The 57671-nt window shown below is 34.2% G+C and carries 58 protein-coding genes and 1 other annotated feature (1 of these 59 running past the window's edge); of the genes, 12 read left to right on the top strand and 46 right to left on the bottom strand.

Annotated features, from left to right (window positions below; all coding sequences use genetic code 11):
• Positions 1–434, top strand: partial view of a MurR/RpiR family transcriptional regulator gene (locus tag ACWG42_RS07125; protein ID WP_455791172.1) — the 3' portion only. It extends 421 nt beyond the left edge of the window; only the last 434 of its 855 coding nucleotides appear in the window; its start codon lies beyond the left edge, outside the window; it ends in the stop codon at positions 432–434.
• 39 nt (positions 435–473) lie between these two features.
• On the opposite strand, the gene ACWG42_RS07120 is transcribed toward ACWG42_RS07125, so the two are convergent.
• From ACWG42_RS07120 to ACWG42_RS07035, 18 genes are all read right to left on the bottom strand, one after another.
• Entirely contained in the window at positions 474–1034 is a 561-nt protein-coding gene (locus ACWG42_RS07120) for a beta-glucosidase (RefSeq protein WP_455791171.1), read from the bottom strand.
• 188 nt (positions 1035–1222) lie between these two features.
• The gene (locus ACWG42_RS07115; RefSeq protein ID WP_455791170.1) at positions 1223–1843 is read right to left on the bottom strand and encodes a cytidylate kinase-like family protein; all 621 of its coding nucleotides are present in this window, start codon (positions 1841–1843) and stop codon (positions 1223–1225) included.
• Between the two features lie 81 nt (positions 1844–1924).
• A complete protein-coding gene (gene mnmG / locus ACWG42_RS07110) occupies positions 1925–3784 on the bottom strand; it encodes a tRNA uridine-5-carboxymethylaminomethyl(34) synthesis enzyme MnmG (RefSeq protein ID WP_455791169.1) in 1860 nt (619 codons plus the stop codon).
• A 37-nt stretch (positions 3785–3821) separates the two neighbouring features.
• Entirely contained in the window at positions 3822–4568 is a 747-nt protein-coding gene (locus tag ACWG42_RS07105; protein WP_455791168.1) for an inositol monophosphatase family protein, read from the bottom strand.
• A gap of 75 nt (positions 4569–4643) precedes the next feature.
• Positions 4644–5969 carry a J domain-containing protein gene (locus ACWG42_RS07100; protein ID WP_455791167.1) on the bottom strand — a complete coding sequence of 442 codons (1326 nt, stop codon included), beginning with the start codon at positions 5967–5969 and terminating at the stop codon, positions 4644–4646.
• Positions 5966–7693, bottom strand: a complete 1728-nt coding sequence (locus ACWG42_RS07095) for an Hsp70 family protein (protein ID WP_455791165.1) — start codon at positions 7691–7693, stop codon at positions 5966–5968. Before ACWG42_RS07095 ends, ACWG42_RS07100 begins: the two co-directional genes overlap by 4 nt.
• 19 nt (positions 7694–7712) lie before the next feature.
• The gene (locus ACWG42_RS07090) at positions 7713–8693 is read right to left on the bottom strand and encodes a hypothetical protein (protein ID WP_455791164.1); all 981 of its coding nucleotides are present in this window, start codon (positions 8691–8693) and stop codon (positions 7713–7715) included.
• Positions 8694–8877: 184 nt separating this feature from the next.
• Positions 8878–9732, bottom strand: coding sequence for a peptide chain release factor N(5)-glutamine methyltransferase (gene prmC / locus ACWG42_RS07085; RefSeq protein WP_455791163.1), 855 nt, complete (start codon positions 9730–9732; stop codon positions 8878–8880).
• Positions 9732–10805, bottom strand: coding sequence for a peptide chain release factor 1 (gene prfA, locus ACWG42_RS07080; protein ID WP_455791162.1), 1074 nt, complete (start codon positions 10803–10805; stop codon positions 9732–9734). Before prfA ends, prmC begins: the two co-directional genes overlap by 1 nt.
• A 122-nt stretch (positions 10806–10927) precedes the next feature.
• Positions 10928–11740 carry a hypothetical protein gene (locus tag ACWG42_RS07075; protein ID WP_455791161.1) on the bottom strand — a complete coding sequence of 271 codons (813 nt, stop codon included), beginning with the start codon at positions 11738–11740 and terminating at the stop codon, positions 10928–10930.
• A gap of 4 nt (positions 11741–11744) precedes the next feature.
• Positions 11745–12296 (bottom strand): helix-turn-helix domain-containing protein, encoded by a 552-nt coding sequence (locus tag ACWG42_RS07070; RefSeq protein ID WP_455791160.1) that lies wholly within the window; start codon positions 12294–12296, stop codon positions 11745–11747.
• Between the two features lie 110 nt (positions 12297–12406).
• Positions 12407–13336: a hypothetical protein gene (locus ACWG42_RS07065; RefSeq protein ID WP_455791158.1), complete on the bottom strand. Its 930-nt coding sequence runs from the start codon at positions 13334–13336 to the stop codon at positions 12407–12409.
• Between the two features lie 122 nt (positions 13337–13458).
• On the bottom strand, positions 13459–14466 hold the full coding sequence (locus ACWG42_RS07060; RefSeq protein ID WP_455791156.1) for a LacI family DNA-binding transcriptional regulator: 1008 nt from the start codon (positions 14464–14466) through the stop codon (positions 13459–13461).
• Positions 14467–14548: 82 nt separating this feature from the next.
• On the bottom strand, positions 14549–16504 hold the full coding sequence (locus ACWG42_RS07055) for an alginate lyase family protein (RefSeq protein ID WP_455791154.1): 1956 nt from the start codon (positions 16502–16504) through the stop codon (positions 14549–14551).
• A 46-nt stretch (positions 16505–16550) separates the two neighbouring features.
• The gene (locus ACWG42_RS07050) at positions 16551–17369 is read right to left on the bottom strand and encodes a PTS system mannose/fructose/sorbose family transporter subunit IID (RefSeq protein ID WP_455791153.1); all 819 of its coding nucleotides are present in this window, start codon (positions 17367–17369) and stop codon (positions 16551–16553) included.
• Complete coding sequence (locus tag ACWG42_RS07045; protein WP_455791151.1) at positions 17356–18141, bottom strand: PTS mannose/fructose/sorbose/N-acetylgalactosamine transporter subunit IIC; 786 nt, start codon at positions 18139–18141, stop codon at positions 17356–17358. The genes ACWG42_RS07050 and ACWG42_RS07045 overlap by 14 nt, the downstream gene beginning before the upstream one ends.
• 14 nt (positions 18142–18155) lie before the next feature.
• Positions 18156–18647, bottom strand: a complete 492-nt coding sequence (locus ACWG42_RS07040; protein WP_455791150.1) for a PTS sugar transporter subunit IIB — start codon at positions 18645–18647, stop codon at positions 18156–18158.
• 11 nt (positions 18648–18658) lie between these two features.
• Positions 18659–19843: a glycoside hydrolase family 88 protein gene (locus ACWG42_RS07035; RefSeq protein WP_455791149.1), complete on the bottom strand. Its 1185-nt coding sequence runs from the start codon at positions 19841–19843 to the stop codon at positions 18659–18661.
• 294 nt (positions 19844–20137) lie between these two features.
• On the opposite strand from ACWG42_RS07035, the gene ACWG42_RS07030 reads away from it, so the two are divergent.
• From ACWG42_RS07030 to ACWG42_RS07015, 4 genes are read left to right on the top strand one after another with little or no spacing between them, the layout of a single operon-like run.
• Complete coding sequence (locus ACWG42_RS07030) at positions 20138–21112, top strand: bifunctional 4-hydroxy-2-oxoglutarate aldolase/2-dehydro-3-deoxy-phosphogluconate aldolase (RefSeq protein WP_455791148.1); 975 nt, start codon at positions 20138–20140, stop codon at positions 21110–21112.
• A gap of 8 nt (positions 21113–21120) precedes the next feature.
• Positions 21121–22140: a PfkB family carbohydrate kinase gene (locus ACWG42_RS07025; protein WP_455791147.1), complete on the top strand. Its 1020-nt coding sequence runs from the start codon at positions 21121–21123 to the stop codon at positions 22138–22140.
• Between the two features lie 17 nt (positions 22141–22157).
• A complete protein-coding gene (locus ACWG42_RS07020) occupies positions 22158–22958 on the top strand; it encodes a gluconate 5-dehydrogenase (RefSeq protein WP_455791146.1) in 801 nt (266 codons plus the stop codon).
• A gap of 11 nt (positions 22959–22969) precedes the next feature.
• The gene (locus tag ACWG42_RS07015) at positions 22970–23605 is read left to right on the top strand and encodes an RpiB/LacA/LacB family sugar-phosphate isomerase (RefSeq protein ID WP_455791145.1); all 636 of its coding nucleotides are present in this window, start codon (positions 22970–22972) and stop codon (positions 23603–23605) included.
• 99 nt (positions 23606–23704) lie between these two features.
• On the opposite strand, the gene ACWG42_RS07010 is transcribed toward ACWG42_RS07015, so the two are convergent.
• From ACWG42_RS07010 to ACWG42_RS07000, 3 genes are all read right to left on the bottom strand, one after another.
• Complete coding sequence (locus tag ACWG42_RS07010) at positions 23705–24217, bottom strand: hypothetical protein (RefSeq protein ID WP_455791144.1); 513 nt, start codon at positions 24215–24217, stop codon at positions 23705–23707.
• Between the two features lie 40 nt (positions 24218–24257).
• Complete coding sequence (locus tag ACWG42_RS07005; RefSeq protein WP_455791143.1) at positions 24258–25847, bottom strand: PTS transporter subunit EIIC; 1590 nt, start codon at positions 25845–25847, stop codon at positions 24258–24260.
• 109 nt (positions 25848–25956) lie between these two features.
• Positions 25957–27249, bottom strand: coding sequence for a Sapep family Mn(2+)-dependent dipeptidase (locus ACWG42_RS07000; RefSeq protein WP_455791142.1), 1293 nt, complete (start codon positions 27247–27249; stop codon positions 25957–25959).
• A 91-nt stretch (positions 27250–27340) separates the two neighbouring features.
• Here ACWG42_RS07000 and ACWG42_RS06995 point away from each other — a divergent pair, with 91 nt between their 5' ends.
• Positions 27341–28879, top strand: coding sequence for a BglG family transcription antiterminator (locus ACWG42_RS06995; protein ID WP_455791140.1), 1539 nt, complete (start codon positions 27341–27343; stop codon positions 28877–28879).
• A 15-nt stretch (positions 28880–28894) separates the two neighbouring features.
• Here ACWG42_RS06995 and ACWG42_RS06990 read toward each other — a convergent pair whose 3' ends face one another.
• Positions 28895–29380, bottom strand: a complete 486-nt coding sequence (locus ACWG42_RS06990) for a PTS sugar transporter subunit IIA (RefSeq protein ID WP_455791138.1) — start codon at positions 29378–29380, stop codon at positions 28895–28897.
• Positions 29381–29599: 219 nt separating this feature from the next.
• Between ACWG42_RS06990 and ACWG42_RS06985 the strand changes: the two genes are divergently transcribed.
• Positions 29600–30313, top strand: coding sequence for a ribulose-phosphate 3-epimerase (locus tag ACWG42_RS06985; protein WP_455791136.1), 714 nt, complete (start codon positions 29600–29602; stop codon positions 30311–30313).
• On the top strand, positions 30285–30971 hold the full coding sequence (locus tag ACWG42_RS06980; RefSeq protein WP_455791134.1) for a YitT family protein: 687 nt from the start codon (positions 30285–30287) through the stop codon (positions 30969–30971). The genes ACWG42_RS06985 and ACWG42_RS06980 overlap by 29 nt, the downstream gene beginning before the upstream one ends.
• 209 nt (positions 30972–31180) lie before the next feature.
• Here the strand turns inward: ACWG42_RS06980 and ACWG42_RS06975 are convergent, their stop codons facing one another.
• Positions 31181–31393, bottom strand: a complete 213-nt coding sequence (locus tag ACWG42_RS06975; protein WP_455791133.1) for a hypothetical protein — start codon at positions 31391–31393, stop codon at positions 31181–31183.
• Positions 31394–31599: 206 nt separating this feature from the next.
• Between ACWG42_RS06975 and ACWG42_RS06970 the strand changes: the two genes are divergently transcribed.
• On the top strand, positions 31600–31965 hold the full coding sequence (locus ACWG42_RS06970; protein ID WP_455791132.1) for a PBECR3 domain-containing polyvalent protein: 366 nt from the start codon (positions 31600–31602) through the stop codon (positions 31963–31965).
• 407 nt (positions 31966–32372) lie between these two features.
• Here ACWG42_RS06970 and ACWG42_RS06965 read toward each other — a convergent pair whose 3' ends face one another.
• Positions 32373–33536, bottom strand: a complete 1164-nt coding sequence (locus ACWG42_RS06965; RefSeq protein ID WP_455791131.1) for an amidohydrolase family protein — start codon at positions 33534–33536, stop codon at positions 32373–32375.
• 10 nt (positions 33537–33546) lie between these two features.
• Positions 33547–35142: a PTS transporter subunit EIIC gene (locus ACWG42_RS06960; RefSeq protein ID WP_455791129.1), complete on the bottom strand. Its 1596-nt coding sequence runs from the start codon at positions 35140–35142 to the stop codon at positions 33547–33549.
• A gap of 170 nt (positions 35143–35312) precedes the next feature.
• On the opposite strand from ACWG42_RS06960, the gene ACWG42_RS06955 reads away from it, so the two are divergent.
• Positions 35313–36803, top strand: coding sequence for a BglG family transcription antiterminator (locus tag ACWG42_RS06955; protein ID WP_455791127.1), 1491 nt, complete (start codon positions 35313–35315; stop codon positions 36801–36803).
• A gap of 84 nt (positions 36804–36887) precedes the next feature.
• On the opposite strand, the gene ACWG42_RS06950 is transcribed toward ACWG42_RS06955, so the two are convergent.
• Both ACWG42_RS06950 and ACWG42_RS06945 read right to left on the bottom strand, forming a co-directional pair.
• The gene (locus ACWG42_RS06950) at positions 36888–37706 is read right to left on the bottom strand and encodes a Cof-type HAD-IIB family hydrolase (RefSeq protein ID WP_455791126.1); all 819 of its coding nucleotides are present in this window, start codon (positions 37704–37706) and stop codon (positions 36888–36890) included.
• Positions 37696–38814: an iron-containing alcohol dehydrogenase gene (locus ACWG42_RS06945; RefSeq protein ID WP_455791125.1), complete on the bottom strand. Its 1119-nt coding sequence runs from the start codon at positions 38812–38814 to the stop codon at positions 37696–37698. The genes ACWG42_RS06950 and ACWG42_RS06945 overlap by 11 nt, the downstream gene beginning before the upstream one ends.
• Before the next feature lie 204 nt (positions 38815–39018).
• Between ACWG42_RS06945 and ACWG42_RS06940 the strand changes: the two genes are divergently transcribed.
• On the top strand, positions 39019–39654 hold the full coding sequence (locus ACWG42_RS06940) for a transaldolase family protein (protein WP_455791124.1): 636 nt from the start codon (positions 39019–39021) through the stop codon (positions 39652–39654).
• A 15-nt stretch (positions 39655–39669) separates the two neighbouring features.
• Here the strand turns inward: ACWG42_RS06940 and ACWG42_RS06935 are convergent, their stop codons facing one another.
• The 9 genes from ACWG42_RS06935 to ACWG42_RS06895 form a co-directional block, all read right to left on the bottom strand.
• A complete protein-coding gene (locus ACWG42_RS06935; protein WP_455791123.1) occupies positions 39670–40263 on the bottom strand; it encodes a thymidine kinase in 594 nt (197 codons plus the stop codon).
• Between the two features lie 115 nt (positions 40264–40378).
• The gene (rpmE, locus tag ACWG42_RS06930; RefSeq protein ID WP_455791122.1) at positions 40379–40582 is read right to left on the bottom strand and encodes a 50S ribosomal protein L31; all 204 of its coding nucleotides are present in this window, start codon (positions 40580–40582) and stop codon (positions 40379–40381) included.
• Between the two features lie 120 nt (positions 40583–40702).
• A complete protein-coding gene (locus ACWG42_RS06925) occupies positions 40703–42082 on the bottom strand; it encodes a hypothetical protein (protein WP_455791121.1) in 1380 nt (459 codons plus the stop codon).
• On the bottom strand, positions 42063–42956 hold the full coding sequence (locus ACWG42_RS06920; protein WP_455791120.1) for an ABC transporter ATP-binding protein: 894 nt from the start codon (positions 42954–42956) through the stop codon (positions 42063–42065). Before ACWG42_RS06920 ends, ACWG42_RS06925 begins: the two co-directional genes overlap by 20 nt.
• On the bottom strand, positions 42949–43323 hold the full coding sequence (locus ACWG42_RS06915) for a GntR family transcriptional regulator (protein ID WP_455791119.1): 375 nt from the start codon (positions 43321–43323) through the stop codon (positions 42949–42951). Before ACWG42_RS06915 ends, ACWG42_RS06920 begins: the two co-directional genes overlap by 8 nt.
• A 153-nt stretch (positions 43324–43476) precedes the next feature.
• Complete coding sequence (gene metG, locus ACWG42_RS06910; protein ID WP_455791118.1) at positions 43477–45429, bottom strand: methionine--tRNA ligase; 1953 nt, start codon at positions 45427–45429, stop codon at positions 43477–43479.
• A 37-nt stretch (positions 45430–45466) separates the two neighbouring features.
• Positions 45467–45666: a binding site (T-box leader), on the bottom strand.
• Positions 45667–45721: 55 nt separating this feature from the next.
• Positions 45722–46777: an ArsR/SmtB family transcription factor gene (locus ACWG42_RS06905; protein ID WP_455791116.1), complete on the bottom strand. Its 1056-nt coding sequence runs from the start codon at positions 46775–46777 to the stop codon at positions 45722–45724.
• A gap of 13 nt (positions 46778–46790) precedes the next feature.
• A complete protein-coding gene (locus tag ACWG42_RS06900; protein WP_455791115.1) occupies positions 46791–48035 on the bottom strand; it encodes an MFS transporter in 1245 nt (414 codons plus the stop codon).
• Positions 48036–48137: 102 nt separating this feature from the next.
• Positions 48138–49625, bottom strand: a complete 1488-nt coding sequence (locus ACWG42_RS06895; protein ID WP_455791114.1) for an RDD family protein — start codon at positions 49623–49625, stop codon at positions 48138–48140.
• A gap of 199 nt (positions 49626–49824) precedes the next feature.
• Between ACWG42_RS06895 and ACWG42_RS06890 the strand changes: the two genes are divergently transcribed.
• The gene (locus tag ACWG42_RS06890; protein WP_455791113.1) at positions 49825–50511 is read left to right on the top strand and encodes a VanZ family protein; all 687 of its coding nucleotides are present in this window, start codon (positions 49825–49827) and stop codon (positions 50509–50511) included.
• Between the two features lie 25 nt (positions 50512–50536).
• Here the strand turns inward: ACWG42_RS06890 and ACWG42_RS06885 are convergent, their stop codons facing one another.
• From ACWG42_RS06885 to ACWG42_RS06840, 10 genes are all read right to left on the bottom strand, one after another.
• Positions 50537–50932 carry a PTS sugar transporter subunit IIA domain-containing protein gene (locus ACWG42_RS06885; protein ID WP_455791112.1) on the bottom strand — a complete coding sequence of 132 codons (396 nt, stop codon included), beginning with the start codon at positions 50930–50932 and terminating at the stop codon, positions 50537–50539.
• Positions 50929–51729: a BtpA/SgcQ family protein gene (locus ACWG42_RS06880; RefSeq protein ID WP_455791111.1), complete on the bottom strand. Its 801-nt coding sequence runs from the start codon at positions 51727–51729 to the stop codon at positions 50929–50931. Before ACWG42_RS06880 ends, ACWG42_RS06885 begins: the two co-directional genes overlap by 4 nt.
• A complete protein-coding gene (locus ACWG42_RS06875; RefSeq protein ID WP_455791110.1) occupies positions 51729–52709 on the bottom strand; it encodes a hypothetical protein in 981 nt (326 codons plus the stop codon). Before ACWG42_RS06875 ends, ACWG42_RS06880 begins: the two co-directional genes overlap by 1 nt.
• A 1-nt stretch (position 52710) precedes the next feature.
• Positions 52711–53433 (bottom strand): amidohydrolase family protein, encoded by a 723-nt coding sequence (locus ACWG42_RS06870; RefSeq protein ID WP_455791109.1) that lies wholly within the window; start codon positions 53431–53433, stop codon positions 52711–52713.
• A gap of 17 nt (positions 53434–53450) precedes the next feature.
• Positions 53451–54266: a PTS system mannose/fructose/sorbose family transporter subunit IID gene (locus ACWG42_RS06865; RefSeq protein WP_455791108.1), complete on the bottom strand. Its 816-nt coding sequence runs from the start codon at positions 54264–54266 to the stop codon at positions 53451–53453.
• 4 nt (positions 54267–54270) lie between these two features.
• Positions 54271–55023, bottom strand: coding sequence for a PTS mannose/fructose/sorbose/N-acetylgalactosamine transporter subunit IIC (locus ACWG42_RS06860; protein WP_455791107.1), 753 nt, complete (start codon positions 55021–55023; stop codon positions 54271–54273).
• Between the two features lie 27 nt (positions 55024–55050).
• Positions 55051–55518, bottom strand: a complete 468-nt coding sequence (locus ACWG42_RS06855; RefSeq protein ID WP_455791106.1) for a PTS system mannose/fructose/N-acetylgalactosamine-transporter subunit IIB — start codon at positions 55516–55518, stop codon at positions 55051–55053.
• A 1-nt stretch (position 55519) separates the two neighbouring features.
• A complete protein-coding gene (locus tag ACWG42_RS06850; RefSeq protein ID WP_455791196.1) occupies positions 55520–56260 on the bottom strand; it encodes an amidohydrolase family protein in 741 nt (246 codons plus the stop codon).
• Positions 56261–56498: 238 nt separating this feature from the next.
• The gene (locus ACWG42_RS06845; RefSeq protein ID WP_455791104.1) at positions 56499–57275 is read right to left on the bottom strand and encodes a GntR family transcriptional regulator; all 777 of its coding nucleotides are present in this window, start codon (positions 57273–57275) and stop codon (positions 56499–56501) included.
• Between the two features lie 248 nt (positions 57276–57523).
• Positions 57524–57661 carry a transposase gene (locus tag ACWG42_RS06840; RefSeq protein WP_455791195.1) on the bottom strand — a complete coding sequence of 46 codons (138 nt, stop codon included), beginning with the start codon at positions 57659–57661 and terminating at the stop codon, positions 57524–57526.
• Between the last annotated feature and the right edge of the window lie 10 nt (positions 57662–57671).

Below are 57671 nucleotides of genomic sequence, written 5' to 3'. Positions count from 1 at the left end.
CTAATGTAGTTGCCTTTGATGCTTACCATAAGTTCTTAAGATCTCCTGTACGAACACAGCATGCACAGGATTACCATATGCAACTTATGCAAGCTTCCTTACTAAATGAAGAAGATTGTGCAGTGCTTATATCCCACACTGGGTTAACAAATGAAGCTATTCATCTTGCAGAAATCATTAAGAAGAACAACGCAAAGCTAATTGTCATTACGAGTTATCCTTTATCTGCACTTGCGAAAATGGCAGACATTGTATTTATTTCAACATCTGAAGAAACAGGATATCGATCAGAATCTTTATCCAGTCGTATATCACAACTAGCAATTATAGATGCACTCTTTGTTATTTTAATGTTTCACGATGAAAACAGAACGAGTGAATCCTTACACCGTGTACGTGGTGTTATTTATCCAACTAAAAACGAAAACTCATAAAACAAAGGAGATATTATCATCGATAACATCTCCTTTTCATTATTGTATAACAATTGAATGTAAGCTCTGTTGGTAGCCTTTTTGTATAAACTTCTTCAATGCTTCCATTACAGAATATAGAATATTTTCCAATACACCCAAATCCATACTTTGCATAATCAACTGCAATAAATAGTCTTCTTTTCCAGTGTCATAGTCATTATCAAACATCAACAATAACATCGCTACAATTGAATTCCCTTTTAAATACGCTCTATCTTCTTCGTTGATAGTTAATAATTCTTGCATAATTTCTGTATTCTGATAAATCGTCATAAACTCACAGAAATTTTCATCCAACGCAATTTTTCCTTTTTTATAGTATAAGCATTCTCCTTCTTGCCATAGATGAAACCTTGTTGTAAAATCTTTTACTCGCTCACTTAAGGGCAATCTCCAGTCTTCAAAAGGATCCAACTCTCCATTATTATTCAAATCTTTAAATGCATATCCATCCCGTTCTATAATCTTAATACCTAAATTAGGATCATAGCTTAATGTTTTACCACCTTCATTTTCAATACATTCTCTTTGATTTTTGTGAGTCAATTTCCATTGCATGTAGAAACCTCCTTGTGTACCTCTACTCGTAGTATAGCATCTTTCCAAGCTATAATATGTCAAATAATCTTGTGAAATTATGGTATTTGGACAATCCTTTAAAATCTTCATTTTTTCCTTCTGTATTTCGACAGATTTTCGTCACAATTCATTTAAAAAGACAGGTCATTTGACCTGCCTCATGAATATTATATTGTTTTCTTCTTTGCTAAATCGATAATAATTGCCGCAGTACCTTCTTGTCCAAACGTGCTAGAATTGATACAGATATCATAGTTCTCTGCTTGTCCCCATCTGCGATCGGTGTAGTATTCATAATAATTTGCACGACGTTTATCAATCTTATTGATAGAACCTTCAATATCACGCGTATCTACATCATAAGAATGTATTGCTTTTTCTTTACGATCTTTCATATTCGCATGCACATAAACGTTCAATACATCATCACGATCTCTAAGGATGTAATCCGCACTACGTCCTACAATCACACATGGTCCTTGATCTGCGACCTGTTTTACAACTTGTGATTGAACCATAAACAATCGATCGTTTAATGATAGTTCTGTGATTGTTGATAATGGTCCACCTAGTGAATATCCAAGTGCTCCAAGCAAATGAAATCCTTTGCTTGTTCTAGAATCATTTTCTTCAAATAGCTCCTTATCGATGCCACTTTCTCTAGCCGCAATCTCAATCAATTCTTTGTCATAAAATGGAATGTTAAGTTGTTTCGCAATCATTTGTCCAATTTCACGACCGCCGCTTCCAAATTCTCTACTGATGGTAATAATGGTCTTGTTTTCCATAGAAATGACCTCCTTGTCTTTGTTACTTTTATTATACTCCACGAAACGGGTTTCATCAATGTTTCCCATTAAAAAGAAGAGTTAGGATTCCCTTCTCTTCTGTTCTAAATATACAGCCAAGACTGCAATATCTGCTGGATTCACCCCAGATATACGGGATGCTTGTCCCATCGTCATAGGCATAATCTTTGTAAGCTTTTGTCTTGCCTCTAAAGATAAGTTTACTACTTCGTTATAATTCATATCTTCTGGAAGCCTTACATTGTCCATTTGATGTAAATGTTGTGCATCTCGTTTCGCTTTATTAATATAGCCTTCATACTTGATTTCAATTTCTATTTGTTTTGCCAAATGCTCATCGATATCTCTATCCAAATAAGGTCGTAAAACATCAATTGTTATACTTGGACGTTTTAATAATTCCTGTGCACTGATACCTTCTTTTAGTTCTTCATAGCCAAGTGTTTTTAAATGTCCATTGATTTGCGACTTTGGAGTAAAACGAATAGAAGATAAATAAGCAATCGTTTCTTCTATATCTTGGCCTTTTTTCTTAAATCCATTATATCGTTCATCACTAATAAGACCAATTTCATGTCCATATTCCATCAATCTTTGATCTGCGTTATCGTGACGTAACAACAAACGATATTCTGCACGTGATGTTAATAAACGATAAGGTTCCAATGTTCCTTTCGTCACAAGATCATCAATTAATACTCCGATATATGCTTCATCTCTATGTAATACCAATGGTTCTTTTCCATCTAACTTCAAACAAGCATTGATACCTGCCATCAATCCCTGCCCTGCGGCTTCTTCATAACCACTTGTTCCATTGATTTGTCCTGCAGTAAATAAATTCTCTACTATTTTATTTTCTAAACTTGCTTTGCACTGAAGTGGATCTACTGCATCGTATTCAATCGCATAAGCATATTTTTCAATGATACAATTTTCTAACCCTGGCAAAGAATGTAACATATCTTCTTGTACATCATGGGGCATAGATGTAGAGAACCCTTGCACATAGGTTGTATTCAAGGATTCACTCTCTGGCTCAAGGAAAATTTGATGACGTTCTTTATCCGCAAAGCGTACCAATTTATCTTCGATACTTGGACAATAACGAGGTCCAACTCCCTTTACAAGTCCAGAATACATAGCAGACTTATCTAAACTGCCATGGATGATTTGATGTGTTAATGGAGAAGTGTAAGTTAAATAACACAAGACCTGTTTTTCAAATGGTCGAATTTCTTTTGTCTCAGTAGAAAATGAAATAAAGTCTTCACTTCCTGGTTGGGGTTGCGTCTTACTAAAATCAATAGAGGATGTTAATACTCTTGCGGGTGTTCCCGTTTTTAAACGGAATGTTGAAATCCCTAAATCACGTAAACTTTGTGAAAGCTCATTTGTAGTAGGTTCATCTTCAGGTCCAATGGATGTAGAAGTATGTCCTACCAAAACACTACTGCTCATATAAGTACCAGATGTCAAAATGATGGTTTTACATTTCATCACATTTCCATCTGCTTGTAAAACTCCTGTAACCTTACCATCTTCCGCAAGGATCTTTTGTATACACATTTCGCGCACTTCTAAATTCTCTTGATGCAGAACTTTATCTTGCATATATTTCTTATAGGCTATTTTATCAGATTGTACACGAAGGCATTGTACTCCTGGTCCTTTTGTAGTATTCAACATTTTAAACTGTAGAGCAGTCGCATCTGCAGCCTTTCCCATTTCTCCTCCTAAGGCATCAATCTCACGAACAACGATTCCTTTCGCAGGACCACCTACACTTGGGTTACATGGCATAGAGGCAATCATATCGATATGTATAGAATATAATACAGTTTTCTTTTGTAATCTAGCGCAAGCTAATGCTGCTTCTACACCTGCATGTCCACCACCAATTACTATTACATCTATCATAAAAGTTCTCCTCTCTGCCTACAATAGCACTTTAAAATCATATCAATTCACGTATTTCTTCTACAATTGTTTTGTTTCCTGCAATCATACCTAATGGTGCGTTAAATCCCCACTTCCCATTAATGATAAACATTTCTCCACCAGCTTCTTGTAGAATCAAAGATGCTGCCGCATAATCCCATGGTGATAATACTTCTTCATAATAAGCATCCGCTCTACCTGCCGCAACATAGCACAAATCAAGCACCGCACTTCCACCTCTTCTAATATCCCTAGAAGCCATAAATATCTTCTTCATTCGTAAAAATGTCTTATCACTATTTTGTTTATAATAAGGCGATGTCCCACATAAGACCAATGCCTTTGAAAGTGACTGTTTACTCACATGAATACTTGTATCATTCAAATATGCTCCCATACCCTTTTGTGCATAAAACATTTCTTTCAAATATGGATTATAACATACCCCTAAGATTACTTCATGATCCTTTAACAACCCAATAGATACCGCACTATGATGAAAATCATATGCGAAGTTTGTTGTCCCATCAATTGGATCTATAATCCATTGATAACCATCTTGTTCTTGATAAACTTCGTCCTCTTCCGCAATGAAAGTTGCTTCTGGAAGAATCTTTTTACACGCTTCTACTATAAAATCTTGTATTTCAATATCTTTGTTTGTCACAATATTTGCGACATCTGTTTTTTCATTTATATGTTCAAATCCTTGCAACATCATGGCACCCGCCTGAAGTGCAATTTCTTTTACTTTTTCTATCATTATAATGCCTCATTTCTTTTCTTATCTAGGATACCATAAAATAGAAGTAAAAAGAATAGTCAAAGTAAATTCTGACTATTCTTCTGTGGTTATAATTACATCAAAAGCATTAATTTCTGTAATCAAGCGATCTTCGCCAAGTTTAACGCGTCCATTTTTCTTATTTTCAACATTCTGTTCCTCGTTGCAATAGAAAAATATAAATGAATTTGGTTTATAAGATAAATCGTACAATGTACATGTATAGGCACTCTTATATGTTTCTAACATATGGGCTTCCAAGGTTGCTTTATTTTGTTGCATTGCTTCTTTTATTTCTTCTTTTTCCTCTTCTTGCCTGATGATAGTATCTCTTATGATTTCTCGTGCTTGCTCTTGTTTTATTTTTTCTTTATCTTTTTGCATCTTTGAAATATACATGAATACGAAAATAAACAAAAATAAACAAGCCAATAAAATAATACCATTTCTTTTCTCTGCTCTTTGTTTGCGTGCTTTTTCTTTTTCTACGCGTAATTTCTCTGCAGCAATAAACCTTGTAATACTTTTTTCATCTGTATTAGAATAGTTGAAACTCGTTTCAATATAGGAAAAGGCATCATATAAAAAGGATCTCGAAATACTATCAAAACGAGCATAATTTGTTCGTATAAGTGCTGAAATTTTGATATAAAACTGTTCATCACCTATCGCATCAAAGAAGGTTTGATTGAGAATTAGATCTTTCATAACATCCGCTCTACATGAAAACTTTATACGTTCTGCAAAACGTAGATATAAATATTCTTTTAGATTTTGCTCTTCACTGTTCTGTTTAACTTCAATATCTTCTTGCTTGTAAACTTCTTTTACATATTCCTTTTTGGATTTTGTATTCTGATTTACAGGTATATTTGGATTATCATAGAATGTTTGACCTTCTTGTTTAGGTTTTTCTCCATGAATGATTTCAATGTCTAAATCAGATATTGCATGTTCCTTTTTTAGTTTATTATCTTGATTCTGAAACGACCAAGATAAATCAAAATCATCATAGATAGATTCATCTTCTTGTTTAGGTTGTTCTTCATGTATGATTTCAATATCTAAATCAGGAAAAATGTCTTGTTGTGGTAACTCCGTGTCAAAATCACTCCTTGTATCTTGTTCAACAAAAGGAGTCTTCAAATAGATAGTATCTTTTTTATGAAATCCTTCTGCTAAATCACTAGAAAGACTTTCAGGTTTTTTGTAATCTCGTTCAAGAGAATTCATAATGCTTTGATATGCATTTTGTATTTCTATAAATTCTTCCGGGTACTCTTCCGGATGATATTTCGCCAGCATTTTCGCATAAGCTTTTTTTATTGCTCGTTTATTCTCAGTAGGTGCAATCCCTAATAATTCCCATGCATCCTTCATGAAAGGTATCCTCCTGGTTCTTCATCTTCACCCTCCACATTGAAGAATTCATTATGATTCATCTCTTCTTTTAGATTATCAATTATTTCTTGCATTCTCTTCATAAGAACCGCTCTTTTTCGTAGATTATTTTGGTATTGGTTCATCAATCCTGTAAATTCAAGGAATCTCTCCCTTACCCATTCTTGGGTTTGTACAGAACTTTCCTCCATAATTCGAGCTACTTGTTCATTGATATATTCCAATTCTGGCTCAAGCGTCAATTTCAGAGAAGCATTTTTGATACTATTGATGCTTTCCGTTGAGACATACGTATCACCTACTCCAAATGTATACACTTGTCCTGTAGAATGTAAACGAACTTCTGCACATAGTATGGAGTTTATATCATAAATGAAGGTGATATCAAATTCTTCTATCTTTCCATTATTAGGTAACTTAATTGTATGATCTGCCAATAACTTATTTTGATCCGCATAAATACCCTCTCCCTGATAAATGGAAACTCTGACCTCTTTTTGTGATTTATCAATGGTGTGAAAAGGTTTTGTTTTAACGGCAGGAAGGACACTGTTTTTCGAAATGATAACAGAAGATAAATCACGAGCCGAATTATCACTATTATAAACGGCATTGCTTAAAGAGAAAGGACATATATCGGTAAGCACTAAGTTTTTAATACTTGTACTTCTCTGTTTAATCCCTACATAAATACCTAAACCTCTCGCGACCATATAATCTTTATCTACATTCTCATACACATCAACTTTCATCAATTTAATCAAAAAGTTAGAAACTATTGGCATATGGCAAGACCCACCTACCATAACAATCTTATCTATTTCATCTTTATCAAATCCGCTTGAATTTACTGCTTCCGCAATAACTGCTTTCATTTTATTAAACAACTGCGTTCCTAATGTTTCTAGTTTTGTATTCGTTAGTATATACGTATAATGTTTCTCATTCAAATACATTTCAATGGTAGTCTCGTTTTGGTTTTGCAATGCGATTTTTGCATTCTCACAATTAAACAATAAACTTTCTTGATATTTCTTTTCTAATTGTTCAAAAGAAAGGTTATGTTCCCTACAAAAATCCAAGGCAACTACTTTATCAAAATCACTTCCGCCAAGTTTATTGTTTCCAGCAATAGAACAAATGCTTACAACATTATCAAAACAATCCACAACACTTACATCTAGTGTTCCTCCACCAAAGTCAAATACGACAAATGCTTCATCTTCTTTGTTTCCATAATGACAAGCAATGGAAGCAGCACTTGGTTCATTGATCAAACGTTCTACTTTTACTCCTAAGATATCTCCAACTCTTTTCGTTGCGCTTCTTTGTTCGTTATCAAAATATGCTGGAACGCTAATAACAACTTCACTGACTTCTTCTTGAAGAAATGTTTTTGCATCTGAAATCAATTGCTTCACAACGAATGCGGATAATTCCTCTGGTAAATATTCCTGATTCTTAAGTCTTACTTTTTCTTTTGTCCCCATATTTCTTTTAAATAAGGATGTGGTATCTTCTGGATGTGTAATTAAGCGTTGTTTCGCTGATTTACCTACGATGATTTGTCCATCATTATCCACACTTACCACACTAGGTGTTAAATAATCACCATATACATTGGGTATCATTACTACTTCATCTTGTTGAAACGCTACTGCCAAAGAATTTGTAGTTCCTAAATCTATTCCTATAATTGCCATATATTGTTATTCCCTTCCATCACACTCTATATAACTGTGATACTTTATCTTGTTCTTGTATCAGTAACATCTTGCTTAATTGAACTCTACTTAAATTTACCTTTTCATTATGTCGATTGATGGTTATAAAAAAGTCAGTATTTGATTCATTGAATATTGAGGAATAATTCTGAGTAAGGAGAGAATAAACATGTTTGACACTCACATGAACACTTTGTGGGTATTCTTGAAGTGTTTGTTTACTCATTTCTTGCCTAGATGTATAAATACAAAGATAGCCTTGATCATCAATTTCATACTTCACATAAATATCATTAAACAAAAGCATGCAGTGTTCATTATATTCTGATTTTTCTACCAAACGAATCGGCATCAATAAGTCTCCAGAATTCAATTCATCTACAAACAAACGATTACGTAGTGATGGTTCCATTTGAAATATCTTTTTCATAGAATCATTCGCAAATTTCTCGCTCTTCTGTAATTTGATTTTAAATCTTAACAAAGTTTCTATGGTTGCCAAATCTTTCATCCCATAAGATATTTCATATGTCAAAGGACAATTTCCACCTTGATTACCGTATGAATACTCTACTGTTAAGGAATCATGAACAGTATTCTTATGAAAGGCACGAACATAACTCATATCAATATAATTACCCGTATACGATTTTATTTCCATATGAAAATCTGGAAACACCGTAATCTGATCTGGTTGATTGTATAATTTCATTAAATTCCAAAAAGGCTTCATCTCTTTATAAGATGTATATAAACCTAAGGAAAGACAAGCAATCCCTAGAATAGCAGATGACACAAAGATAATTATGATTACATTTCCTTTTGTAATCGGTACAAAGGAATATAAAATCATACCTGCTATCATACTAGCAACAGCAAATCCTAATGCCAAACACTGACGTTTGAATTTCTTTTCAAAAGGTATTTTATGTTGCATTCTTTTCTCATAAAAAGCTTCATCTAATCCAATAAATTGCATAATTTATCCCCTATCTAATAACTTAGAAATAACCAAAGAATCAAATCTCCCTTTCTTTGAATTTCCATTTTATCTATCTAGTTAATTATAATATATATTCGTCTATGTGTTTACTTTTTTTTCAAATTCATAGATTTCCCCATATTTTTATTGAATAACAAAAAAAAATTAGAGTGTTTCCACTCTATAAATTTACATACACAAATAACATTCTATTCTTTCCACTCAAATCTTTGATTACTTCAATTTTTGCCTCTGGAAAGTATTCGCTAGCTAGTGCACTTAAACGCTCTTTTTGATCATATCCCATTTCAAATGCCATGAAGGCTTTTTCTTTCAAAACTTTGTGTGCATTTTCAAATATCATACGATAAAATTTAAGTCCATCTTCTCCACCAAACAAAGCCACATGAGGTTCATAATTAACGACACTATCTTCCATCGTTTCTCCGCTAGGAATATAGGGTGGATTACTAATAAGAATATCAACTTTAATATCACGATCAATTAGCGGAGCTAACATATCTCCTACCATCGTCGTAATAATTGCATCATTTTGTTGTGCATTCATTTTCGCAACCGTTGTAGCTTTTTCACTGATATCCGTCGCAATCATATGAATGTTTGGTTCTTCTTTCTTTACAGAAATCGCAATGGCTCCACTTCCTGTCCCTACATCAACTGCAATTACATTCGTAGCGTCTGAAAAATGTTCATCATAAGACGCCAATATATTCGCAACTAATTCTTCTGTTTCTGGACGTGGAATCAACACATCTTCATTCACAGTGAAACGATATCCATAAAACCATTCAAAGCCTAAGACATGCCCTAGTGGTTCACCCTTCACAAGACGTTGGATACCATCTTCAAAAGTCTTTATATCCTCTTCACGCATTTCTTCATCATATTCCATATAAAGATTGTGTGCTTCTTTATTCGTTAGTTCTAATAAATATAGAAATGCAGCCTGTTCACCGCGATCTGCCTCTTCCATTTGCGCTTGTGCTTTTTTTAATACTTCACGATACGTACTCATTATTGTTGTCCTGCAATTTTAGCTTGTTGATCTGCACTAATTAAAGCATCCAACATATCTTGCATTCTACCTTCCATAATACGATCTAACTGATTGACGTTATACCCTATGCGATGATCTGTCACACGATTTTGAGGGTAGTTATACGTACGAATTTTCTCAGAACGATCTCCCGTTCCAATTTTACTACGGCGCTCTGCCCCTTGTTCTTCTTCTAATTTACGTTGTTGTTCCTCATAAATACGGGAACGAATTGTCATCAATGCTGTCGCACGGTTTTCATGTTGTGATCTACCATCTTGACATTTTACTTGAATCCCTGTTGGTTTATGTACGATTCGTACTGCAGAATCGGTTTTGTTGACATGCTGTCCACCAGCTCCACTTGCACGCATAGTCTCAATTTCTAAATCGTTCATATCAATATCAAAATCTTCAGCTTCGATTTCTGGAGATACTAAAACAGTCGCAGTGGATGTATGAATACGTCCTTGACTTTCTGTCTTAGGTACACGTTGTACACGGTGTGAACCTGATTCAAACTTAAACTTCCCATATACATCATTTCCTTTCACCATAAAAGAAATTAGAGAAAAACCTCCAGCCTCACAGACTTCACTGTCAATCATCTCAACCTTCCATCCCTGGCTCTCTGCATATCTACTATACATACGGAACAAATCACCTGCGAAGATGTTTCCTTCATCTCCACCAGCTGCCCCACGTATTTCCATAATCGCATTATGAGAATCATTAGGATCTTTTGGAATCAAAAGAATCTCTAATTTTTCCAAATATTCTTCAATCTTTGGCTCTAATTCTTCGATTTCCATTTTTGCCATTTCTTTGATTTCTTTATCATCTTCACTTAATAAGATTTTCGCTTCTTCCAAAGCCTCTGCACTACTCTTATATTCCTGATAAGTTTCCACAACTTGTGTTAAATCGGCTTGTTCTCTTCCAAGTTTCGCCAACTGTTTACTATCGGATACAATTTCTGGTGACATCATCATTTCATTAATTTCATGATAACGATTCACCATACCTTCTAATCTTTCTATCATAACGCTCATACAAATACCTCCAGTTACGCTCGTTTTACTATTTATATTATGCACACAAAAATGGCATAAATATCCTCATATACTATACCATTGAATGCTTGAATTGAAAAGAAAAAAGAAGCACAAGGCTTCTAATTAGTGAACAAATAAGAATATTTGTCCATTTGATACAAAACAATATTTTTCACTCTCTCTTTTATAGCTACATCATAGATTTTATCTTTGTCAATAATTTCAATCACATCCTTCTTAGTGAAGGAAAATGATACTTGATACCCATACATTTTTTCTATTGCGTCTTGTTGATCATCAAATTTGCTCGTGAACGTCTTTGCCTTTACCTCTTTCATAAGATCAAATATAGAGTCTCCTAAAGGATAATCTAAAGTCGTATCAGACAGCAATGTGGCACCATTATCAAATATTGGACATAAATGGAAGATTCCCATTTCATCTAATAGAACTGCTATATTATGAGTGTGTCGATCCTCATTTAAGAATACTGTATCAATTGTTATAAGTTTGTTTAAATAGACTCCAAAATTTTTTAAACCCGTAATTCTCTTTGTTTGTTCAACTATAAATTTAATTCGCTCTTCGCTGCTTTGTATACGATATATACTCTTATATAAACTTTGTCCAAAATAATTTTCAAATAATCTTTCTAGAGTGATAATTTGCCACCCCTCTGGCAAAAAGTTTAAACTCTTACATCCTAAAAATAATTGTTTTTTATATCTAATTTCTTCTGTTGCATAAGATACATACTCATTATCTTCTAAAGAAGAATATTTTAAAAGTTCTGAAACGACATATTCACTAAATCCTTCATAACCAGTATAATCTGCCTTATACCATAAATCACGATTACGCCATTTGGATTGATTTCCTTTAGAAGACTGTCTATCAAGTGTTCTAATATCTTGTTCAAAAAGCTCTACCATATATTTACATCCTTTCTATCTTAATCCAAAAATCATCTTCTGCCATTCTACCCTCTGTCTTCTCAATTATTAAATATGGATCATAAAATGGCAAATCTAAATCTTTTAATATCGCTTTCATATGATTCCTTTCAGACGGAAAACACCGTGATTTTAAAAACTCAAGATAATCCTCATAATTTGGATTATGATTATTACCAAACGCTGAATAAATAAAGCTTGGATTATAATTCACTACTTTAACTTTATGATTTTGTTCATCGATATCAATGATTGTACAAATATCCTCATGATGCATAAAAAACAAACGAAGTGGATATTCCATATCGGGTATACGAACCTTTTCTATTATTTGAGGATATAATTGTAATGTTTTTATCATGACAACTATAACTCCCTTTATCGGTTCCTTCTTGGTTTCCCATTTTTCAACAGTTCTTACATCCACATTTAAAAGAGACGCAAATTCCTTCTGTGTCATATGAAGTTGCATTCTAATTCTTTTTATCTCTGTCCCTTTTAAATGCTCAGGAAAAATATAATTTTTTTTCTTCATTTATATCACCAATCACATTATACCGTAAATTATACGGTAAAACAACGATATTTTGCCGTAAATTTTACGGTTTAATCCTGTTAAAGTAACCTCTGATGATATGTAAAAAATTATTCATTTACTTTTTCAGCCTTTTCAAATTCCGTAGGTTTCCGAAATTTATATACATCATAGACATATATAATATAAGCAAATATAACAACCAAAGGAAAAGCTTTTAACAATAAGAAAACTCTATTATCATGGAGAAGAATGCAACCAAAAACAAGAAACACATAAGCACACACATACATCCATGTCATACCCGTAAGAATCATATGAAGGGAATCTTTTACTGGATGTTCTTCTTCAAACGTTACCTTTCTTGCCTTTCTTAGGTATTTATCACTCTGACATTCTTTCATACAAAAGAACTCTGTATCTAATGTTTCCTTTTCTAAAATATCTAGAACTCTTTCACGTAATTCCTCTTGTGTAAGCTTTTGATATTTTCTCAACATATTCTTATATAGTGGCATAAATTTACTATAATCAGGAAGCCTACGATAATATACACAAACATCCTTCAAGTCTTTTACACTCATTAAATCGCTTAAAAAGGATACGTATATTTGTTCCTTTACTATATGTATTTTATAATACAACATTGGTACATAGTGTTTCTTTATAGATTCATATTGCATTAGAAACAATACATCTTCCATCATAGCTTGTGTATGATGCGGTTTCTTTTTCAAATAAGATAAACAAACATATTGATAGATACATTTCATCCAAAGTACCTTCCACATACATATACGTGTCAATAAAGAAGGTTTTAATGTTGCCATTTTCTTTTTATACTCTTTCGAGTTCCAGTGAACTCTCAATTCTGGTAACCATAAAATCAATAATATTGTGAAACATAGCACCCCAAGAAACATCAACAAAACTATCATATCTAAAAAATCCCCACGTAAATCTAACCACGATAACACACCCCCATAAACAGCAAGTACAATTGCTATGGATAACATAACTTTCTTCATTGGTTTCTTCATATATTCCTCTTATTCTAAAAGCATATTTTATCACTGATCAAATATGCTTTTTCTTAACTATATGTATTCATTATATCATTTTTTATCTACCTATAGAAAAACCTACAACACATGTAGGTTCCTTATTTTAGATTGGTGGATTCATACCAATTGAAGTTACATCTTAAAATCTGGTTCGGTGCTTCTTCATGTTTATCTTCGATTGCATCAATTAAAATTTTAGCGGCTTGATACCCTTCTTCATAAGCAGGTTGTACAATGGAAGAAACACTAGGATATGCTAGATTACTCCACTCTGTATTATCAAAACCTATCAACCCTAATGTATGAGGCATTAAATTACGATAGTCATGCAAAGCTACATATACCCTTGGCAATAAAAAGCAGTTTGCAACAAAAATCAACGTATTAGATCCAAACTTCAAATTTGAATTTAGAAGTGCAGTCATTTCTTTACTTTCAATATCATCTTCCACAATCAATTCTTTGCATGTTTTCCCATGTAATTGTAAAGCGTCTTTAAACCCTTTGATACGTTCCATTCGTGTACTTAAAACAGTAGGATCTGCACTGATCAACAAAAAATCATTATAGCCTTTTTTTATGAGGTTATCACAAGCTTCAAGGATAGCTTCATAACTATTTGTTTTGACCCATTTTTCTTTATTCATAGAAACTTGTGAATCGATAAAGACAACTTGCTTTTCTTGTTCCTTAAGCTCTGGAAGTAAATCACCAAATTGAGTCGACGGTTGTATAATGAATCCATCTACACCCATTGCCAACATACGATTTACATAGTCTTTTTCATTTTGATAATGATACCCACTATTTCCAACGATCAATTGATAACGATGTTCTCTTGAATAATCTTCAATACCCTTCACGATTTGATTAGCGAAGTTATTTGTTATATCCCCAATCATCACACCAATTAGCTTTGTTCCTTTTGAATTCAAAGAACGTGCCGCAATACTTGGACGATAATTAGTTTCTCTTATAGCTTCTTCAATGCGATTTTTTGTCTCTTCTGACATCTTATCAGTTTTACCATTCAAGTAAAAAGAAACTGTTGTCTTCGATGTATTCGCACGCATTGCGATTTCTTTGATTGTAACTTTACTGTTCATTTACCACCACTCCAATCAATATCTTTATTTTAACACAAATCGAATTTATTTAGCAAACAGGTTTACTATTCCTTTTTATAATCTACATTTTTATTCTTATAAGCTTCTTAATGCCATCTACTTCATGAAGAACAATTGCTTTTGCATGAAAAGGAACATCATGAATATAACAAATTTTCTTACCTTTATATATTTCTTTATGAAAAATAGCGATCGTATAGCTTTCTTTATTAGATAATATAAAGGTTCTTGCACTACATACATCCTCACTAAATGCTACATTGTCTTGGTATACAATAGCCTTTTTCACTTGGATTCCACATTTTACAAAGCTATGTATTTGCTGAGTGGAATCCTCAAACTCTCGTTTTGAAATGAGAACTTGATGCTCGCAAACCTCATTGTAACGTAATGAACAAACATCCTTTCTACGATTTGTTTCTCCATCTATGTACATATCCATATCCACATTCACACTTTGATAACCAAATATTGTTTTTGTAATTTCACAGGATGGATCTAAATGAAAAAACTGTTTCAAGGTATGTATTCCATCTTGTTTTATTTCATCCACAATCATCCAAATAGATGGATCAATCGTTATAACTTTACGTGTCCATACTTGTAGAGGATCATGCCCAAGCATAGTACCTTCAAAATAGTGTATGTTATCTAGATGTTTCACATATGGCTTTAATGGTATTCCAAAGTCTTGATAACTCCAACTATCACTTGGTAAACAGTTTGTTTTTTCATCCACTAAAATGCCATTGTGTCCATGTACTCCTTTAAGATAAACACGAAGCTTCTCATCTTCTCTATAAGTATAGCGTCCAGCGTCTATGAGCACTGCTTTTCCTTTGTGGTAAAACGACACATGTAAATTATCACTATGTCCATGACCACTACCTAAAGAACCATGCGTAATCATAGTATAACTGCTCGTATCTTCCCAACCATCACGAAAAGTAAAGATGCCACTATCTTCTCCATCATAAACCGTATTCCTTGGAACTTGCTCACAAAGTCTTTGATATTCTATTACAGCATTTGTACCTAGCATTACATACACATCACTCGATATACTTTTACATGTCCGATATTTCCATCGATTATCCTTTAGGATCGTCCCAGCAAGTGTACATAGTTCGCTTATATCCACACGATCACTATCTCCAAACGTGTCAATTTTCATCTCTGGAGTAGCTAACACATACAATGCGTCCATCATGCGAGTTGCCACGTTTACTATACCTTCACTCACCTGTACATGGTAAAATCTTTGATATTGTATATAACGTAAGATATATATAAGTACTTCCACATGGTACATGGTGCTTTGTTCCCAATGCATACCATCCGGATACACTTGGATTTCAATCTGTGCTTGTAGTTCTTTTGATGCCCATTGATAGATAGGATGTTGTAATGGATTTTCTTCCCAAAGTGGAAGTACATTCAAGATTGCGCATGTTTGTATTGAACCCCAATTACTTAATGTATATTTGGCTACATAGGAAGCTTTCATATAGTCCACATGTTGTTGAAGACTCTTTATTATGACGATTAGTTCTTGATCATCCAGTAGATTTTTATGATATAAAAATATCATAGTCTCCATAATATTATGCATACGAATACCGGAATCTAGGGTACGCGTAGAAGGTTCGATTTTCATATATGGATGTGCCAAAATCCATGCAAGTATCCATGATTGGGCTTTCTGCATATACTTCAAATCTTCACTTACATAACTTGCGACTATTAAATCTTTTACATAGTCCATACGATTTTTCATAAAGCACCATTCTTCATCGTTATGGTAGGTCGTATTCCAATCTTTAGCATCAAAAGGATACACCGTTGTACAACGTTCCATATCCCAATCTTTATCAAAATAGATTTGATCATTATAAAGTACATTTGCGTATTCTAGCACATCTAGCTTTTGTTGTGCACTAAGCGTGGATGCTATTTGACTAATATCTCTTTCTTGATATAAGCGTACTAGATTCTTTTTTATATAATCTAAGTTCATATGATCACCTTACCTTTAAGAAAAGGAGCATTTCTGCTCCTATGTGTTACTGTAAAATTCCAAAATAGCTTAATGCTACTCCAAGAATAACGGTAATTACTACTAAATAGTAAGTCGTCATCCCTTTTTTCTTAATTAAGTAATACATTAACATAGTGTATAGAACAGGAAGTAATGCTGGAGCAACCTTATCTAACATTGCTTGAATATCAACTGTAGATTGTTTTACACCTTCCGCAACTTCACCAGCCGCAAAGGTAATCCCTACGTTCATCTTTACAAACGCCGCAGCTAATCCTGCAATAACGGTTACACCAATCATACCTGCTGCCTCAGAAATAACACCCATTTTTTCACTAAGCTTATCAATCATACTAGTTCCTAGTTTTCTTCCATAAGCACCCATAACTAATTTGATAGTAACTAGGGTAACGTTTTCTGCTAATAGGAATAATAATGGAGCTAGGAAGATACCATCCATTGCCATGGATGCGAATATTGTTGAGAACAATGGTGCGATACAGAATTGAGATAGTGAATCTCCGATTCCTGCAAGTGGTCCCATAAGTGCCATTTTTATTCCACGAATCTCTGAATATTTCATTCCATTTTCTAACATCGCTAAATGAATTGATGTGATAAATGGTAAGAAGTTTGGATTCGTATTATAGAATTCACAGTTGTTTTGTAGTTCTACTGCTAGTCCTTCTTTGTCATCCCCATATAGTCTTTTCAAAGCAGGATACATAACCAATCCATATCCTAATCCTTGATAGTTGCTATAGTTAAAGCCATTTTGTAAGAAGTAAGCACGTAATGTTGTTTTTGTATAATCTTTTTTCGCTAATTTATTAAATCCAGTCATCGTGTGATCCCTCCTGTGCTGTTGCAGGCTGCATAGGAGCCTGGTTTGCTGCATTGTAATGTTTTAATGCGAATACAGTTCCTACAAGTGCAATACCAATTACTGGCATTCCTAGGAAAGCTGCTAAGATATATCCTAATAACGCAAATGGCATCAATTCTTTCTTAAGCATAACACTCATAATCATCGCAAAACCAATTGCTGGTAACATACCACCTGCTACCGTTAAACCTTTTAATAACCATTCTGGAATGATATCTACTAAATTTCTTAATGTATCCATACTATATGCACCAAGGAATCCTAATAAGAAACCTACAATCGCGAATAATAAAATGGTCATATTGGCGTGTACACGGAATTTCCCAAACTTCTGTTGTTTTAATGCATTGGCTGCACTCTCTGGTGCCCCTGCGCGAATTGTATAAATTGCTGTTTGTAAGAATTGAATCGCAACCGCAAATGGTATAGATAAAGAAAGTGCACTTTCTGGTGTAACTCCCTTCACAGTGATGGCCATTAAGGTACCAATGATACCTGGACCAATTGGATTTGGTGGAACAGTACCTCCTGCACCAACTCCAAATCCCATAAATGCTAACTCAGCGATTGCTCCACATTTTAATGCGGTTGGCATATCGTTTAGTATAAGACCTACCCCAAAACTTAATACGATTGCTCTATTTGTAAAAATCCCCCATAACATACCCGAATAACAAAATGCTGTCCATAAGCCTATTAATACCGCTTGAATAAGTGTAATTTCAACCATGATTTCTCACCTTTCTATATAAAATTCTTTATATCAACTAATACACTACCATCTCCACCACCTGGGGTAGTCTGTGTATCGAATACTACGTGATAAGTATTTACCATTTCACGTAATGCGCTCTTATCTTCTTCTCCAAGAAAAATGGAACGTGTTACTTTTTCTTTTCCTTCTGCATTATGAATATTTCCTAAATTAATTGCTTTGATAGGTACACCACCAGCAACCAAACGTAAAGCATCTTTACAATCTTTAATAATAATGAATATTGTTTGTGCTGGATTCGCTTTTTCAATGACATCGATTGTCTTTTGAATGGTGAAAAAGCGCATCGCAATTTCCTTAGGAATCACTGTTCTCATCAATGTTTGTGACATGCTATCTTCACTTGCTTCATCATTTGCTACAATAACTGTATTCACTCCCAATGATTTAATCCATAATTGACCTTGTCCATGAACTAAACGTTCATCTATTCTTGTCATAACAATATTTGGCTGACTCATATATTCTCCTTTTACCAATAAGGATTCCAATCTTTTAAGTGACGCATCAATGCTTCCATGTAATAATAGTCACCCCAGATATTTCCTTCATCGACACCTTTTCCTGAATGCCAACTATAAACACCATGATACAGGATTGGACCTCCTTGTACGTGTTGGTTATTTGTATAATTTTGAATTAAAGAACGTAAAATTCGTTCACTTGCACCTTTATAAATTGCTTTATCTTCATCTGCTACATGACGATCCATTTCCATCATGCCGCAAACCGCAATAGCGGCTGCACTGGAATCCCTTGGTTGTTCATCCTTATCGGAGAAAATCAAATCCCAATAACAAACATCATCTTCTGGAAGACGATTTAAAAAGTAATGCGTCATTCCTTTATAAATATCCATATATTCCATTTGTTTTGTGTAACGAATATTCAAAGGGATGCCATACATACCCCAAGCTTGTCCTCTTGCCCAAGAACTTTCATCATTGTATCCTTGTCTGGTTGCACCATATAATGGCTTTCCAGTGGATGGATCCATATAAAATGTATGGAATGCACTCGCATCCTCTCGCACTACATAATTGCAACTTGTTTCGAAATGCTTTTTCGCAATAGATGCGTACTTGTCATCTCCTGTTGTTTCACTTGCCCAATACAACAATGGGATGTTTAACATACAGTCAATAATGAAACGGTAATGATCCTTGCTATTTAGTGGCCCCCAAGCCTGTAGGAATTCTCCTTTTTCTTGCCATCTACAAATTAACTTGTTCGCAGCCATCAATGCTGCTTTTTTAGCAATTTCACTTTGTGTAAGCTTATATCCACTGACACAAGATAGGGAATAAAGAAATCCCAAGTCATGATGTTCAAGTTCAATATTATTTTCTACTCTATGTAGAAAACTTTCTATATTACGTTCTGCTAATAGACGATATTTTTCATTGTTTGTATATTCGTATGCCAACCATAACATTCCCGTCCAAAATCCATCTGTCCATTCGATGTTTTCAATGATTGGATAAGTTAGATCTTTTGTAGCGGAGTAAGGGAATTTTTCTTTAAAGTAGTCCATATTTAAGTCGATTTGTTTTATACATTCATCAAGCGCATCTTGGACTTCTTTTTTTGTTAGGGATGGAGTTTCAAGAAAATAATCTTTTTTTAAGACTTCCTCGATTTTCACTTTTCTCACCATAATAGAAACCTCCTGTAAGAACTAATGTGTAAAAGGTAAACTGGTTTACTAGACAACCACATTATATGTTGAATGGTAATGCTTTGTCAACCATTATTTTAAAATAAATGAATTCGGCAAATTTTAAATATGCTACGCTACGCACATATGTATATAGTATAGGGTTTTTTATGAAAATAAATTTAAAAATCATGTTGACAAAACCGGTTTACTAAGTTATCCTGTAGGTGAACTGGTTTACTAGAGATCGTAAACGCGTACTAGACACACGTAACAGTAGAAAGAAGGTATTATATGAAGATCGATGAGCGTATTCAAAACATTGGAATCGTTCCCGTTGTAAAAATTCATGCACTAGAAGATACCCTTCCTTTAGCAAATGCTTTATTGGAAGGTGGCATTGATGTTGCGGAAATTACATATCGAAGTGAATTTGCAAGTGATGCAATTGCTCTTATCCATAAAGAATTACCAAACATGTTAGTTGGGGCTGGCACAGTGTTATCAGTTGAACAGGCCAGTGATGCAGTGAACGCAGGAGCTCGTTTTATTATTACACCAGGTTTGAATATCGATGTTATTACTTGGTGTTTACAACACGATGTTCCCATCTTCCCTGGGGTATCAAGTGCAAGTGAATTAGAAATCGCCTTATCCTATGGTATAACAACAGTAAAATTCTTCCCTGCTGAAAGCAGTGGTGGAGCGAAGAAACTTAAAGATTTATTAGCTCCTTACCCTCATGTAAAATTCATTCCAACAGGAGGCATTAACGAAAAAAACATACATGAATATTTATCACTACCAAATGTATTAGCTATCGGTGGAAGCTTTATGCTACCAAACGATGCTCTTCAAGAAAAAGATTGGGATAAAATTCAACAACTATCAAAACATGCAATCAAACATATGCTTGGCTTTGAATTGATCCATTTAGGTATCAATTCAAGCGATAGCGAAGAATCGCAACGTACAGCAAAGCTCTTATGTGAACTATTTGATTTCACATATTACAAAAAGCCTAAATCAAACTTTGCTGGAAAAGGCTTTGAAGTTTTACATGGAAAAGGAAAAGGAGAACACGGCCATATCGCAATATTTACTCCATATCCAAATAAAGCTCTATATCAACTTAGCAAAAAAGGTATACAAGCAATACAAGAAAGTATCACATGCAATAAACAAACACAACTTATTAACTTTGCATATCTGGATTTAGAGATTGCTGGATTCGGTATCCATTTAATCAATCCAGATGTGAAAATGTAGGAGGTACTATGAAGATTGTTACATTTGGAGAGGTGATGTTACGTTTAGCACCTCATGGATATGAACGTTTTTTACAGGCGCATGAGTTAGAAGCTACCTTCGGTGGTGGTGAAGCAAACGTTGCAGTTTCATTAGCAAACTTTGGTATGGATGCTAGTTTTGTCACAAAACTTCCTGAAAATGATGTTGCTCAAAGTGCTATCAATTCCTTACGTAAATATGGAGTTGATACGAAACATATCGCGCGTGGTGGAGAACGCGTTGGCATCTATTACTTAGAAAAAGGTGCCAGTCAACGTGCGAGTCAGGTCATTTATGATCGAGCACATTCTTCTATTTCAGAAGCGAGTTCTAAAGATTTTAATTGGTTTGAAATCTTTGATGGTGCCGATTGGTTCCATTTTACTGGTATTACCCCAGCATTGAGTGATACCATTGCACAACTCACCAAAGAAGCATGTACTGCGGCAAAAGAACAAGGATTGATGATATCCTGTGATTTGAATTTTAGAAAGAAACTATGGAGCAGTGAAAAAGCTGAGGCAGTTATGAGTGAAATTATGCCTTATGTCGATATCTGTATTGCAAATGAAGAAGACTCAGAAAAAGTGTTTGGTATTCATGCGGCAGATAGTGATATTACAAGTGGTGTTCTTCATCATGATGGCTATATTCAAGTCGCAAAACAACTTAGCGAACGATTTCACTTTAAAGCAGTTGCCATAACCTTACGAGAGAGTATCTCAGCATCCGATAACAATTGGGCTGCTATGCTATATATGGATAACCAAGCATATTTTTCAAAAACCTATCCTCTACATATCGTAGATCGAGTAGGTGGTGGAGATTCCTTCGGTGCAGGATTGATTTATTCTATGCTGAAAAAGAAAGCTCCACAAGATTGTATAGAGTTTGCAGTTGCAGCCTCTTGTCTAAAGCATAGCATCGAAGGTGATTATAATCTTGTACGAGTGCATGAAGTGGAACAACTAGTAAACGGTGATGGCTCTGGAAGAGTACAACGATAAAGAAAGAAGGTAATACTATGAGTACATTTAATATGAATAGTTTTTCCCTTGAGGGAAAGATTGCTTTAGTGACTGGCGCATCTTATGGAATTGGATTTGCAATTGCAAGTGGTTTAGCAAAAGCAGGCGCTACTATCGTATTTAACGATATCAATCAAGACTTAGTTAACAAAGGTATTTCCGCATATCAAGAAAATGGAATAAAAGCTTATGGATATGTATGTGATGTAACCAATGAAGATGCAGTACAAGCAATGATTAAACAAATCAAAGAAGATGTTGGTATCATTGATATTCTTGTGAACAACGCAGGAATTATCAAACGTATTCCTATGTTAGAAATGAGTGCGAAAGATTTCCGTCAGGTAATCGATGTAGATTTAAATGCTCCATTTATTATGTCAAAAGCTGTTATCCCAGGTATGATTGAAAAAGGACAAGGAAAGATTATTAATATCTGTTCTATGATGTCAGAACTTGGAAGAGAAACCGTAAGTGCTTATGCTGCCGCAAAAGGTGGTTTAAAAATGCTTACCAAAAACATTGCTTCTGAATATGGAGAATATAATATCCAATGCAATGGACTTGGTCCAGGGTATATTGAAACTCCTCAAACAGCACCACTTAGAGAAAGTGAACATCCATTCAACACTTTTATCATTTCTAAAACTCCTGCAGCACGTTGGGGTACAACAGATGATCTAGTAGGACCAGCCGTATTCTTATCAAGTAATGCGAGTGATTTTGTAAATGGACATGTTTTATATGTAGATGGTGGTATCTTGGCTTATATTGGAAAACAGCCAGGAAATGAATAATGGAGGAACCTATGAAAATAGCACTTATAAATGAAAATTCACAAGCATCAAAAAATTCTGTTATCTTTGAAGTATTAAATGAAGAAGCAAAAAAAGCAGGTCATACGGTATACAATTATGGAATGTACTCAGCTGAGGATGAGGCTCAACTGACGTATGTAAAAAATGGTCTATTAGCAAGTATTCTACTTACTACAAAGGCAGTTGATTTTGTAATTACTGGTTGTGGTACAGGACAAGGAGCAATGTTAGCCTGTAACTCCTTCCCTAATGTTCTTTGTGGACATGTTACAAATGGTCTTGATGCATATCTATTTGGTCAAGTAAACGATGGAAACGCTATCGCGATGCCATTTGCTCAAGGTTTTGGATGGGGCGCTGAAATTAATTTAAAAGATACTTTCTCAAAACTATTCAGTGAACCATTTGGTGGTGGATACCCGAAAGAGAGAAGAGAACCAGAACAAAGAAACAAGAAGATTCTTGATTCTGTAAAACTCGTTACACACAAACCTTTGATCCAAATTCTAAAAGAAATAGACCAAAACTTCTTAAAAGAAACAATAGCTGGAAAACATTTTGCAGAATACTTTTATCCAAACTGCAAAGATCAAGAAATTAGCGATTATATAAAGAACTTAAAATAAACCCTTTTAAAACTTACATACTATCGTAATTATAAGTATAGAAAAAATATGTCATCTCTAAGTGAGGTGGCATATTTTTATAATATGATTACATACGAATTATCGCACTGAGAAATAGATTCCAAACACAAGTGAAATAAACATAATTAGAACAACGATACTTACTACTAAGACAACCAATTGTCCTTCTTTCTTTATTTCCTTTAGTGCCTTTTTCCATGAGAATTGATTCCATTGAAAATATTTCACTAAGGAGAGAATCATGAGAATTGCAGAGATAAAGTTCATCAATATAAATTGTGCAATGATCATTACGATAATATTTATACGTGCACTTTCTATATGTTCTAACTTATGAATATCTTTGATGAACCATTTTAGTACATACCAAATATATAAGTTCGCACCACAGATGATAAATCCTGTGATTACGATTGGATTGCTCGTTAACAACAACTCCATAGAAGTGTTCCCAACATTTGCTAAGCTTCCAACATAGACAAGGAATAAAACAATCATAATGATACATGCATTCTTTGCATAGTTCAAATATTTAAAGTTATTCGTTGTCTTTAATTTATTTTTCTGTTTTACAATCTCTCTTTTTTTCATGATAACCTCCATTTTGAAATGTGGCATTCCTTCTGTTTGTTTAATCTAAATGTAATAGATCTTTTACAGCTGTTGTAATGTTACCAACACGTACTCCATAAATTACTTGAATGGAGTTTTTACCTCTTACAACACCCATTGCTTCTAAATAATTTTTCCAATTATCATCTGATGCAACAAGGCTGTCATCTTTTACAGTAACACGCAATCTACTTGCACAACAAGTTACTGTTTCAATATTATCTTTTCCACCAAGGGCTTCAATAATACGAGCTTCAAAAGAATCTCCTGTTTCACTATTTTTTAATTCGTTATATTCTTTCTTGCTCATCAATTTAATGTCATCATTGTCATCTCCACGACCTGGTGTTTTTAAATTGAATTTTAAGATACATACTTTAAATGCAAAGTAATATACAATAAATGTTACTGGCAACAACCACAATGCATGTAGTGCATGTACTTTCTGTGGTTGAAACAAGTTTGGAATCATGAAGAATAATGCTGTACCATTGATAGAAATATTCGTAAGTTCTGCAACTACATAACATAATCCACATAATGGTGCATACACCAACCAATACAATGCTGGCGCAACGAATAAGAATGTATACTCAATTGGTTCTGATATACCAACCATTGCTAATGTAAATACAGATGGTATCAATAGAGCTGCAACTTTTTTACGATTTTCTTTTTTCGCACAACGATAAATCGCAAAAGAAGCACCTGGAAGTCCAGCTAATTGGAATAATAAACGTCCATTTGTAAAGTTTCTTACAAGGTATCCTGTAGCATCTGCACTTGCAGCCTGCCCATTCATAATGTTTTTAACACCTTCATACATAACGCCATCGATCATCATCGTACCACCAACTTTAGTATATTCAATTGGGAATGCAATCAAATGGTGAATACCAAATGGCAATAACATCTTATCTAATGTTCCAAACACAAAGGTTCCAAAGAGTCCACTAGAGCGAATAAATGTAGTAATGTTCTGTAATCCACCAGCAATAAATGGCCAAATATAATAGAAGCCGATTGCTACTGGAATTGAAATCAATGTAACCATGATGATGACCATCTTTGTCCCTGCAAAGAATGCGAACATCGCTGGAAGTTTTGTATCTACAAACTTATTGTGAATAGCTGCAGTTAATAACCCTGTCACAATACCTGAGAAGATCCCCATATTGTAAGAATAAATCCCTAACGAAGAACTCCATAATGCGTTAAAGTTTAATGCAGCTTGTTCTGTATAACCACTCTTTACAAGTGCTTCTACCGTTGTGGTTTCTGCGTTCCACCCATCTAATGCTGCCCAACCTTCAATACCCCTAATGAAGCAGAAGAACATGATGAGTCCAGCGAATGCTGCCCAACCTTTTTCCTTCTTGGCAAGTGTGAAGGCAATAGCTACCGCAAACCATAATTGTAAGTTGTTCATGAACATGAATCCCAAGTTCGTGATCATGGTAAATAGGTTGTACAAGATATTTCCTTCAGGTAAAATATAGTTCGTAAATGCACTACCTATCCCTACAAAGAAACCAACCAAAACTAACAAAATAATTGGTACCATCATTGCCCCGGCAAATGTTTGAAGCTTTGCCTGAATGTGTTTCATAACGTATCCTCCTTTTTGTTTACGCTTTCATTTTAGCATCAAAGAAAGGTAAAGCTAGGCAGGAATGAATGAGTACATTACTGTATCAATGTGGTAAAATTTAATCAATTTATTTTAATGCTAGTTCACATAATGCTTCATAATAAATTTCACATGCCTTTAATAATGAATCGATTGGCATGCATTCATTTGGCATATGTGGTTTTGGATCTTCATCTGGAAAGGTAGCTCCAAATGCAATTCCACGATCCAACACCCTTGCATAAGAAGCGCCACCTTTGGTAAGTACCTCAACTTCTTCATGCATCACACGCTCATAGGCATTTTTCAATCCCCTAATAAGAGGACTATCTTCTTCCACAAACAATAAACGTTTATGTTTTATACACTCTAGTGTTGCTCCATACGTAGAGGCTATCTCTTGTAGACGTTCCCAAATCTTTTCATAACTCGTTGATTTTACATAACGAACATCCACGCATAATTCGAATAAAGAATCATCACATGTCAAAGACATAGGGCAAACAGATGTTGTCCCCATTTCTGTATCCTCACTATATAACCCGCTTTTCTCTCCATAAAAATCATCCAAGAATACATCATGTATCATATCCATACATGATTGTGCACCACTGTTCATCTGTTGTGTCTTATAGTCATGGGCAAATGCAAAAATTGCATTTTCTCCTCGCTGAGGATTTCTTGAAAGAGCACGTTTACCCTTATAAGTTTTTGTGTCTCCTTGATATTTTACTTGTAGTTCATCACACACATAGTTGTATCTTTCTCTTGCATGAATTTCTATATCCTCGGTGATTGGAAAGGTAAATCGTATTTGTAAGATTCCTTTTTCACCATTTACAATAGGAAAATTTCCATCTGGTGAAAACCCATAAACAGGTTGTTTATGTGATTGAAAATAATGTTCCATGCACTCCCAAGTAGTTTCTTCAGCGCCACCTGCGATAATACGAATCGCATAACGTAAAGGAAGTTGCTCTTCTTTGATTAACCAAGCAGCATAAAGTGCCGCAATAAGTGGTCCCTTATCGTCGTTCACTCCTCTTCCATAAAGAACGCCATCTTTTTCTACCATTTGAAAAGGATGAGTATCCCATAAAGCTTCCTCTCCAGCCTCTACAACATCCAAATGTCCAAGGACTCCAATATATTCTTCTTGCTCGCCAATGCTTGCACTCATCGCATATCCTTGATCATCTTCTACACAAAATCCTTTATCTTCTGCAATTTCCTTAAATACATCAAAACATGTTCTAATATTTTTTCCAAATGGTGCATTATCAGTTTTGCTATTTTCGTCTGGTAATGATGCTATCGCAACTAATTTTTCTATATCTTGCAACATTTGTTCTTTTACTTTAAAAAGTTTTTCTTTATTCATAATAACCTCCTATAAGTTGATTCCTATGGTATGTACTCTTGACAAGATTCTACTTCCCTCGTATAGTTTCTTTAGAAAGAAGAGGATGCCAATGTTAAATAAACGTGTAATAAAAATTGTAGATGCTCTTTTAAAACAAGATTCTTATATAACAATCGATAAGATAAGTGAAGTGCTTCAAGTATCAAATAAAACGATACGTAATGACCTACAACTTGTTGGTGAATGGTTGGAAGAAAATCAACTTTCACTGATTAAGAAAACCGGAGTAGGTATTCTTATCGAAGGTTCTAAAAGCGCAAAGCTACATGTAATGGAAAAAATCAATGAGAAGAATAATACCATGGTGGACTATTCTCCACAATCTCGAAAGATTTTCATTGGTATGCAACTTTGTTCCTATGATAACTGTCGAATATATGAATTAAGTCAACAGCTATTTGTATCTCGAGCAACCATCCATAAAGATATTTTATCTTTGGATGATTTATTAACGACGTACACTTTGCAACTCCACCGTAAAAACAACAACGGGCTTATACTGGAAGGAAAGGAACGCCATATTCGTAGTTTCTTATTAGAATTAATGTTAAGAGATAATGGGTATCAGCTATTTCTAGACATTATCCGAAATGAGCATCATGCATGTGATGGAACTTTGGTATTTCCAGGACTTGAAGTAAGTGATGATGAAATCCATGATTTCATGCGTTGTGTACTCTCTTCAAATAACCGCTACATTGAATCGCTTACCTTTCAATCCCTCATCCCTGCTCTTCTTCGTATGTTTGTTACCTATCTTCGTATTCAAGACAAACATTATGTACATCTTTCCGATGACTTCTTAACGGAACTAAAAGGTGAACCTTTTTACGAAGAAACAAGAGCACTTTGTGATCGATTAGGTAATCATTACAATATCAAATTTCCAGAAATGGAAATTCGTTACTTACAAGTATATTTTTTAGCACTACAAAGCAGTGATAATTTCAACATCAAAGAAAAAGAAGAAGCGAAGCAATTAACCGATCGCTTATTACATACATGGAGTGAAACCTTACAGCTTCCATTTAATAAAGATGATAAGCTTCGTACTGCTATCTATACCCATATGTGTCCAGCAATCATGCGCTTTCGCCATGGTATTCCTAATGAAAATCCATTATTACCAGAAATACTTAACCTTTATGCAAATACCTTTGAAATTACAAAGAAAAGCATGCATTTCATGGAAGAACATTTCCACTGTACCATTAGCAAAGATGAAATCGGATATTTAGCACTTCACCTTGCTGGCTCTATTGAACGAATGAAGAAGCCTTTGAACACTATACTCGTAGCACATAGTGGAAATGGTGCAGGAAATCTACTTCAAGAAAAGATTAGCGCACAAATACCCGAAGTTCACATTGTATCCCAAGAATCCTTTTTCTCCATTTATGAGAAAAAACTAGATGATATCGATTTGATTATTACCACAATTGAATTAAACCTAAAAGCAAACATTGTTTGTATTCAAGTAAATTCCTTATTGCGTGATTATGATATCCATCATCTACAAGATGCGATTAAAGAACTCTATAAGTTGAAAAATGATCCCTTAAATTCTAAAGCGGCATTGCACACCTAGTTGCAATGCCCTTTTTTATACAGTGTATGTTACGACAACGTCTTCTCCACCTGTTACTTTTGTAACACTTTCTTTTTCAAACTCTTTATAAGAATCCTTATTTGTAAAGATAACAATGACAGTTAAGTCGTATCCTTTTTCTAATAAATATGCACGATCCATAGCTAGTAAAGGTTGTCCTTCTTTTACCATATCACCTTGGCTACACATACAAGAGAAACCTTTTCCATTCTCATTCACAGTATCAATACCCACATGGATTAAGATTTCCATACCATTTTCTAATTCTAAACCAATCGCATGATTACTTGGAAATAACATCGTTACTTTGGCATCCGCACATGCGTAAATTGTATCACTCGTTGATTCTATCGCAAACCCATCCCCCATCATTTTCTGTGAGAATACAGGATCCTTTACGTCTTCAATGGATATTAATGTACCATCCACTACCGCTAAAAGTTCATTTCTTGATGCTGCTTTCTTCTTAAATCCGAACATTTTCATTACCTCCTAAATTTATATCTTTATCTTATACAATTATGATGGTTATTACAATGCTTTCATAAGAAAAAGCGTTACCTTTTAATTGTGGTAATTGGTTACGCGAATGTTGATTATTTACCTTATTGATATGGATAATGTTACATTGAGGGATATCTTGCGCAAGCCCCTTATAAAAGCGTACAATAAGGGTGCGAGATAGAGGAGGACTAACGTATGAAACACATAAAAATTGCCGCTGGTTTAGCACATGTAAATTATGGAAGAATTGCAGATTTAGTAAAAGAGGTAAGTGACGCAGGAGTTGATTATATTCACTCAGATGCTGCTGATATGCATGACCTTCAAAATATGAAGCTTATGGGAGGTCACCAAATCATTGCTGGTATCCGTCCAGAAACAGATAAAGATATTGAATGTCATATTTATACAGTAAGTATGGATCGTATGTTCATCGAACAAATTGCAGAAGCAGGAGCGAATATGTTAATTATCCCTGCAGAACATTTCATCGGTGCACAACTTGCTTATATTATCAACTGGTGCCGTGAACACAACTTGAAAGTTGGATTAACTTTGGGATGCTACACACCACTTTGCTTTGTAGAAGAAAGTATTTATGATATCGATCGTTTACATATCGTAACACACGGTGTTGATGAAACCGATGGAAAAGACAACTGGGGTTGGAGAAAAAGTGCAATTAATTTAGTACAAAGAGCACGTAAAATGATTGATGAGAAAAATCCAAGATGTGAACTAGCTGTAGATGGTGGTTTACGTAGTGATAACATGGATAAATTAATTGAATGTAATCCAGATGTAATCGTATTATCTTCTGCCATTTTCAAACATCCTGATGGAGCAGCTGCAGGTGTTAAAGAATGTAGAGTTGCAATCGATGCAGCAGCAGAAAAATTTGGACTATAATCCTATAAAGGACTCTCCCATCGAGAGTTCTTTTACAAAAGACAAGATCCGTGCCTTTGTCATAGATTATGCATGGATTACATTCGCTGCTGCTATAACGGCGGTTGCCGTTAATTTCTTTTTCACATCAACAGGACTTGCACCAGGAGGAATTACAGGATTATCCTTAGTATGCTCTACGATCATTGGAATTCCTGTTTCCACAATGTCACTTTGTATATCCATTCCATTGCTCGTTCTAAGCACAATTGTTCTTGGAAAAAGCTTTGGTATTAAAACACTATATATCACTCTAGCAACACCACTCTTTATGCAACTCATTCCTAATATCCATACCACTGCATTCTTAAAAGATATTCATCCTATACTAGAACTTATCGTTGCTGGGATATTAGGAGGAGTACTTGTAGGTAGTGCCATTGGTATTGCCTTGAATCATGCATGTGCAACAGGAGGAACAGATGTAATTGCCTTACTAGTACAACATGTATTCAAGTTTCTAAAGATTAGTGTTATCCTATTTGTATTAGATGGTTCTGTGGTCATTGCCTCAGGAGTCATTACAAACAGTGTATTTATATCCTTATTTAGCTTCTTATCTTTATTGATTATTATTCAAACAATATCATATATCACTAAGAACAAGAAAAGTGCATAAATTAATAGGGTAAAGAAAACGAGTTAAGAGCTCGTTTTTTTATCCTACTAGAACTTTGAATAGATTCTATCCGTCTTAGGATTGAATCTTTTTATATGAATCTTCCTGGCACCTCGCCATATATAAATACAGGTTCTCAAATGAATTTTTTTGTGCTATAGGGTGCAGATTCATCCAGCGTTATAAGTCGTTAGTTTGATTTCTTGATGTCATGTACTTGATGAACTTTTACTTGAATGGAGTTTACAATCCTCTACTTTTACTTTGAAGTATTCTCTTCTAAATTTATATTCCGTATCTTCTGACTTTTGACGAGATTTGAAGCCTCGTCTTGTTTTATGAATCTTATCACCACTATTGGGATCGACAAAATGCGTTGTGAAAAGCCACGCATTATCATTTTTTACTGGGCTTACTGACATGGCAAGCACCTCCCTCGTTGTATTGTATATAAAGCACTGAAAGAATGTGTTTACAAGTGGAACTTAACTTTTCACTTTAGATTAGAATTATTCATATTAAAATACATTGTAAAAATTATTAACTTACCATATACTATAGATAATTCTTTATCTAATTCATAAGTATAAACTTTTTATGAACATGATAATAACGGGAGATGATAATTTTGAGCATCAAGAAAATTGCGTCGTTGGATAAAAAAGTAATAGATTTGCTATCTTTGGATGCAACACCTAACTCACCTATTCTAATAGGTGAGGATAATATTAAACATATGCTTACAAAACATCCTATAGATTATGATAAATATAAAAATCATATAGCTGATATTATTGTTACACCTGATTACATACGATTAAACACGAAAGATAATTCGATTGAATACGTTAAGGAATTTCAAATCAATGATGACTATGTAAAAGTAGCAGTCCGTACTTCACGAGGAAGTAATTGGTTTGTTCGATCAATGTATACGTTAAACAAAACTCGTGTTACAAATTACATTAACAAAGGAACTCTCATAAAATTTTAACCACTTGTTGAAATAATTTTTTGGATATGGTATTATATTTTTGCATAAGATAGTAGCAGGTAAGAACACTGAGGACGGAACAGGCAGCCGTCACCCTTGTAGGAGATGTGGAAATGTCACTCCACCTTGTTCTTACTTAAATACAGGCACTAGTCATTTAATGATTAGTGCTTTTTTTAACCTGTACTGATTACATGTTACCAGTTAATTGCATACCAATGATGTGCAATTTGATACGATATGATGTGCAAGCACCCAAAATCGGAACTTTTTGTAGCGAAAATTACAGAAATTAATATAAAAAGAGCATTCTACCTTGGGAATAGATATGCTCTTACACAAATGGATTTGAACGATTAAGTATCTTGTTTACTCAATGTTCGAAAAGGAGTTTACTATGAATCCATTCAATGCCATTTAATACCATCTTTGTATACATTTTTTAAACTATGAATATTTTTCATGTCTGTAAGCGGATTGTTTTCAAAGATGAGGAAGGATGCTGCTTTTCCTACTTCCAAAGATCCGTGTGTCTGTGTAATGTCCATTAGATCTGCTGCATAATAGGTTGCCATACGTAATACATCTATGGCATCGATTCCATTTTCATACAATAATACAAGTTCTTCTAACACCGTATCAAAACCATTGAATGGAGTTCCGCTATCAGAACCCATTGCCATTTTTACACCCGTTTTATATGCATATAATACATTTTTCTTATGTACTTCCATAACTTCTTTAGATTTCAAGAAACTTTTTGATGTAGGATCTTTTTTTAATCCTCGCATGGTCGCAAAATAGGGAGCAGATAAGGTAGGGACAAGATAGATTCCTTTTTCTTTTGCTATCTTTGCCAACTCTTCATCCATCAATAAACCATGTTCGATAGAATCTACATTATGTTTTAAACATAATGCAATGCCTGTGCGTCCATGTGTATGTACAGCAACTTTTCTACCTCTACGGTGGGCTTCATCTACTGCGATACCAATTTCATCCTCAGAGAGCTCTAATGGAGCTAATTCATTCCCTTTTGTATTAATACCACCAGTTACCATAAGTTTGATAAGATCAACACCCTTTTTCACATTGGTACGAACTGCTTTTCTAACCGTTTCAACACCATCACTTTCCAAAGACATTTGCCAACCATGACCACCAGTGGCACATATCGCTTGTCCACTGATTTTCATATCTGGACCAAATAGTTTCTTTTCTGTTAATAAACGCTTTGCAGTGAACGTTACTTCTTCTGGTGCTCCTACATCACGAATATATACAATGCCTTGATCTAATAATGTTTTTAAATTGGTATCTACTATATTTAGCATTTCTAATGGTGTGCTATGAAAACCAAAGTTATACGGATCCGCACATACATGCACATGACAATCGATCAATCCAGGCGTTACTAAATGATGCTTTACATCTATAACTTCTATATTTTTAAACTCTTTACCAACACGATTTCCTACTTCTAGAATTTTTCCATCTTCAACAATGAAATAAAAATCCTTTATAATTTCTAATCCATTGAACATGTTATCTCCAACTACTGCATATTTCATAATTTGCCTCCTAGCTTATGCCTAAATATTTCTTTAAATCTGAGGCAATACTGATGACCTGTGGTCCGAATATAATTTGATATTTTTTATCGAACTTCACAACACCCATTGCCCCAAGTGATTCCATCCAAACTTCATCTGGTGAAACTTTCGTACTATCTACTACACTCACTCTTAAACGAGTCGCACAGTTTTCCACAAGTACAATGTTTTCTTTTCCACCTAAGTTTTCTGTAATCTCCATACTTCTAATATCAATATCTTTGTTTTGTAATGTATCTTTTTTTAGATCTTTTTTTCCTACAAGTTTGAATCCTTCTTTCTCTTTTCTTCCTGGAGTCTTAATATCAAACTTCAAGATTGCCCAACGGAAGATAAAGAAGTACATTGCGAAGAAAAGTGGAATTAAAACAAGTAAAGACATAGCATGAACCTTATCTGGTTGTAATAGATTCGGTATCATAAATACAGTAGCAAATCCTTGTATAGATACTTTTGTAAGTTCTGTTAGGACAAATGCTAACCCTGAAAGTGGAACATGTACAAGGAAGTAAAGCAATGGACTTGCAAATAAAATTGTAAATTCTACTGGTTCTGTAATACCAACTAGAAATGCAGTTGCGACTACAGGTATCAAGATAGCTGCTGCTTTCTTTCGATTTTCTTTTCGTGCGCAAACATACATTGCAAGTGCAGCACCAGGCAATGAACCAAAGTTAGATAAGATTCTTCCAGAAGTAAAATCTCGAATCAAATAACCAGTCGCATCAACGGAAGAAGTAAGCGCCATATTGATAGAGTTAATACCTTCATACAAGGTTCCATCCACCATCATACTTCCACCTAAATCAGTATATCGTAATGGTAAGGTAATCAAGTGATGTAGTCCTGTAGGCAATAATGCACGATCAGATGCTCCATATAAGAATGTTCCAAACAGTCCTGATGTTGAAATCAAAGTAGCTAACATACGCATGATACTTGCCATGAATGGCCATACATAATAGAACATAATCCCTAAAACTATCGCAATAAGTGGCGCAATCATAATAACAGAACGTGGTCCTGCAAAATAGGATAAGAAGTTCGGTAGTTTTAATGCATACATTTTATTATGCACAATCCCTGTCACAATACCGATAACCAACGCTCCAAAGATGCTCATATCTAAGGTAAAAATACCCCCTATTTGTGTCCATAAACTTGAGAAATCTTTAGCTTCATTTACAGTATATCCCATTGTATCCACTAGATTTTTTACTGTAACACTTTCTGCTGTGAAACCATTTGCTCCTGCATATGTACTAATACATACATTGACCAACATATACATGATAAATCCAGAGAAAGCTGCCCATCCCTTTTCCTGTTTAGCTAAACCAAAGGATATACCAATGACAAACCAAAACGGTAAATTCTTCATTACCATACTTCCTATGTTTGAAATCATAGAGAAAATGATTTGAAGAAAGCTTCCTTTCTCCAATAAAATATTGGCAAGTGGTGCACCGAATCCTACACAGAATCCAGCCATAACGAGTACAATAATAGGAACCATCATTGCACCAGCAAATTGTTGAAATGCTCCTTTAAGTTTTTCTTTCATAAAACTATCCTCCTGATAATCCTATTATATATAATTGTAAGCGTTTGTATTATTCAATAATTACCATTACGATAAGGTAAAACTGTACAAACTAGTCTATAGAATTTTATGCTATACTAAGAATAGATGATACTAGTGTAATTTTCAAGAGTAGCAAGATGGAGGATACTATGAAAAGTACGATTCTTTATAAGATTCTAGATGTAATCATTTATAGTGATTACATCAGTGCAAAAGAAATTGCTGCACGTTCTAACATCTCAGAAAAAACAGTACGTAATTATTTACTTTATGCGCAAGAAGTATTGACTGATTTTCATGTGGAATTGATAAGTAAACCAGGTTCTGGCTATTCTTTATTGGGTAATCAAGATCAACTTCTACTATTACAACATCACCTTCATAACAAAATTGCAGAAAATGTAAAATCTCTCCCAGCAGAACGTGTGTACTATCTTTTATTTAAAGTCTTGCATAACTCCTATCCCATCCGTATGCATCAACTAGAATCTGAACTTTATGTATCAAGAAGTTCTCTTTATCAAGATATAAAAAAAGCAAATCTCTTTTTAAAAGATTTTGATTTAGAATTAACCGTACATCATAAAAAAGGTATCCTATTAAGTGAGGGTGAGAAAAGAAGACGAAAAGCTTTGTATCAACTTCTTCATTTCATTCACTCTAATAAAATTACCATTATTCAAAATGACTTTAAACAATATATAGAAAATGCTTATTCCTCAAACAGCACAAATAAGAAAATACTATCTATCCTTACAAAGTTTGAAGAAAAGAATAACATTATTCTCGCTATGAATGATACATCGTACTTACGTCTTATGTTTTATATTTCTATAGATCGCATAAAACAAGGCGGGTATGTTAGCTTTTCCCAACAAGACAAAGATAAACTTCAATCCTTCTCTTTTATACGAAAGCTATCCGATTCCATACACACCCTCGAATCCTTGTTTCATATTAAAATCTATGATGAAGAAATCTATTATTTGACATCTTTATTTATGACCTTAAAGTTCACAAACACGGAAATCGTTAATTCCGCGCTAGCAAACAAACAAGCAAAACAAGTGATTGAGAAATTCGTTCCAATTATTTATAGTGTTTACACTATAAGTGATAAAGAAAACTTCGAATCGGGACTGTTCTATCACCTTTCTAAAATATTAGAAAAAACAGCTTTTTATTATGATCACTACAATCCTTTTTGTGAACAAATAAAAAAGGATTTTCATGAACCATACGCCATAGCATCCAATATTAATCCAATCACAAAGGAACTATGTAATGTTGTACTTCCAGATGATGAAATTGCTTATATCGCAATACATATCGCTTCTGCATTAGAAAAAACACTACAGCCACTTCGCGTACTCTTTTTATATGAACATCGTTTTAGTGAATTAAAATATGCTTGTTCATTGATTGAAGCTCATATTGCGGAAGTTGTTATCATTGAAAAGATTCGTTATCAAGATTTCATTATGCAGGATACTTTTGAATATAATCTTATATTCACAACTTTCCAACTACCACCGATTAAGGATATCCCTATCTTTTTAATCCCGATGATACCAAGTAAAAACTTCATTTCTCAGTTACGAAATGAAGTGCGTAACCTATTCGTAAAACAGCGTTATTAAATACATGATATATTCTTACGCCAAACATAAAAAGTACACCTCATCTCTTAGGATTTGATGTACTTTTTTAAGATTCAAAATGACCTATATGTTCATAAAATGGCGAATTGCTTTGCTCACACCATCTTCTAGATAATGATCTGTTACATAACTACTATGTTTCTTTACTTCTTCTGTTGCATTTCCCATCGCAACAGCAATACTAGCTTCTTCAAACATAGGAATATCATTATTCCCATCTCCTATTGCCATGAAGTTGTCTTTTGTAAATCCGTTTTCTTTTAAGACTGTTCTTATGATGTTTCCTTTATGTATCCCTTTAGCAGTAATATCAAAGCTGATTTTTTGATAATCTGTTATTTCACAATTCTCTATACATTCTATTTCATTTCTTGCTTGTTCAAGAAGATGTTCTTCTTTATGATAGACCAATATCTTTAAAACATCCTTCGCAACGACCGCAAGTTCATCCCATGGTATTTGCGTATAGGACTTTATTTTATAATCATCTTGAAAACACTCGTTCATATGATCGTATAAAAACCGTTCATCATAGGATTCCTGTGTGTAAATGAAGCGTTTTCCTTTGAGAAATGCATGCATCTGATACTTTTGTAGTACGGATACAATTTCTTTTAAGGCCTCTGCATCAATAGCTGTTTCGATACAACGATTCCCTATCTCGTATATACCACCATTTCCAGCTATCACTTTGATACGATCATCGACTAAGTGAGCAATCATTTTCGCGAAACAATACGGTCTCCCTGTTTCCAAATACACCTGGATACCTTTATCTAAACATTCCCTAATTGCTTTTTTATTTTCTTCGCTTATTGTTCTATCTCTTTGTAACAGTGTGCCATCTAAATCTAAACCGATAACACGGATATTATTTTCCATAAGCCTCTTTTAAGATAGCTTCTAATTCCTCTCTTGTCCCAAATGGAAGATGGTCAAGAACAGGACACGCTAAGATTTCTTGGAAACTTTCTTCGTCAACACCACAATCAACAAGTGTTTTATACAATCCAATGGTTTTCAAGAAGGAAACCATGGCTTCATAAAGATCTTCTTTTCCAAATAATTGTGCAACCTTTTGAAATTTATCATGATACTTTGTATCCATTTGTTTTATAAATGGAGGGAAAACAACTGCAAGTGCTTCACCATGTGTAATATGACAAATACCACCAATGATTTCAGATAATGGATGTGGTGCACTAGCACCTGAATTTGCTAAAGCACGTCCAGCTAATGTATCCGCAAGACACATGGTTGTACGATATTCTACATTCCCTAGATCCTCTAATACGTTTGGCAATGTATCAATAACAAGTTTCATTGCCTCCAAAGAATCCATTTCACTATAGTGTGATGCACGTGCATTGATATAACTTTCAAATGCGTGTGTGAAAGCATCAAAACCTGTTGCGGCACTCATTCTTCTTGGAAGAGTTGTCATCAATTCAGGATCAATAAAACATTCTTTCGAGAAGTTATCACTATGGAAGAATGTTAACTTTTCTTTCCCCTTCGTAATCACCGCTGCTTGTGTTACTTGAGAACCTGTACCTGAAGTCGTTGGTATACTCAAAAGTGGTAAATGCTTATCACTATAAGATGGATAAGAACCAAATGGGGAATCAAATGCAAATAAATCATCCCAATTAAGGGTTTCAATTCCATTGGTAAATGCGATTGCTTTCGCAGTATCAATAGAACTTCCTCCACCTAAAGCAAGGACAAAATCAAATGTGTGTTGACGTAAAACCTCACGACCTTGTTCTACAATCTCAACGGTTGGATTTGGTGCTACTTGATCAAAATGTATTACATCAATTCCAGCATCACTTAATAATCCTTTTACTCTTTTATACAATGGTTGAAGCGGTTCATCTGGCGTCGTTACCAAAAGACATGTGCTTCCATACTGTTTACAAGCATTCCCTAGTTCTTCTAAGATGCCTGCACCAAAATGTAACTTTGTTGGTTGATAATAATGAAACATACAATACCTCCTCATTCTTTTACATACTCATTATAATAAACAAATACCAAGAAAGTGATGGATAAAGAATGAGTCTGTTTCCATATCATTAAGGAAAAAAAGAACAGTGTGTATATTTTACCGCTTCATTGAGGTAGAAAGCTCTCACGGTAGAAGAACTTTCTCTTCTTCTTTTTTGGTATAGTTATGCTAGGAGGGATGTATATGTTATATCTCATTGATGATGCGAACATTTCACATATCGAAGATGCTTTATCTTTAGGAGCATGTGGAATTACCGCAAATACAAGTATGTATAAAAAAGAAGAAATCTCAATTCAAGATTTCATTCAAAAAGTTCAACATTATGAAGTGCCTTTTCTAAGTGCAGAAGTCATTGGTACCTATGAAGAAATGTTAGCGCAAGCACAAGCATTTCTTGCGAAAAACCCTAACATCGTTATCAAAATCAATTTTTCAAAAGATGGTTTACGTTTAACAAACACATTGTCTAAACAAGGTGTATCTACTGCATTAACACTCGTATTTAATATGTCTCAGGCACTTGCCGCAATCAATGCAGGGTGTGATTATATCTTTTTCTTTATCGGTAGAAATGAAGAAATTGGTGTGGATGCTTTATCGATAATCGCAGATATTCAAGATTTGATTGTTGCGAAAGGATATAAGACAAAGCTCGTAGGGGCTTCTATTAAGCACCTTCACCACTTAGAGCAATTGGCAAACCTACATATTGATTATGCTGCGATTCCATATGATTTATATATGAAATCACTTGCTCACCCACTTACAGAAAGTGGCACAGAAACATTTATCAAAGATTTTCAAGCATATAAATAGAGCCCATTAAGGACTCTATTTTTTTATCTTAACTTTCCCTGGTACTTCATGACAATGACGACATCTTGCCTCATATTGTTCACTAGCACCTACTAATATAATAGGATCATTATAATTGGCTGGTGCTCCATCAATTAAACGTTGTGAACGAGTTGCAGGTGCTCCACACTTCATACAAACTGCAGTCAGTTTCGTGACAAACTCTGCGTGAGTAAATAACTTCGGCATAACACTAAATGGTTCTCCACGAAAATCCATGTCCAAACCAGCTACCATAACACGCTTTCCTTTATCAGCGTAATAATCACAAATATCCACTACTTCATCATCAAAGAATTGCACTTCATCAATCGCAATAACATCATAACTATCATCGATATAATCAAAGATCTCTTTTGCTTTTGTAATGGAAAAGCTATCTACAATACTTCCACAATGGGAAACAACACAACTTTCATCATAACGATTATCAATCTTTGGTTTGAATACTGCAATTTTTTTATGTGCATATTCCAACACTTTGATTCTACGAATCAGCTCTTCCGTTTTCCCTGCAAACATACAACCAGAGATCACTTCTAACCATCCTTCTTTATACTGCTGGTACATCTTCTTCACCTCATATTCATCTTTATCTATTATAACGGATTTAACCCTATATTTGAAGTTAAATGAAAAGAAAAAAAGAAGACCTTATCGATCTTCCATTTCCTGTAAATTTTTCTTATTTCATTCCGTATTTTGCGTTAAACTTCTCGATACGTCCCTGTGCAGCAGCAAATCTCTGACGACCAGTGAAGAATGGGTGGCAGTTTGAACAAGTATCTACACGTAATTCTTTTGCAATAGACCCTGTTTCAAATTCAGCTCCGCAAGTTGTACATTTTACAATGATACGGTTGTATTCTGGATGTATTCCTTTTTTCATAATTATTCTCCTTCCGCCTTAAACCTCAGGTGGGTTTAAAGTAAGTGCTATATCATTATAACAACACTTATAAAATTACGCAAGAGGAATTTATCATAATTTGAAGTCAAAATAGTAATACTATTTCTTTATTTCTTCAATGTTATTCAACAAATTTTCTAATTCAGTTTTATACATACTGTAATTGCGATGGATTTCTCTTCCATCTTTCAAATCATACTCGATGTATATTTCTATTTGATCGATTCCCATTGTTTCAGTGCTGTCTTTCATTAGCCTCTCATGTAAATCTAAAAATGCGGATAGGTCTTTTTGAGAGGATACATTAAATTCATAATACCCATTGTCTGACTCCATAGAATACTCCATAATTTCCACATTTGCAGATATCACATTTCCAAGTGATGGAACTTCTTTTACCAATCCAAACGCCTTCGTTTGTTGAAACATAAAGCTAAAACCAAAGACGGATATACAAATACAGCCAAAGAATAAGATGTCTTTTAAGCGTAATTTGATTTTACGATTCGCAAAGAATATCATAATGATATATAGAATAAATATGATAATCGTAGGCGCAACTATGGATACATCTAAGGCAAACGCGAGTAATACAAAAGAAATCGTTGATGCCATAATCACAAATGGATACGTACATAAAGCCGTTGAACGTTGTTCTGCATCTTCTTCTCTACGTGCAATGTATGCCTTTCTAGCAATATAGAAAACAAACACACCTATCAATATCCATAATATAGAATACATAATTATTTCTATTGTCGTAATAGATAATAAATAATTATTACCTTCTATACAATAAGAGAGTGCCACAAAAGGATATAATATAAAGGTGATAATTTTTTCAGCAAAAACTAGTTCATTAGCGATATTAATATAGCTTACGAATACTTGTAAGAAGTTAGAACTTAAATATATCCCTAGGGACATAATCATAAAAATTGGCAAGACAACATAAGCTCCTGAAATAATAATAGAGTCTAATAAATTATTACATTTTAGGACTAAAAAGGTAAAGAATGAGTATAGGACTAAAAATGAAATTGTTAATGTACCAAAGAAACCCAATGCAGAAATAATTAAGTTAGGATTTCCTATACATACAATAAATGTTGCCACAAATCCATTGATATACAAGGGAATAAGCGCTAATACTGCACCAAGTATATAATGTACTATAAATTGATGGCTTCTTTTAATTGGCAAGGAAAAGTATAAGTCGCAACTTTGTTTCCTGTGCAAGTAACGAAAGATATAAAGCGGAGTCCCTATGGAAAGTACAAACATAATGAAAATCGACATAGATGCAATTGTAGTAAAGTATTCTCTTCCATGACTCAAATCCCTCAAAGAATTCGCTTCGTTATATACAACAAATGGAATAAGGATAAACATGATAATCATTTCAAGAATGAAGACTCTAAGATTGCTCTTCGCAAAATACGTTACATAACGCTTAATTTCATTCGTCATATTCGCCATACCCCTTTTCTTTCATTTCATATAAGAATAATTCTTCTAAGTTTACATCTAGAACCTCTTTCATAAGTGGATGCATAGAATCTAGATAATTGCTTATTTTTTCTATATTTCCACGCACCACAATATTTACAACACGTGATTGTATCTGAATGGATAATAAATCCAATTCTGAAAAATCTTCTTTTTTCACTTCTTCTTTAAACGCAAGTTGAATCTTATGCAGATTATCTTTTGCTTCATCAATATATCCAGAAGTATTAATTTGTCCATTTTCTAATATACCGAAGGTATCACAGATATCTTCTAGTTCACGTAAGTTATGGGAAGATATGATAATCGTAATATTGGAATCTTCCAAAAGCTCCGCAACTGCGCGTTTGAAGATTAAACGCATCATTGGATCCAACCCATCAAATGCTTCATCTAGATATAAATACTTAGGACGAATTGCTAATGCAATCGCAATGAATGCTTGACGCTTCATTCCCTTGGAAAAATTCTTCATCTGCTTTTTTTCATTCAGACGAAATGTTTGAATATAGCGATTATAAGCGTCCTCATCAAAGGAAGGATACCAAGCTTGATAAAAGTCTTTCATATCCTTTATGGTCGCATTCATGAAGAAGAATGGATCATCGCTTAATAACATAATCTCTTTCTTAGCCTCTGGATTATCGAAGACAACCTCATTATCAATCAAAACATTTCCAATCTCTGGTTTAATGATTCCTGCCATAATTTTTAAAAGAGTAGATTTACCTGCACCATTTGGACCAATCAAGCCATAGATACTTCCTTCTTTTATTTCTAAGTTTACATCTGAAAGTACGACTGATTCTGCAAAATTCTTTGTTAATGAACGTACCTTAATCATTCTCTATCCCCTCCTTATAAACATCTTGAATTACATTTAGTAATTCTTCTTTTTGAATATGATGCTGTTTCATTTCTTTTACAGAAGTTTGAAAATCAAGGAGTTTTTGCGCCTTAATCAATTGGCCTGTTTCGTTATCACTAACAAAACATCCCTTGCCTTTTTCTGTATAGATATAACCTTGTTCTTCCAATTCTTGATATGCTTTTGAAACTGTATTGGGATTTACACCTATCTGTGTTGCTAAAGATCGTACACTTGGTAATTGATCATTAGCGGATAAGATTCCGATGGATATGAACTCCAAAATTTGTTTCTTAAGTTGTTCAAAAATGGGAAGCTTGCTGTGCGTATCAACAACAAACATAGTATCGCCTCCAACTGTATTAGTGTACTACTTACACTAATACAGTACATCATTATTCGAGATGTGTCAACATTAATATTCAACTAAAATTTTTAATCACAGGAATTATGCCTAAAGAGATTAAAAAAAATGCAGAAAATTCTGCATTTTTACTTAACTAACTTTTGTTCCATTAGGAAGATCTTTTAAGATCGTAACAATATCCAAGTCTTCTTTTGTACTCGCGCAAAGAATCATTCCTTGACTCTCTACCCCACGTAAGTTAACTGGTTTCAAATTTGTGACAACAATTACTTTCTTACCAACAACTTCATCAGCAGTAAAAGTTCCCGCAATCCCACTTACAATCTGACGTACTTCATCACCGAGATCAATTTTTTCCACTAACAAGCGATCTGCTTTAGGATGCTTTTCTGCGGATAAGATTGTCCCAACTTTCAACTCTACTTTTGTAAAGTCTTCGATTGTGATTTCCTCTTTTCCAGGTGCCTTCTTTTCAGGTTTCGCACTAGTTTCAGCTTGTTTATGATCAGCTTCTAATGTGTCCATAAATTCTTTTGGATCAATACGAGCAAATAGAATACTTGGTTTTGCCTCAACGGTATGACCACATTCTAATTGTCCAAACTCTTTTAAAGAATCCACACTATCTCTAGAAGTACTTAATTGTTCTAGAATCTTCTCTGATGTTTCTGGCATGAAGCTATGCAACAAGACTGCCGCAAAACGAATGCTTTCTAACAGATTATATAGTACAGTTGCTAAACGATCTTTTTGTGCCTCATCTTTTCCAAGTGCCCATGGAGTCGTTTCATCGATATATTTATTACAACGTTTTAATAATGTGAAGATTTCATCAATAGCTTCTCCAACGTGAAGTCCATCCATCTTTTCTTCTACATTGTGTACTGTCGCAATCGCAAGTTCAATCAATTCTGCATCTAATGGATCACCTTCCATTGGATTGGAAATAACTCCATTGAAGTATTTATTCTGCATAGAGATTGTACGATTTACTAAGTTACCAAGAACATTTGCTAAATCTGAATTGATACGTTCTACTAATAGATCCCATGTAATAGTACCATCTTGTGCAAATGGCATTTCATGCAATACAAAGTAACGAACAGCATCTACTCCGAAGTATTTTACAAGTTCATCGGCATAAATGGCATTTCCTTTGGATTTTGACATTTTTCCATCTCCAACTAATAGCCATGGATGACCGAATACTTGTTTTGGAAGTGGTTCATTTAATGCCATTAACATAATTGGCCAATAGATAGTATGAAAGCGTAAGATATCTTTTCCTATGATATGCACATCCGCTGGCCAGAACTTCTTATAGTTCTCTCCATGATTACCATCCACATCAAAACCAAGAGATGTAATATAATTGCTTAATGCATCAATCCATACATAGACCACATGATCAGGATCAAAATCTACAGGGATTCCCCATTTAAAAGATGTTCTAGAAACACATAAATCTTGTAATCCTGGTTTCAAGAAGTTATTGATCATTTCATTCTTACGAGATTCTGGCTGAATAAATTCAGGATGTTCCTCAATATGTTGAATCAATTTATCTGCATATTTTTGTAAGTTGAAAAAGTAAGCTTCTTCCGTTGCCTTATGAACTTCTCCACCACAATCGGGACACTTTCCATCCACAAGTTGGCTCTCCGTCCAAAAAGATTCACATGGAGTACAATACATTCCTTCGTATTTACTCTTATAAATATCTCCTTGTTCATAAAGCTTCTTAAATATTTTTTGAACTTGTAGTTCATGATAATCATCTGTCGTACGTACAAAATAATCATACGATGTATTCATCATATCGAAGTTATCTTTTACAATTTTTGCGACACCATCCACAAATTCCTTTGGTGTGATGCCAGCTTCTTTCGCTTTTTCTTCAATTTTTTGTCCATGTTCATCTGTTCCTGTTTGAAAGAACACATCATACCCTTGTTGACGTTTGTATCTTGCGATTGCATCCGTCAAAACAATTTCATATGTATTCCCAATATGCGGTCTACCTGACGTATAAGCGATTGCCGTTGTGATATAATACTTCCCTTTTTTACATTCATTACACATAATCATTACCTCCTTATTAGATATAAAAAAACTTCCGCCAAAGGACGAAAGTTCGCGTTACCACCTTTATTCGTATGCAAGCATACCTCAAATCGTTAACGCCGATTTACGTTCTTTCTTAATTATTCAGAAAAACGGTTCTAGGTCCATGTTCTCTCTATCCCAATGTTGGACTTTCACCAAATGTCCACTCTCTACGCAATGTTTTAGAAATACTCTTCCTATCTTAACCTTTAACAGTATTATATAGAATTCTTATGAAGAACACAAGATAAATATGGATTTCTTGTGCTTATTCATTTAATAAACGTTCCTTTACTTGTTGTAGGAAAGTCCTTAGATAATCCTTATTTAAATCATAATAGAGTTTGTTGTTACTTTTTTCATAAGTTACAAGTTGTGCACATAAGAGTGCTTGCATATGATATGAAATCGTTGGAGTTGATAGTTTTAACTCTTGTGCAATCTGTGCTCCATAAGCTTTATCTTGTGCAATAAAACGCAAAATATCAAACTTGCTTTTATCGCTGATAAGCTTTAACGTACTACAAATATCTTCATCACGAATATTTGCATCAGCACAAATTCTACGATATGCCCCTATTCCGTATAAGATACATTCTTTCCCTTCTTTTTGATCAATAAAACTAATCGTTTTACAGGCTGCTACAGAAGGAATCAAATAAATTTCTTCATTTGTTGTATAGTAACCGATTGCCTGCGTCAATGACTCGGAAAATCCCTTTTCTTTTGCCTGTTCAATTTCTTCTCTATAAACACTTAGAAATTCATCATAAAGATCTTGATGCTTCTCAAGAATGGAAATACTACATTCCACCATATCGTTCAATACATTACAAATTTGAGGAATTTCATTTTGTAAGGAATATAGTTTCCATTTCACTTCATCACTTATTAATAATTCATTCATCGCCTGCATATATTGTGACATTTCCATATTTTCTTCAATCGGCTGTCCTTTTTCGCTTTCAAGAAATTCATCTAATATACGAATGGGGGACTCTAAATAGTATGCTTCAAAATCTTGTAGTTGTTTCTTATAGTCCGTACCTAGAAAATCTAACTTCCCAAATAAGAGTGCCTTTACTGGAGATATACATTTTTCTGGATTGATATAGGTAAACAGAAAGACTTGATCTGCATATTTCTTCATAAATGTTTCCCCTATACACTTGCAGACTTCTCTCAAATGTTGTATTGTCTTTTTTTCTTGATCATTTACACAAAAACGTTCAAGTCCACTAAAATATTCTCCATGATTTACAAATTGTTCTATAAAACTTACACACTCATATATGATTTGAGTTTGCATTCTATAATCAGCCATTCCACTTACCTCACTATATGTCTTTGATAGACTTTACGAACATCATACCAATAAAGATAAGAATTGTAAACACGCCAAAGCTCGTGAATATTGTGGGGACATCCACATAGTTGCTAATTCCACTCATAATAAAAGACAATATTGGCATGCCCAGTATTGCGAGGGCACCATAGATGGCACTAGCTCTCGCAAGATATGATTTCTCCACATTCTCCATAAGAACAACTCCATTCATCGCAATCATCGCTCCTAAAAAAATACCAAAAATAACATTGATTATAACAATCGAAATCATCACTAAAATCAAGCTACTCAATAAGGAAATCCCGGTAAGAGTGATATAATAAATTCCAATCGCAACTCCTCCGCCTAATAAGATCATTCGATTACTAATGACCTTATGAATGTATGGATATAGAAATGCTCCAATCGCAATACCAATACTCATTCCCATCGACATCATCGATAAGACATATGCTGGTGCGTTAAGTGTACCGTTGATATAAGGAGCCTGAAAGGAGTTAATAGGCACAAGCGCCATATTTAGAATACACGCAATCATACAAATCGTGAATAATATTCTTGATTTTACAAGGTAGCGTAATCCATCTTTCAGATCTGAAATGCATACCTTTATATTCTTAAGTACTGTACTTGTAGTTTTTTGTATTTCTTCTTTCACTGGAACACCTGAAATGATAGCGGCACAAAAGAAGAACGTCAACATATCAATTATGATTGCTCCTTGAATTCCAAAAGTCGCAATAATCACACCAGCCAAACCAAGTCCTACAAGTTCACAAATACGAGAACTTGATTGATTAAATGATAAACCAAATTCATAATATTCTTCCTTTAAAATCAAAGGTAAAAAACACGTAGTGGCTGGTGAACGAAAAGCCTCAAATGTATTATTTATAAACGTGATTCCAAGTAATACCCATGGAGATAAGTTATTTCCCAGGTAAAGTATCAGAATGAACGCTGTCATAATTCCTCGTGCAATATCACAAACAACAATCACTCTTTTCTTAGATAGGCGTTCTACAATGGCACCAGCAATTGGTTGTACAACAATGTTTGGCAATAAGTTAACACCAAGCACAATAGCAGACCATGCTGCAGAGTTTGTAATTGCATAGACGAGCCAACTAAACGCAATCGCATCCACAGAATCCCCAAAGCGATTGATTAAGTTTGCAAAAATACTTCGCATGAATAATTTTTGTTTAAATATAATACGATATCCTTGTTTCATACTCATCTACCTCCGGTATTAGACATCTATATAATACCATATATTCGATGAATGTCAAACATTGTTATTAGATAAATAAAAAAGGATGAATATTTCATCATCCTATGCTTTGGCTTCTATAAATTCTTCTATAATTCGTTGTGCATCTTTAGGACAATGGAATTCTCCCATTTGAACGCCACCATCTTCATTGTAGAATCCACTACCACCAGTAATAAATAGTTTATGCTTCATTGCATATTGCAACAAGTCTGCCATTTCTTTTTTGCTATGAGCTGGATGGAATACTTCAATACCTTCGATGCCCATACCAATTGCTTCATTCATTAACTGTTCTCCATTTGTTAATAGTTTTCCTGGATATGCAAGTACTGCCACACCTTCTGTTAAATGGATAACATCTAACACATCCTCCAACAATGGATATTTTACTGCTACATAACAAGGTTTTCCATAGGCAAAGAAATCCTTCACCAAATTGCGTACCGCTTGCTCTTTTTTACTTCCCATAAGATATGGTTGTAAAAGTGGACAATCTTCATACTCTGAACGAGTTAATACATGTTTTGCGATAAGTTCTCCAGGAATCTTTTGGAAACGATTGTTTTTTAATAAGCGATCAATATCAATACGTTGACCTAGTAGTTTTTCAAATTTACGCACACGTTCGATACTTGCATTCTTTTCATTTACTAAGCTTTCATTTTCAATAGTTGCGAATAATTCATTATTGTATTGGATAAAATATGCTAATACACGAATACGGTATCCATGTAAATCACAGTTAATCTCAATACCTGGAACATAGTTTACATGGTACAGTTTACTCATACGCATCGCAATGCTATTTTGTTTTGCACAATCAAGATCTGTAATTGAAATAGTTTTTAAGTTTTTCTTCGCAGCCATCTGGAAAATTTCTTCTATATTATATTCCCCATTTACACTAAAATTAGAGTGCAAATGAAGATCGAATCTACAGTTTTCCATAACCACTTTCTTAGGAGTGATTACTTGTGTACCTTCAACTGATCTCTTGGAAACTTGTACATTTTCCACAAGACCCACAACGCTTGTACCAAAGATAAAATCTACAAGTGTGCGTTGTTTATTATTTAGAATCAAAACGATAGCATTGATTCCCCAATAGAATACAACTCCAAAAGCATTAAAGAAAATCATTAACACAACAAAAGGAATATCGAATCCAACAACTTCTCTTAAAATCAATTTCCCTTTTGAGGCATTTTTTCCGTTCTTTGAAATCACTTTATACTTGAACATACGCATTCCTAAGCTTTGTCCACCTGTTTGCGTATATATATAAGCATTCAAACAAAGGATTGTACATACCAATAGGATACCTATGATAATATTTACAATTACGATTCCAGAGACACTTACGATACTTCCTAGAACTGCCATCATGATAATATCCCATATCATAATAGGCGCCAACATCACAATAACATCCACTGCAAAAGAGAAAAAACGGTTGACTAGATCAGATTTATTTAACAATCGATAGCCCTTTTCTTCATAGTACTGTTTTATGTTAATGGAATTAGCAGATTTATCTTTCTGTTTCATATGGATCACCTGTTTACTTTCATTTATTAACGTATGTAAAATCATATATAATTATGATTTTGAACATAATATACAATGATATTATACTACAGAATCGCGATTTGTATATGCCATTTCTATTATTAAGGAAATGTTAAGCTTTTTGTTCTTGTTAAGTGAATCAATATTTTGTATGATAAGAAAACAAGGGAGGCAGCTTATGAAAATATCTAAAAAAAACATTTCTACTGCAGTATGTTGCATAGCTGCCATTAGCTTTACCATCCTATATTTTTACTTATTTATTTTTCATATGAATGATTTTATACATACCTCCACCTTATTCAACATAGCCGTAATTATTACATTATCAACGTTTCTATCTGTTTACCTTCTTCGCAAAAATAATTTCCTTCTTGTACAAAAAAAACACATGTGGTACTTTATCTTCATTATCTATTTGGTCTTCTTGGCATATCTCTTATTCTTTTCCAAAAACTTTAACAGAAGAGGATTGTATGTTCAAAGTTTAGATGAGTACCTGTCTTATTTGCGAAGTACATGGGAATATGGTGTAAATTTGAAACCTTTTTCTTCTATCGATGATATGTTAACGGTTTATAATGATCAAGCATATGGACAATATTCGTTCGTTAATATATTTGGAAATTTGATTGCGTTTATGCCCTTTGCGTTCTTTATGAAGGTCATAAATAAAAATATAACCTTTTTGCGGTTTTTAGGAATTATCAGTATTGTAGTCGCATGTGTAGAGATACTTCAATTTCTAAGTGGAACTGGGGCAATGGATATAGATGATTTCATTTTAAATGTGGTTGGTTCTATGAGCGTCTTTTGCATTTTAAAAGTTCCCTTTCTTCATAAAGGAATGGATATGATACGTTAAAAAGAAGGTTTCGATAACCTTCTTTTTATAATTCTAATTTGATTTCCATTAACGCATCTTTTGCGTTTTCAGTTGCTTTCTCGATTAATGCATCTATATCATCTGTATAATCCTTTCCTAATACAAGTTCCAACATAAGGGGGAAGTTTATTCCTGTCATTGCCTTTACATGTGGATACTTTACGGTTGCTAATGCAGCAGCTTTGAATGGAGATCCACCAGGTAAATCTGTTAACACGATAATATGATCCATATTCATATCCTCTATCATTTGATTGAGCGTATCACATAGGTCTTCAAACGAAGTTCCCTCAAGAAAATCGATACAACGTAATTCTTCACAATCTCCATTTAATAACATCATTGCACTATTCATACCTGTGGCAAAATTACCATGACCGCTTACTATGATTCCTATCATTTTTTATCATTCCTTTTTTCTCGCGCACGATGAACTGCATGCATAAATGTTTCTGCTCGTTTTGCGTCAATTGGATTTTTCATATCTCCATTTTTAACCCACGTAGCCACAGAGACACCATCATAATATCCCAATAATTCTTCGATGTTTTCTCCAGTAGCTCCACCACCAAGGATGACTGGTATTCCTGGCACCCTTTTCTTAACAGCTTGTACCATTTCTAGACTTTCTTCCGCTGTCTTACCAGAGACGAACAAACCATCTGCAAACCCTTCATGAACCGCTTCCCAAGCCGCAAAATCAACTGGTTTTGCACCTAGTGGTATTCCATGAATTTCTTGGATATCCGCATACACTGGAATCTTCGATAAAATTCGTTTTCTTAGATTCGCAATTTCTACACACTGCCCTTCCAAAAAGCCTGCACTAGTAACACTAGCTCCTGTAAACAAATGTTCTACTCTTACAAAATCTGCTTGAATTGCATCCGCAACCGCAAGACTAGCAACACCATCCCAATTTACTAAGATACCTAGCACTAGTTTTGGATATGCTTGTTTAATCTCAAAAGCGATTCTTGTCATATAAGCAATTGCTTCAGGATTCGCCTGTTGTTTTACAGGCATATCATTCATATTTTGAAGAATTACTCCATCAAAACCATTGTCCACAATCATTTTTGTTTCTTCTAATACTTCTTTTACAATGGTATCAATCGTTTTATCCACATGACGATAACTCCCTGGTAAAGGGGATGGTTGAATCATCGCAAAAGCCGTACAGTTTGGTTTAAACATTACAATCCTCCTTTCAAATCCTTCATATAATTCATACAAACCTCGTACATAGCGCCACTTGGAATGACGCCTTCCTCTGTAATAAATGCTCGTATAAACTGAGGTGCTACCCCAACTAATTCTGGAGTGAGATAATCGATATCAACACCTATATTATCTGGATCAGCTATTTCTTGTAGTTTTTCTTTTAAATCGTTGTATACCAATGGTTTCTCTTTCCCATAAACTGGTCGTATATCTGTTTTTATAAGGGGGGAAATAAAGTACAATGGAATTTTATAATAGTCGCATAGCACTCCTACGATATCAGAACCAGTTGTATTATAGCCTGTTCCATCAGGTAATAATGTTTCTGCACCCATAAAAACTCCATCACAGTCTTTCATATAGTACATTAAAGAAGCATCTGGAATAAAATGCACCTTATGACCACGTTCCACACATGCCTTCACAAAAGGTTTTCCACCATTGATAATTCTACTCTCTGCAATATAGATAAGTTTTTCTCCCTTTATATTACGAAGAAATGCTTCCACGGAGCTTGAATAATCAAACACTAGAATACGTTCCATTCGATTCCCTATCTCGATGGCATATCCTACCGCAAGTTCACTCGCAGCTTTTGCTTTTTGATGATATTGATTCTTTATATCGATGATATCATGAACCGCTTGTGATACACCTTTATGTACATGTTCATGAAGCCCTTGTATCATAACATATATTGCATTTGTGATTGCCTGACTCGCTTCGCCACGTGTATGTATAAAGTAATTTGTTAATTCTTCTATATTCTCAATTAAATCTTTTGTTGTAACATTTGAAGATAATGCCTGTGAACAGATATCTTCTATCATTTCCCCTATCATTTTAATATGTGTGCTCGCTCCCAACACGCGTTGATATACAATATCATCAAACATTTGTTGATACGTTTCACTCAAACAAGAGCGAGCCTTTTCTTTATTTATTAGGTACATATCAACTACCTCTTTGCAATAAAGATTGTGCATTTTCATGTTGTATCTTATACAAATCATCTTCTTTTATATCAAAGAGTTCAAACACTTCAATTGCACTCCTTGTAAGTCTTTCCGGATAACAACTACCAAATAAAATCTTTTGCGAAGGCAATTGTTCAAACGCTTTGCGTAAAATTTGTAGTTCATACTGATTGCTTGTCTCCACAAGTGCATTTGGATACTTTTTCACCATATCGATACAACCATATCCATAATCAAAGCATCCCATATGCAAGAAGATAAAGTTTATATCTGGATACTTTTCCACATAACGAACCCATTGTTGAGGTAAACTTTTTGCCCCTAGACCACTGAAGATTTTCACAGGTAGTTTATGTTTGTTAATTTCTTCAAATATAGAATCTAATGTTGCACAATGATCAGGATAATATCCATGTTCAAATGAATTAAACTCAATCATTTTAATATAAGGCATAGATAGAGCATCTTTGATATCCTCTAATGCTGTACATAAACAAGGATTGATGATTGCACACCCTACGAAACGATCTGGATATTTCTTTATGGCATCCGCAATCAAATGATTGTATTTTTGTATTTCATCATATGCTAGATATGAAATAACACGCTTATCTATAGAATAACGATCCATATCTGTAAGCAATTCATCAAAATCTAATTCACCATCTAACAGATTGATATGTGAATGAATATCAATCATCTTTCACCACTCCTTTCTTAACCTAAGATACCGGCATACACTGCTAATACTGCAACTACCATTGTTATAAAGATCAATTTGATAGCGGAAACTTTTTTCTTTGTAATTAAATAATACATTAAGAATGTATATGCTAAACCTAATACTCCTGGCATTAAACCATCTAATGTTTCTTGAATATTGATAACTGTTTCTCCAGATTTAATTTCAATTGGCACAGACATAACTACAAGTGCTGGAATGAAGCCTCCAACAATGGTATACGCTGCGATTGCCGCAATATCTGTAACCTTATTGATCAATCCACTTGAATTGATTTTTTCTACTAACTTAATACCTTGTTTATATCCTTGAAATACACCTAGATAACGTGTTCCTAATGATACAATACTCATACCTACCACAAACATAATTGGTCCAACCCAACCTAAACCAGCATTTACTAAAGAAATCGCTAAACTTGCTAGAATTGGTCTTGCAGTACCATTTAACAATGAATCTCCTAAACCTGCCAAAGGACCCATTAACGCTGTCTTTACTGCATTGATAGAACTTGGATCCATATCTGGATCATTGGCATGCATTTCTTCCATAGCCGCTGCCACACCCACTGGAATAGCAGAAGTGATATCGTTGGTAAGAAAGTATTCCATATGACGTTCATAAGCTTCTCTTTTGTCATCGTCATTATCATAAACTTTTTCAATAACAGGCATCATCGCTTGTGTAAAGCCTGCATTCTGTTGACGTTCATAGTTATTGGCACCACGAATTGTAAGTTGATTAAAGAATACGTGCCATAAATCTTTTCTTGTAAGTTTTTTCTGTCCCATACATTTACTCCTTTTCTTTCGTATCTGCTAATTTGAAATAATAGTACAAAGCAGAGAATACAACTGCCAACATTGCAATACCGATCATATTGATATGTAAGTAAGCAGCAAAGAAGAATCCTAAGAATAAGAATGGCCACATAGTAGTATTCTTAATTGAACTTAGTAATAACGCAAACCCTACAGCACCTACCATATTACCACCTACAGATAAACCAGTAATAATTTTATCTGGTATTGCCTGAATGATAGAAGCTACAAAATCTGAACCATAATATACTGCTAAGAACGTTGGTACACCATATAATATTGCATTCATGACCATGGTTAAGATAATATTATTCATAATCAAACCACGTACATTTAATTTTTCAATTGCGCGTTCCGCTCTATGCATAAACCAAACATTGATAACTGAGTTTTGTACTGTTTCCGCAATTTGCCCAATAAAGGAAACTGGCAATGCTGTTGCTACGGCGAGTTCAGTACCACCTCCACCAAGGATTGCGACTGCTGTTGCTATTGCTGTGGAAATGGTTGGATTCGGTGGAACAGCTGTACCCACAAATATAACTGCTAAGAACATCAACTCAACGGTAACACCTACTTGTAACCCTGTTTGAAAATCCCCCATAATAGCCCCTACTACTGGTCCAATGAAGATTGGACGGAAGATATGTGTCTGTGTAGTATGTGCATCTATAAATGCCACTGTAACTGCAACAGCAACAAGTAATGCTTGCATAAATAAGCTCATAATGTAATTTTCTCCTTTTTCTTCTGATTATAATAAGTTCATCAGATTTTGTTTTCGATCTTTTGGTATTGCACGAACTTCAACTTCTACTTTCTCACCAAGCTTTTTCAAATTGCTAACTTCATCTTCATCAACCCAGCAATTATCAAGAATTTTGCGTTTCCCTTTTTTCATATTTAAATTCCCGATATTGATACTATTTACTTCTTTACAAGCATCAATTAAAGTTAGCGCCTGTGCAGGGCCTCTTACTAACAACAACGTTTTTGTATCGCTGGCATCTGTTTCTATTTTTAACTTTGCATCTTCTAAAGACATAATGTCTAACTTCACACTCTTTGGTGTAGCCATCTTCAACAACGACTGTTGTAGGCTATCAGTGGCAGCTTTGTCATCGGCTACCAATATTTGTTTTGCATCAGAGTATGCAATCCATGCAGTTACTACCTGTCCATGAATCAGACGATCATCAATACGAAATATAGTTATATTCATGTTAGTTCTCTCCTTCTAGCTTTTTCTCCCAAAGCTTTTCTGCATTGCGATAAAAGATATCTTCTTTCTCTTCTTCACTTAAACCTAATTCTTCAAATTTACTAATTTCAATATTTACGGGCTTATATGGCCAATCCGTACCAAAGCAAACTCTTTTTGAACCAAGTTCTTTAATTGCACATTTCAAGACGTTGATATCCATTTGTCCAGATGTTTCTACGGATACGTTTGGTAAGTCTTTTATTGCCTGGATAGTAGACATGCCAAATTCATAATATCCAATGTGTGTAAAGACGAAACGTAGATTGGGATGTTTACGCGCATGCTCTGCCCATACATATGGACTTGAAATTGGAGCGGTCCCTACATGTGTTTGTACATGTACACCATAGGTTTCTATCTTTTCAAGAATGGCATCTAGTGCTGGCGTATTATCAGGATAATATCCGTGCTTCCAAGAATGAAATTTTACTGCTTTCATTTTGTACTCACCAAGACATAAGTCCACTTCTTGAAGCGCATCACCATCCTTTGGGTTAATGAAGGCATATCCTTCTATAACGCCAGGATACTCACACATTGCCTGATAAATAAAATCATTTTGGTAACGCGTTGATATCCCCGACAGACAACTAATACCAACCTTTGTGATACCATACTTCTTTAAATCGTTGACGAGTTCACTAGGCGAATTTTCTTCTCCTGAGCTTGTCTTTCCCAAATGGGAATGAATGTCATACATTATCAAAGATTATCCCTCCTGACTTTATCATGATATAACATGTTACAAACATATGTTAACTTATTATAATATGTTTGTCAATAGATATAATTATAATTGTGAAAGTCTTGTATATAAAAATAAAATGTACCCCATAAAATAGGTAGTAGATAGAATGCCCTCAGGCTTCAATTACTAAAACTATTTTAAAGAATACATTGTTCTTTACTCAATTTAAAAAATAATCTTAATGCATCAATTATCCCTTTTTCAACGCAATAACATATTTATACTCATCCGCCTTGTAATCATTGATAGATAATTCCAAAGGACGATTTAAATGATCATAGGTAATACGTTCACGACGAAACACTGGTTCTCCCTCTTTCATATATAATTCTTTCCTTATTGAAGCTGAAGGTATTGCAGCTTCAATCGTTTCAACTGCACGATCGATATGAAAACCTTGTTCTTCATATAAAGCATAGACAGAGGTCTTTTCGTCAAGTTTATCCTCTTCAATCACAACGCCGTGCTCTTGCGATATGAACTGTTCATTTATCCCTATGATTCTACCATTCTTAAGACGAAGTCTTTTTAAGTGATAGACCATAGAACCTTCGCGTAACTGTAAATAGTCACATACTACACCAGATGCAGGTATTTCTTCAAAGTCTAAAATGATGGAAGAAGGACGTTCTCCAAGTTTTACAATATCCTGTGAAAAACTACTCACACCAACCAAGTCTGAATATTTACGCTGTGTCATTACATGAGCGCCTTTTCCCTTTTTGATTTTGATAAAACCAGCTAGTTCAAGATCTTGTAGTGCTCTCCTTATGGTGATTCGTGATACGTTGAATTCATTTTGTAATGAAGCTTCTGAAGGTATTAGTTCATTTTCTTTATATACTCCATTTTCAATTCGTTTTTGAATCTCACGATACACTTGTAGATATAGTGGTGCTTTATGATCAGATGTTTTCATAGAAATCCCCTTTCCATCGTCTTCCTTGATATAAATATAGCATAACATGTTATAAAAAGAAAGATGCCTATTATAACATCTTTCTTTTTACTTATGATTATATTTCCATTTTTTTCTTTTTCAATCCCTAAAGCATGAAAAAAAAGAGGCTGTAACGAAATAGACACATTTGGAAATTCAGATGATGCCTAGGAGGTTACGACCTCTTTTTTTCATATATATGAGTCATATAGGTTAAAATAAGCTCATTAAGCTTAAAAAAGGGTATAAGAAAAATACTTCTATTGTGGAAAACTTTAAGACTGTAGTTTTTGACGATTCTTTTTATTATGATATTTCATAAGATTGAACCCTATACACACCAATTGAAACTCCATTTCTACATTTTTAATGTTTCTTCTATGAAATCGGTCATATTGATTATTCTCTTTTATGACTCCAAAT

This window comes from Amedibacillus sp. YH-ame10, from assembly GCF_053848885.1.
The sequence above is the reverse complement of the archived record's forward strand: the minus strand, read 5'-3'. Positions and strand labels throughout refer to the sequence as shown.

Bases quoted from the DNA above. Each gene is read 5' to 3' on its own strand.
- ACWG42_RS07120 (WP_455791171.1), bottom strand. From the start codon at position 1,034: ATGCAATGGAAATTGACTCACAAAAATCAAAGAGAATGTATTGAAAAT.
- ACWG42_RS07115 (WP_455791170.1), bottom strand. From the start codon at position 1,843: ATGGAAAACAAGACCATTATTACCATCAGTAGAGAATTTGGAAGCGGC.
- mnmG (WP_455791169.1), bottom strand. From the start codon at position 3,784: ATGATAGATGTAATAGTAATTGGTGGTGGACATGCAGGTGTAGAAGCA.
- ACWG42_RS07105 (WP_455791168.1), bottom strand. From the start codon at position 4,568: ATGATAGAAAAAGTAAAAGAAATTGCACTTCAGGCGGGTGCCATGATG.
- ACWG42_RS07100 (WP_455791167.1), bottom strand. From the start codon at position 5,969: ATGAAGGATGCATGGGAATTATTAGGGATTGCACCTACTGAGAATAAA.
- ACWG42_RS07095 (WP_455791165.1), bottom strand. From the start codon at position 7,693: ATGGCAATTATAGGAATAGATTTAGGAACTACAAATTCTTTGGCAGTA.
- ACWG42_RS07090 (WP_455791164.1), bottom strand. From the start codon at position 8,693: ATGCAATTTATTGGATTAGATGAAGCTTTTTATGAGAAAAGAATGCAA.
- prmC (WP_455791163.1), bottom strand. From the start codon at position 9,732: ATGAGTACGTATCGTGAAGTATTAAAAAAAGCACAAGCGCAAATGGAA.
- prfA (WP_455791162.1), bottom strand. From the start codon at position 10,805: ATGAGCGTTATGATAGAAAGATTAGAAGGTATGGTGAATCGTTATCAT.
- ACWG42_RS07075 (WP_455791161.1), bottom strand. From the start codon at position 11,740: ATGGTAGAGCTTTTTGAACAAGATATTAGAACACTTGATAGACAGTCT.
- ACWG42_RS07070 (WP_455791160.1), bottom strand. From the start codon at position 12,296: ATGAAGAAAAAAAATTATATTTTTCCTGAGCATTTAAAAGGGACAGAG.
- ACWG42_RS07065 (WP_455791158.1), bottom strand. From the start codon at position 13,336: ATGAAGAAACCAATGAAGAAAGTTATGTTATCCATAGCAATTGTACTT.
- ACWG42_RS07060 (WP_455791156.1), bottom strand. From the start codon at position 14,466: ATGAACAGTAAAGTTACAATCAAAGAAATCGCAATGCGTGCGAATACA.
- ACWG42_RS07055 (WP_455791154.1), bottom strand. From the start codon at position 16,504: ATGAACTTAGATTATATAAAAAAGAATCTAGTACGCTTATATCAAGAA.
- ACWG42_RS07050 (WP_455791153.1), bottom strand. From the start codon at position 17,369: ATGACTGGATTTAATAAATTAGCGAAAAAAGATTATACAAAAACAACA.
- ACWG42_RS07045 (WP_455791151.1), bottom strand. From the start codon at position 18,141: ATGGTTGAAATTACACTTATTCAAGCGGTATTAATAGGCTTATGGACA.
- ACWG42_RS07040 (WP_455791150.1), bottom strand. From the start codon at position 18,647: ATGAGTCAGCCAAATATTGTTATGACAAGAATAGATGAACGTTTAGTT.
- ACWG42_RS07035 (WP_455791149.1), bottom strand. From the start codon at position 19,843: ATGGTGAGAAAAGTGAAAATCGAGGAAGTCTTAAAAAAAGATTATTTT.
- ACWG42_RS07030 (WP_455791148.1), top strand. From the start codon at position 20,138: ATGAAGATCGATGAGCGTATTCAAAACATTGGAATCGTTCCCGTTGTA.
- ACWG42_RS07025 (WP_455791147.1), top strand. From the start codon at position 21,121: ATGAAGATTGTTACATTTGGAGAGGTGATGTTACGTTTAGCACCTCAT.
- ACWG42_RS07020 (WP_455791146.1), top strand. From the start codon at position 22,158: ATGAGTACATTTAATATGAATAGTTTTTCCCTTGAGGGAAAGATTGCT.
- ACWG42_RS07015 (WP_455791145.1), top strand. From the start codon at position 22,970: ATGAAAATAGCACTTATAAATGAAAATTCACAAGCATCAAAAAATTCT.
- ACWG42_RS07010 (WP_455791144.1), bottom strand. From the start codon at position 24,217: ATGAAAAAAAGAGAGATTGTAAAACAGAAAAATAAATTAAAGACAACG.
- ACWG42_RS07005 (WP_455791143.1), bottom strand. From the start codon at position 25,847: ATGAAACACATTCAGGCAAAGCTTCAAACATTTGCCGGGGCAATGATG.
- ACWG42_RS07000 (WP_455791142.1), bottom strand. From the start codon at position 27,249: ATGAATAAAGAAAAACTTTTTAAAGTAAAAGAACAAATGTTGCAAGAT.
- ACWG42_RS06995 (WP_455791140.1), top strand. From the start codon at position 27,341: ATGTTAAATAAACGTGTAATAAAAATTGTAGATGCTCTTTTAAAACAA.
- ACWG42_RS06990 (WP_455791138.1), bottom strand. From the start codon at position 29,380: ATGTTCGGATTTAAGAAGAAAGCAGCATCAAGAAATGAACTTTTAGCG.
- ACWG42_RS06985 (WP_455791136.1), top strand. From the start codon at position 29,600: ATGAAACACATAAAAATTGCCGCTGGTTTAGCACATGTAAATTATGGA.
- ACWG42_RS06980 (WP_455791134.1), top strand. From the start codon at position 30,285: ATGCAGCAGCAGAAAAATTTGGACTATAATCCTATAAAGGACTCTCCC.
- ACWG42_RS06975 (WP_455791133.1), bottom strand. From the start codon at position 31,393: ATGTCAGTAAGCCCAGTAAAAAATGATAATGCGTGGCTTTTCACAACG.
- ACWG42_RS06965 (WP_455791131.1), bottom strand. From the start codon at position 33,536: ATGAAATATGCAGTAGTTGGAGATAACATGTTCAATGGATTAGAAATT.
- ACWG42_RS06960 (WP_455791129.1), bottom strand. From the start codon at position 35,142: ATGAAAGAAAAACTTAAAGGAGCATTTCAACAATTTGCTGGTGCAATG.
- ACWG42_RS06955 (WP_455791127.1), top strand. From the start codon at position 35,313: ATGAAAAGTACGATTCTTTATAAGATTCTAGATGTAATCATTTATAGT.
- ACWG42_RS06950 (WP_455791126.1), bottom strand. From the start codon at position 37,706: ATGGAAAATAATATCCGTGTTATCGGTTTAGATTTAGATGGCACACTG.
- ACWG42_RS06945 (WP_455791125.1), bottom strand. From the start codon at position 38,814: ATGTTTCATTATTATCAACCAACAAAGTTACATTTTGGTGCAGGCATC.
- ACWG42_RS06940 (WP_455791124.1), top strand. From the start codon at position 39,019: ATGTTATATCTCATTGATGATGCGAACATTTCACATATCGAAGATGCT.
- ACWG42_RS06935 (WP_455791123.1), bottom strand. From the start codon at position 40,263: ATGTACCAGCAGTATAAAGAAGGATGGTTAGAAGTGATCTCTGGTTGT.
- rpmE (WP_455791122.1), bottom strand. From the start codon at position 40,582: ATGAAAAAAGGAATACATCCAGAATACAACCGTATCATTGTAAAATGT.
- ACWG42_RS06925 (WP_455791121.1), bottom strand. From the start codon at position 42,082: ATGGCGAATATGACGAATGAAATTAAGCGTTATGTAACGTATTTTGCG.
- ACWG42_RS06920 (WP_455791120.1), bottom strand. From the start codon at position 42,956: ATGATTAAGGTACGTTCATTAACAAAGAATTTTGCAGAATCAGTCGTA.
- ACWG42_RS06915 (WP_455791119.1), bottom strand. From the start codon at position 43,323: ATGTTTGTTGTTGATACGCACAGCAAGCTTCCCATTTTTGAACAACTT.
- metG (WP_455791118.1), bottom strand. From the start codon at position 45,429: ATGTGTAATGAATGTAAAAAAGGGAAGTATTATATCACAACGGCAATC.
- ACWG42_RS06905 (WP_455791116.1), bottom strand. From the start codon at position 46,777: ATGGCTGATTATAGAATGCAAACTCAAATCATATATGAGTGTGTAAGT.
- ACWG42_RS06900 (WP_455791115.1), bottom strand. From the start codon at position 48,035: ATGAAACAAGGATATCGTATTATATTTAAACAAAAATTATTCATGCGA.
- ACWG42_RS06895 (WP_455791114.1), bottom strand. From the start codon at position 49,625: ATGAAACAGAAAGATAAATCTGCTAATTCCATTAACATAAAACAGTAC.
- ACWG42_RS06890 (WP_455791113.1), top strand. From the start codon at position 49,825: ATGAAAATATCTAAAAAAAACATTTCTACTGCAGTATGTTGCATAGCT.
- ACWG42_RS06885 (WP_455791112.1), bottom strand. From the start codon at position 50,932: ATGATAGGAATCATAGTAAGCGGTCATGGTAATTTTGCCACAGGTATG.
- ACWG42_RS06880 (WP_455791111.1), bottom strand. From the start codon at position 51,729: ATGTTTAAACCAAACTGTACGGCTTTTGCGATGATTCAACCATCCCCT.
- ACWG42_RS06875 (WP_455791110.1), bottom strand. From the start codon at position 52,709: ATGTACCTAATAAATAAAGAAAAGGCTCGCTCTTGTTTGAGTGAAACG.
- ACWG42_RS06870 (WP_455791109.1), bottom strand. From the start codon at position 53,433: ATGATTGATATTCATTCACATATCAATCTGTTAGATGGTGAATTAGAT.
- ACWG42_RS06865 (WP_455791108.1), bottom strand. From the start codon at position 54,266: ATGGGACAGAAAAAACTTACAAGAAAAGATTTATGGCACGTATTCTTT.
- ACWG42_RS06860 (WP_455791107.1), bottom strand. From the start codon at position 55,023: ATGAGCTTATTTATGCAAGCATTACTTGTTGCTGTTGCAGTTACAGTG.
- ACWG42_RS06855 (WP_455791106.1), bottom strand. From the start codon at position 55,518: ATGAATATAACTATATTTCGTATTGATGATCGTCTGATTCATGGACAG.
- ACWG42_RS06850 (WP_455791196.1), bottom strand. From the start codon at position 56,260: ATGTATGACATTCATTCCCATTTGGGAAAGACAAGCTCAGGAGAAGAA.
- ACWG42_RS06845 (WP_455791104.1), bottom strand. From the start codon at position 57,275: ATGTTATGCTATATTTATATCAAGGAAGACGATGGAAAGGGGATTTCT.